General features: G+C 59.9%; 52 protein-coding genes and 5 pseudogenes (1 of these 57 cut by a window edge). 32 read left to right on the top strand and 25 right to left on the bottom strand.

All coding sequences use genetic code 11. From position 1 onward, the window contains the following. The first annotated feature begins 145 nt into the window (after positions 1-145). The 4 genes from J4E08_RS19985 (at position 146) to J4E08_RS19970 (ending at position 8,744) form a co-directional block, all read left to right on the top strand. Positions 146-4,216: a hypothetical protein gene (locus J4E08_RS19985; RefSeq protein ID WP_349539981.1), complete on the top strand. Its 4,071-nt coding sequence runs from the start codon at positions 146-148 to the stop codon at positions 4,214-4,216. 83 nt (positions 4,217-4,299) lie between these two features. After that, complete coding sequence (locus tag J4E08_RS19980; protein ID WP_349539980.1) at positions 4,300-4,827, top strand: toxin-activating lysine-acyltransferase; 528 nt, start codon at positions 4,300-4,302, stop codon at positions 4,825-4,827. A 34-nt stretch (positions 4,828-4,861) separates the two neighbouring features. Further along, positions 4,862-7,015, top strand: a complete 2,154-nt coding sequence (locus tag J4E08_RS19975) for a peptidase domain-containing ABC transporter (RefSeq protein WP_349539979.1) — start codon at positions 4,862-4,864, stop codon at positions 7,013-7,015. A 25-nt stretch (positions 7,016-7,040) separates the two neighbouring features. Continuing rightward, on the top strand, positions 7,041-8,744 hold the full coding sequence (locus J4E08_RS19970; protein ID WP_349539978.1) for an HlyD family type I secretion periplasmic adaptor subunit: 1,704 nt from the start codon (positions 7,041-7,043) through the stop codon (positions 8,742-8,744). Between the two features lie 105 nt (positions 8,745-8,849). Here J4E08_RS19970 and J4E08_RS19965 read toward each other — a convergent pair. From J4E08_RS19965 to J4E08_RS19935, 7 genes and pseudogenes are all read right to left on the bottom strand, one after another. Next, positions 8,850-9,146: pseudogene (locus J4E08_RS19965) on the bottom strand (transposase); the annotation flags it as partial. 38 nt (positions 9,147-9,184) lie between these two features. Then, a protein-coding gene (locus tag J4E08_RS19960) for an IS3 family transposase (RefSeq protein WP_349539977.1) occupies positions 9,185-10,311 on the bottom strand; the annotation gives its coding sequence in 2 pieces (ribosomal slippage) (positions 9,185-10,047 and positions 10,047-10,311; 1,128 coding nt in all). An 82-nt stretch (positions 10,312-10,393) separates the two neighbouring features. Then, a pseudogene (locus J4E08_RS19955) lies at positions 10,394-10,657 on the bottom strand (IS110 family transposase); the annotation flags it as partial. A gap of 561 nt (positions 10,658-11,218) precedes the next feature. Beyond that, positions 11,219-11,602, bottom strand: coding sequence for a RidA family protein (locus J4E08_RS19950; RefSeq protein ID WP_349539976.1), 384 nt, complete (start codon positions 11,600-11,602; stop codon positions 11,219-11,221). Between the two features lie 370 nt (positions 11,603-11,972). Next, the gene (locus tag J4E08_RS19945) at positions 11,973-12,524 is read right to left on the bottom strand and encodes a sugar O-acetyltransferase (protein WP_349539975.1); all 552 of its coding nucleotides are present in this window, start codon (positions 12,522-12,524) and stop codon (positions 11,973-11,975) included. A 45-nt stretch (positions 12,525-12,569) separates the two neighbouring features. Continuing rightward, positions 12,570-13,052, bottom strand: coding sequence for an ASCH domain-containing protein (locus J4E08_RS19940; RefSeq protein WP_349539974.1), 483 nt, complete (start codon positions 13,050-13,052; stop codon positions 12,570-12,572). Between the two features lie 18 nt (positions 13,053-13,070). After that, positions 13,071-13,466 (bottom strand): hypothetical protein, encoded by a 396-nt coding sequence (locus tag J4E08_RS19935; protein WP_349539973.1) that lies wholly within the window; start codon positions 13,464-13,466, stop codon positions 13,071-13,073. Between the two features lie 281 nt (positions 13,467-13,747). On the opposite strand from J4E08_RS19935, the gene J4E08_RS19930 reads away from it, so the two are divergent. Then, positions 13,748-14,164 carry a prephenate dehydrogenase/arogenate dehydrogenase family protein gene (locus J4E08_RS19930; RefSeq protein WP_349539971.1) on the top strand — a complete coding sequence of 139 codons (417 nt, stop codon included), beginning with the start codon at positions 13,748-13,750 and terminating at the stop codon, positions 14,162-14,164. Then, complete coding sequence (locus J4E08_RS19925; protein WP_349539970.1) at positions 14,154-14,381, top strand: hypothetical protein; 228 nt, start codon at positions 14,154-14,156, stop codon at positions 14,379-14,381. The genes J4E08_RS19930 and J4E08_RS19925 overlap by 11 nt, the downstream gene beginning before the upstream one ends. A 119-nt stretch (positions 14,382-14,500) precedes the next feature. Here J4E08_RS19925 and J4E08_RS19920 read toward each other — a convergent pair whose 3' ends face one another. The 3 genes and pseudogenes from J4E08_RS19920 to J4E08_RS19910 all read right to left on the bottom strand — a co-directional run. Continuing rightward, the gene (locus J4E08_RS19920) at positions 14,501-15,196 is read right to left on the bottom strand and encodes a hypothetical protein (protein ID WP_349539969.1); all 696 of its coding nucleotides are present in this window, start codon (positions 15,194-15,196) and stop codon (positions 14,501-14,503) included. Between the two features lie 110 nt (positions 15,197-15,306). Beyond that, positions 15,307-15,939: pseudogene (locus J4E08_RS19915) on the bottom strand (IS30 family transposase); the annotation flags it as partial. After that, a pseudogene (locus J4E08_RS19910) lies at positions 15,940-16,311 on the bottom strand (integrase core domain-containing protein); the annotation flags it as partial. A gap of 126 nt (positions 16,312-16,437) precedes the next feature. On the opposite strand from J4E08_RS19910, the gene J4E08_RS19905 reads away from it, so the two are divergent. Next, entirely contained in the window at positions 16,438-17,694 is a 1,257-nt protein-coding gene (locus tag J4E08_RS19905; RefSeq protein WP_349539968.1) for an IS110 family RNA-guided transposase, read from the top strand. Positions 17,695-17,928: 234 nt separating this feature from the next. Here the strand turns inward: J4E08_RS19905 and J4E08_RS19900 are convergent. From J4E08_RS19900 to J4E08_RS19890, 3 genes and pseudogenes are all read right to left on the bottom strand, one after another. Continuing rightward, a pseudogene (locus tag J4E08_RS19900) lies at positions 17,929-18,102 on the bottom strand (IS481 family transposase); the annotation flags it as partial. A gap of 27 nt (positions 18,103-18,129) precedes the next feature. Beyond that, positions 18,130-19,155 carry an IS30 family transposase gene (locus J4E08_RS19895; protein WP_349539967.1) on the bottom strand — a complete coding sequence of 342 codons (1,026 nt, stop codon included), beginning with the start codon at positions 19,153-19,155 and terminating at the stop codon, positions 18,130-18,132. Between the two features lie 382 nt (positions 19,156-19,537). Continuing rightward, positions 19,538-20,395 carry a LysR family transcriptional regulator gene (locus tag J4E08_RS19890; protein WP_349539966.1) on the bottom strand — a complete coding sequence of 286 codons (858 nt, stop codon included), beginning with the start codon at positions 20,393-20,395 and terminating at the stop codon, positions 19,538-19,540. A gap of 99 nt (positions 20,396-20,494) precedes the next feature. On the opposite strand from J4E08_RS19890, the gene J4E08_RS19885 reads away from it, so the two are divergent. The 7 genes from J4E08_RS19885 to J4E08_RS19855 all read left to right on the top strand — a co-directional run bounded on the left by J4E08_RS19885 (position 20,495) and on the right by J4E08_RS19855 (position 25,703). Beyond that, on the top strand, positions 20,495-21,370 hold the full coding sequence (locus J4E08_RS19885; RefSeq protein WP_349539965.1) for an amino acid ABC transporter substrate-binding protein: 876 nt from the start codon (positions 20,495-20,497) through the stop codon (positions 21,368-21,370). 39 nt (positions 21,371-21,409) lie between these two features. Continuing rightward, positions 21,410-22,126, top strand: coding sequence for an amino acid ABC transporter permease (locus J4E08_RS19880; RefSeq protein WP_349539964.1), 717 nt, complete (start codon positions 21,410-21,412; stop codon positions 22,124-22,126). Between the two features lie 3 nt (positions 22,127-22,129). Next, positions 22,130-22,786 carry an amino acid ABC transporter permease gene (locus J4E08_RS19875; RefSeq protein WP_349539963.1) on the top strand — a complete coding sequence of 219 codons (657 nt, stop codon included), beginning with the start codon at positions 22,130-22,132 and terminating at the stop codon, positions 22,784-22,786. Between the two features lie 45 nt (positions 22,787-22,831). Further along, on the top strand, positions 22,832-23,560 hold the full coding sequence (locus tag J4E08_RS19870; RefSeq protein WP_349539962.1) for an amino acid ABC transporter ATP-binding protein: 729 nt from the start codon (positions 22,832-22,834) through the stop codon (positions 23,558-23,560). A gap of 104 nt (positions 23,561-23,664) precedes the next feature. Beyond that, entirely contained in the window at positions 23,665-24,732 is a 1,068-nt protein-coding gene (locus J4E08_RS19865) for a hypothetical protein (RefSeq protein WP_349539961.1), read from the top strand. A gap of 7 nt (positions 24,733-24,739) precedes the next feature. After that, positions 24,740-25,216 (top strand): GNAT family N-acetyltransferase, encoded by a 477-nt coding sequence (locus tag J4E08_RS19860; RefSeq protein WP_349539960.1) that lies wholly within the window; start codon positions 24,740-24,742, stop codon positions 25,214-25,216. Then, entirely contained in the window at positions 25,209-25,703 is a 495-nt protein-coding gene (locus tag J4E08_RS19855) for a RidA family protein (protein WP_349539959.1), read from the top strand. Before J4E08_RS19860 ends, J4E08_RS19855 begins: the two co-directional genes overlap by 8 nt. 183 nt (positions 25,704-25,886) lie before the next feature. On the opposite strand, the gene J4E08_RS19850 is transcribed toward J4E08_RS19855, so the two are convergent. From J4E08_RS19850 to J4E08_RS19825, 7 genes are all read right to left on the bottom strand, one after another. Continuing rightward, positions 25,887-25,988: a hypothetical protein gene (locus J4E08_RS19850; RefSeq protein WP_502949303.1), complete on the bottom strand. Its 102-nt coding sequence runs from the start codon at positions 25,986-25,988 to the stop codon at positions 25,887-25,889. A gap of 127 nt (positions 25,989-26,115) precedes the next feature. Beyond that, the gene (locus J4E08_RS19845; protein WP_349539958.1) at positions 26,116-26,739 is read right to left on the bottom strand and encodes a cysteine hydrolase family protein; all 624 of its coding nucleotides are present in this window, start codon (positions 26,737-26,739) and stop codon (positions 26,116-26,118) included. Between the two features lie 611 nt (positions 26,740-27,350). Beyond that, a complete protein-coding gene (locus tag J4E08_RS19840) occupies positions 27,351-27,848 on the bottom strand; it encodes a GNAT family N-acetyltransferase (protein ID WP_349539957.1) in 498 nt (165 codons plus the stop codon). Further along, positions 27,848-28,291 carry an SRPBCC family protein gene (locus J4E08_RS24610; RefSeq protein ID WP_502949302.1) on the bottom strand — a complete coding sequence of 148 codons (444 nt, stop codon included), beginning with the start codon at positions 28,289-28,291 and terminating at the stop codon, positions 27,848-27,850. The genes J4E08_RS19840 and J4E08_RS24610 overlap by 1 nt, the downstream gene beginning before the upstream one ends. A gap of 169 nt (positions 28,292-28,460) precedes the next feature. After that, positions 28,461-29,060 (bottom strand): GNAT family N-acetyltransferase, encoded by a 600-nt coding sequence (locus tag J4E08_RS19835; protein WP_349539956.1) that lies wholly within the window; start codon positions 29,058-29,060, stop codon positions 28,461-28,463. Positions 29,061-29,114: 54 nt separating this feature from the next. Further along, the gene (locus tag J4E08_RS19830) at positions 29,115-29,948 is read right to left on the bottom strand and encodes a PhzF family phenazine biosynthesis protein (protein WP_349539955.1); all 834 of its coding nucleotides are present in this window, start codon (positions 29,946-29,948) and stop codon (positions 29,115-29,117) included. Between the two features lie 511 nt (positions 29,949-30,459). Next, the gene (locus J4E08_RS19825) at positions 30,460-31,413 is read right to left on the bottom strand and encodes a homocysteine S-methyltransferase family protein (RefSeq protein ID WP_349539954.1); all 954 of its coding nucleotides are present in this window, start codon (positions 31,411-31,413) and stop codon (positions 30,460-30,462) included. A 333-nt stretch (positions 31,414-31,746) separates the two neighbouring features. Here J4E08_RS19825 and J4E08_RS19820 point away from each other — a divergent pair, with 333 nt between their 5' ends. The 3 genes from J4E08_RS19820 to J4E08_RS19810 are packed head-to-tail and all read left to right on the top strand — an operon-like array spanning position 31,747 to position 36,429. After that, positions 31,747-35,355: an ATP-binding protein gene (locus J4E08_RS19820; protein ID WP_349539953.1), complete on the top strand. Its 3,609-nt coding sequence runs from the start codon at positions 31,747-31,749 to the stop codon at positions 35,353-35,355. Then, the gene (locus tag J4E08_RS19815) at positions 35,352-35,993 is read left to right on the top strand and encodes a VOC family protein (RefSeq protein ID WP_349539952.1); all 642 of its coding nucleotides are present in this window, start codon (positions 35,352-35,354) and stop codon (positions 35,991-35,993) included. The genes J4E08_RS19820 and J4E08_RS19815 overlap by 4 nt, the downstream gene beginning before the upstream one ends. A 13-nt stretch (positions 35,994-36,006) precedes the next feature. Then, positions 36,007-36,429: an alpha/beta fold hydrolase gene (locus J4E08_RS19810; RefSeq protein ID WP_349539951.1), complete on the top strand. Its 423-nt coding sequence runs from the start codon at positions 36,007-36,009 to the stop codon at positions 36,427-36,429. 184 nt (positions 36,430-36,613) lie between these two features. Here the strand turns inward: J4E08_RS19810 and tnpC are convergent, their stop codons facing one another. The 5 genes from tnpC to J4E08_RS19785 form a co-directional block, all read right to left on the bottom strand. Then, the gene (gene tnpC / locus J4E08_RS19805; RefSeq protein WP_349539950.1) at positions 36,614-38,236 is read right to left on the bottom strand and encodes an IS66 family transposase; all 1,623 of its coding nucleotides are present in this window, start codon (positions 38,234-38,236) and stop codon (positions 36,614-36,616) included. A gap of 59 nt (positions 38,237-38,295) precedes the next feature. Continuing rightward, a complete protein-coding gene (gene tnpB / locus J4E08_RS19800) occupies positions 38,296-38,646 on the bottom strand; it encodes an IS66 family insertion sequence element accessory protein TnpB (protein ID WP_349539949.1) in 351 nt (116 codons plus the stop codon). Beyond that, positions 38,643-39,038 carry an IS66-like element accessory protein TnpA gene (gene tnpA, locus J4E08_RS19795; RefSeq protein ID WP_349539948.1) on the bottom strand — a complete coding sequence of 132 codons (396 nt, stop codon included), beginning with the start codon at positions 39,036-39,038 and terminating at the stop codon, positions 38,643-38,645. The genes tnpB and tnpA overlap by 4 nt, the downstream gene beginning before the upstream one ends. 33 nt (positions 39,039-39,071) lie before the next feature. Then, a complete protein-coding gene (locus tag J4E08_RS19790; protein WP_349539947.1) occupies positions 39,072-39,200 on the bottom strand; it encodes a hypothetical protein in 129 nt (42 codons plus the stop codon). A 598-nt stretch (positions 39,201-39,798) separates the two neighbouring features. Further along, positions 39,799-40,050 carry a hypothetical protein gene (locus tag J4E08_RS19785; RefSeq protein WP_349539946.1) on the bottom strand — a complete coding sequence of 84 codons (252 nt, stop codon included), beginning with the start codon at positions 40,048-40,050 and terminating at the stop codon, positions 39,799-39,801. A 210-nt stretch (positions 40,051-40,260) separates the two neighbouring features. Here J4E08_RS19785 and J4E08_RS19780 point away from each other — a divergent pair, with 210 nt between their 5' ends. From J4E08_RS19780 to J4E08_RS19710, 15 genes are all read left to right on the top strand, one after another. Then, positions 40,261-40,629 (top strand): hypothetical protein, encoded by a 369-nt coding sequence (locus tag J4E08_RS19780; RefSeq protein ID WP_008327368.1) that lies wholly within the window; start codon positions 40,261-40,263, stop codon positions 40,627-40,629. A gap of 43 nt (positions 40,630-40,672) precedes the next feature. Then, positions 40,673-41,287, top strand: a complete 615-nt coding sequence (locus J4E08_RS19775) for a lytic transglycosylase domain-containing protein (RefSeq protein WP_349539945.1) — start codon at positions 40,673-40,675, stop codon at positions 41,285-41,287. A 107-nt stretch (positions 41,288-41,394) separates the two neighbouring features. Then, on the top strand, positions 41,395-41,679 hold the full coding sequence (locus J4E08_RS19770) for a TrbC/VirB2 family protein (protein ID WP_037931816.1): 285 nt from the start codon (positions 41,395-41,397) through the stop codon (positions 41,677-41,679). Beyond that, positions 41,672-41,950: a VirB3 family type IV secretion system protein gene (locus J4E08_RS19765; RefSeq protein ID WP_009808059.1), complete on the top strand. Its 279-nt coding sequence runs from the start codon at positions 41,672-41,674 to the stop codon at positions 41,948-41,950. Before J4E08_RS19770 ends, J4E08_RS19765 begins: the two co-directional genes overlap by 8 nt. Then, positions 41,940-44,315, top strand: coding sequence for a VirB4 family type IV secretion/conjugal transfer ATPase (locus tag J4E08_RS19760; protein WP_349539944.1), 2,376 nt, complete (start codon positions 41,940-41,942; stop codon positions 44,313-44,315). The genes J4E08_RS19765 and J4E08_RS19760 overlap by 11 nt, the downstream gene beginning before the upstream one ends. Next, positions 44,312-44,479, top strand: a complete 168-nt coding sequence (locus tag J4E08_RS19755; protein WP_349539943.1) for a hypothetical protein — start codon at positions 44,312-44,314, stop codon at positions 44,477-44,479. Before J4E08_RS19760 ends, J4E08_RS19755 begins: the two co-directional genes overlap by 4 nt. A gap of 55 nt (positions 44,480-44,534) precedes the next feature. Then, complete coding sequence (locus J4E08_RS19750) at positions 44,535-45,623, top strand: lytic transglycosylase domain-containing protein (RefSeq protein ID WP_349539983.1); 1,089 nt, start codon at positions 44,535-44,537, stop codon at positions 45,621-45,623. Continuing rightward, positions 45,623-46,432 carry a type IV secretion system protein gene (locus J4E08_RS19745; protein WP_349539942.1) on the top strand — a complete coding sequence of 270 codons (810 nt, stop codon included), beginning with the start codon at positions 45,623-45,625 and terminating at the stop codon, positions 46,430-46,432. Before J4E08_RS19750 ends, J4E08_RS19745 begins: the two co-directional genes overlap by 1 nt. A 16-nt stretch (positions 46,433-46,448) precedes the next feature. Further along, positions 46,449-47,102: a VirB8 family type IV secretion system protein gene (locus J4E08_RS19740; RefSeq protein WP_349539941.1), complete on the top strand. Its 654-nt coding sequence runs from the start codon at positions 46,449-46,451 to the stop codon at positions 47,100-47,102. A gap of 104 nt (positions 47,103-47,206) precedes the next feature. Beyond that, positions 47,207-47,902, top strand: coding sequence for a TrbG/VirB9 family P-type conjugative transfer protein (locus J4E08_RS19735; RefSeq protein ID WP_379652506.1), 696 nt, complete (start codon positions 47,207-47,209; stop codon positions 47,900-47,902). Further along, positions 47,899-49,278, top strand: a complete 1,380-nt coding sequence (locus tag J4E08_RS19730) for a TraB/TrbI/VirB10 family type IV secretion system protein (RefSeq protein ID WP_349539940.1) — start codon at positions 47,899-47,901, stop codon at positions 49,276-49,278. The genes J4E08_RS19735 and J4E08_RS19730 overlap by 4 nt, the downstream gene beginning before the upstream one ends. A gap of 4 nt (positions 49,279-49,282) precedes the next feature. Then, a complete protein-coding gene (locus tag J4E08_RS19725; RefSeq protein WP_349539939.1) occupies positions 49,283-50,269 on the top strand; it encodes an ATPase, T2SS/T4P/T4SS family in 987 nt (328 codons plus the stop codon). Further along, positions 50,266-50,454, top strand: coding sequence for a hypothetical protein (locus J4E08_RS19720; RefSeq protein WP_349539938.1), 189 nt, complete (start codon positions 50,266-50,268; stop codon positions 50,452-50,454). The genes J4E08_RS19725 and J4E08_RS19720 overlap by 4 nt, the downstream gene beginning before the upstream one ends. A 407-nt stretch (positions 50,455-50,861) precedes the next feature. Continuing rightward, positions 50,862-51,941: a TrbL/VirB6 family protein gene (locus J4E08_RS19715; RefSeq protein ID WP_349539937.1), complete on the top strand. Its 1,080-nt coding sequence runs from the start codon at positions 50,862-50,864 to the stop codon at positions 51,939-51,941. A 187-nt stretch (positions 51,942-52,128) separates the two neighbouring features. Continuing rightward, on the top strand, positions 52,129-52,296 hold the 5' end (the start) of the coding sequence (locus tag J4E08_RS19710) for a DEAD/DEAH box helicase (protein WP_349539936.1). The gene runs 1,485 nt beyond the window's last position; the window shows 168 of its 1,653 coding nt (coding positions 1-168); the start codon lies at positions 52,129-52,131; its stop codon lies off the right edge, out of view.

Here is a 52,296-nt window from a genome sequence, read left to right as displayed (position 1 = left end):
CGAAGCGGCGGCACTGCTCGAGCAACTCATGGCAGAGGTCAAAACGGACAGCCCGTTGACGCAAGAAGGTGCTGGCCTTCTCTTTGGTGTCGGCGATTGGGAAGGTGCCAACGAATACGTCGCGGACCTCGAACAAGCCCTGCAAATGGACGAAATGATCGTCGTTTCCGGGGAATTGCTGATCGTGGAGGGACTGGGCGACATGTTCTCCATCGGTGAGGAAAACGCCGCTGCGATTGCCGAAGGCGATCACGAGAACATCCGCTTCGTCTCCTACCGCAATGCAGCGGGCGAAAAGGTCTACCTGATCAACCGCAGCTATTTCGACGCCGGGGACATTCAGCTTGCGTACAATGAAAGCTACGACAAGCAGGCGTTCCTGTCGGATATGAAGGCGCTTTTCGGCAACAAGATCGACCTTGATGCGATCGCTGCGCGGACTTCCCTACCCGACATGGACTTGCATAAAGCCATTTCGGGCCGTGGCCCCGATGGCGTGATGATCGTCGCATCGTCGACTGCGGCGGCCCTGGACGCGTCCGACATTCTGACAACGTTCAGCGTGGGCGGCATCGCCTATGCCGTTGTTGACAGCGTGGCGGCTGCACTCAACCAGGCGGTGTCGAACGCGGCGCTGGATCAGCAAGCGGTAAACGACCTTCTCAAGGATCTGAACCTGCCGAACGCGCTGAATGACCGGATACTCGTCGCAGAGGAAAAGGCGACCGTTACCGGAGCCCAGGATCTTGCCGATTTCTACAAATCGCTGTTGGAAATTGATCTGGCGTACAATGCGCAAGTCTACAATCTGGGGATCTTCAACAAGCGCGTTTCGGTCGGCGGTTTCTTTGTGAACTCCCGAGAAAACGAAATTCCTGCGGACCTGTTCGGCAATGAGGCAGTCAGCCTTAATGATGTCTTAAATGAACCATCGAAACTTCGCAATGGCGACGGTGAAATCTACAAGTTCTTCTTTGGTTCTGGTGGCCCACTCGAGCTCACAGGACAGGAATTTGCGACAGGACAATTCGATTCTCCTTTCCTGTCAGATTCCGACAGTTTCGGAGCCTCACTCTACGATAAGCTCCATCAAGAGGACTATCTGTCAGCCAAGCTGATCGAGGTTCAGATCAAGGATCTTCACGCGGCCGACTATCTGTCGGACAAGGAGATGTATACGCTCTTCGCGCGACTTGCGCTGAAGCAATCCGCGCTGGCGCAGGATGTGATCCAGGCTGTGGACCAGAACGCGGCGGGTATCGCGCTGGTCGATTACGAGACCTTCTCATCGCTGGGCCTGGCAGACCGGGAGGCTCTTGGCCTGATCGGGGTCGTCCAGGACGGCGATGGTGAGCCGGTGTTCGCCTATCACGGATCGACCCTGCTGGCCGAAGGCGCATTCGATGTTCTGGCCAACCTGATGGATGCCGATGTCACGAAGTCCATCTTCGCCCATCTCGCCGATACCTATCTCAAGAACCAGGTCTCCGATGCGGTCATCCAGGATGTGACATCGCCGGCATTGGGTCAGGCCGTCGCCTTCTACGAAGTGCTGGGAACAATCCTGAACGGTGATCTTGACGGTCAGTCGATCATTGCGCTCAACGCGGATGAGACGGGGTTGGTGGCAGACAAGGTGCTGATCGGTACTGGAGCCTATGGAGCGCATTTCTATGCTGTGGATGCGGATAATCCCGATCTGGCCAACCTGGGGGACGCCGGCCCTGACCTGGGGGCCATGTTGGGCGACCTTCATGATTTCGGCCTCCTGTCGCTACAGCAGATCCACCTGATCGGTGCCCGCTTTGCGTCGGCGCAGAACCCGTTCCTCGACGATCTGGAAGCTCTGATCGCATCTGCGCCTGATAACGGGGTTGTGCTGCTCAATGGTCTGAGCAGCGACGTACCCGACGCCGAACATCTCGGCGTGATCCGTGACGGTGAAACGATCTATCACGTTGTCCGGAGGAGCTATGTCGATGGTGACTGGGCCGGCAACGGATACCGGATGGTCGCGCACGATCAGGCATTGCAACTACTTGAGGCGGCGGGCGTGGCAGTCGCGGAGAACGCGGTGCTCGATCCCTCTACGGATCTGATGTCGCTCCTGCGTGACATGGCGAGCCTTGAAGACAGGCACGCCTTCGAGCACGATTTCGCCCCCTTCCTGGTGTTCCGGGCCGACGCCATCCCCGACCTCGGCCCGGTTGCGGCAGACTGGAAGTTTGTCGAGATCGAGCTGGACGGCATTACATGGGCCGTCGCGCAGCCCACGGCGACCGTCCTCGATATGTCCGACTACGAAGGTCTTGCCGGGATGATCGGAAATACCGCCCGACCCTCGATGCAGGAGCTGCGCGCGATGTTCGCTGCGGTGATACCCGGGGATGTGGACCTCAACCTGTTGCTGTCGCAAACATGGCACGACAACGGGCTCCATGACTTTGTCGCGACCGCGGCCGACGCGGCCGCGGCCGGGCAGCCGCTGCTGGCGGTGGACCTGGTGCGCCTGCTGAGCACGCCGTTCGGCGATAGCGCAGAGCTCGTTGACAGCCTGTTGCGGGCCGGTGGCGAGGATTGGTCCCATGGCTTTGCCGGGCACGGTCTCGCGCTCGTCGATGCGTCGGACTTCCGCGCGGTCATCGAGCAACTCAACGCGATACTGGCGCCTGCAAACCGGATTGACCTGCACGACGTACTGGCAAGACCCGACGGCGCTGTCGGTGGTGGTGGTGTCTCGCTGGACGCTCTGTTGCCTCACGACCTCAAGGCCTTGGTCCCGGGCTTCCAGCACGGCGACCTGCTGGACCAGCTGGAAGGCGTGTCAGGCAAATTTGTCGGCATCACGGAAAGCGACCTGTTCGTCCCGTTACAGAACCTGGTGGCGTCCGGCATGTTTCTGGGCAGCTACATGGACGCCCAGGGCCGCGAAGTCCTCATCATCCGGAACGAGGCCGTACGGCGGGGCATGACTTTTGCCCCCGAGACATGGAGCACGGCCGGTGGCCAGTCCTTCCTGCAAGACCTTGCGTTCGCGGGGCTTCCCACCGACGCCCTCGGGGAGGCTTCCGAGCATCTCGATCACGCCGGGGATGTCTTTGAAGGCAATGGCGAGCGGGTTCAGGAATTCCTGTCCGATATTCATGCCTCGGCGTTCAACGGTCCGGTGGCGCTGATCGACAAGTTCATCATCGACTCGGTGTTCGGCGGTCTGTCGGGAGTTCCGCACGGTCTGTTGGCCAGCAACCGGACACTGGTGGATCCCGAGGACAGCGCGAGGGTTTATGTCGGCGTGAATAGCGACGTCGCGGCGGAACTCGGTATGCTCGGCTTTGTCGCGACACAAGCGGTTGTCGATGAGATATTCGCAGATCACGGCCTCGTCCGTCCACCTTTCCTTGCATATGCAGCGGCGTTCGGTCTGTCCGATCTGGTAGACACACTGGTCTCCGAAACGATCGGCAACGGGCCTGTCGCGGTTTTCGATCCTTCAGCCATCGACGCCGGGCAAATCACCTTCGACGGATCGACGATTACAGAGATCGGCACCTCCGGGCTTATGACCAAGGTGGTCGCGCCCGGCAGTATCGACCAACAGTATCTGGCCGCGCCCCAGGCGATCATTCAGGCACTTCTCGCGACGGGGTCGCCCGATCTGACAGCTATGCAGGATTTCGCATTCCTGCTGGACGACGCGCAGAATTACATGCTGAACGCCGGGCCGGAGTTTGCTCTGGCGTGGGCACAGCATACCGATCAGGAAGTCTACTTCGTGGAGGGAATGATCGACACGTTCGACCCCGACCTACCGGAAACTACGGCTTCGGGTGTACTTGGCTATGTTCTGGGCGACGATGGCGAACCCGTGGCGACCATCGTGCTGCCGGACATCTTCGCCAATGGCTGGCACCCCGAGCAGGGCTACAGCCGCGTGATCGACAGAGCGGAACTGGAGGCGAGCTATCAATTGCCGCCCGCCCTGCTTGATCTGATCAGCACAGAGCATGACGACATCATTCCCGACAGCGACTTTGGTGCGCTCAGCTTCAGCAGTCTGTCGATGGAAGTGGACGAGGCCGGGGCGCTGCTGGACCGCGAAGTGTCTCGGACCATGGATGCCGAAGCCGAAAGCGCTTCGGCGAGGGACGATGTCTACGATCTTTCCAGAATGTTGGACGGCGTGCCCCAAGATGAACCGGAATCGATAGGCGCCTGATACCGTGCCAGCCGGGCACTCGTCCCCCCCCGCCAAGTCCGGCGGGGGAGAGACCCATAAAACTTGCTGCAAGGAATAGGATGATGAACAAACTTATCGCGCCCACCAATGACGAGGCAGTCGAGCTGAAAACGCCGGAATCCGGCAATCTCAACACGGGAGATGCGGCACCACAACCACAGTCTCAGAGCATCAACCCGGCCTTCATAACCCTGCTGGGCGAGATCACGTTTCTTGCGCTTCAATCGCCTCTTCACCGGCGCTATGCCCTGCGATCTCTGGATGCACGTTTCGTCGTGCCGGTGCGGCTCGACCAGTACCGGATGTATCGCGTGAAGGCCGGTCCACTTGCCGTTGCGACCTGGGCTTACGTGTCGGACGAAATGGACGCGCGCTTGCGCGAAGGCGATCATGCCCTCTCTCCCGATGACTGGCAGTCCGGTGACAACCTCTGGATCATGGAATTGATCATCCCCTTCGGCAGGACCGATGAGGTGATCGAGGATCTGCGGCGCACCGTGCTGAAGGGGCGGGATGCGACGTACCGCGCTTATGCCGCGACGACCGGCGAGTCCGAAATCAAGGTCCTGAAGGCCGAAGCCGACGACTAGGCGATCATCCCGGTTTACGACGAAGGAGCATGACATGACGCAACACACGGGCATTCGGTGCCTCTGTCTCGCCGGTCGGGAGCACGGAGTAGACCTGGGCCCGGAGCGACTGGTCCATGATCACGCGTTGGGAAAAGATGAACCTGCGCCCCGATTTCTGGCACGCATCGGTCGGGAGAACGGGCTGAAGGTTCGTCCCGCCCGGACGACTTTTGATCGGCTCTTTCGGCTCAAACCCGTATGGCCGCTGATCGGGGTATTGTCCGACGGTCGCTATGTGCTCTTCATCGGCGCCGATCCGGAAAAGCGCGGTCTTCGTGTTCTCGACCCGGCAAGACGCCGCGCCGAAATTGAGACCTGGACCGTCGAACGCGCAGCGGACGTCTGGGACGGCCAGGTGCTGTTCGTCAAGGCGGCCGATCCCGGCGCGCAGGCGGAATCAAACCGGTTCGGACTGGGATATTTTCTGTCCGAAATGGGCCGTTCACGAGGCGTCTTCGCCACCGTGGCCCTGATCGCAATGGTGATGCACGGGCTGAACCTGGCGGTACCGATCTTTTTTCAGATTGTCATGGACAAGGTTCTGCAGAACGGCGCCCTGCCCACGCTCTACATTCTGACCTGGGGCATGGTCCTGCTTCTGATCCTGACAGCGGCGCTGGGATATTTCCGGGCACGATTGCTGCTGCTTGCGACAAACCGCATCGACATACGGGTATCCACGCGCATTTTTGCCAAACTGGTATCGCTACCCCTCGACTACTTCGAGACCCGTTCCGCCGGCGTGACGGCAAAGCATGCCAGCCAGCATACGGCGATCCGCAATTTTCTGACAGGCAGGCTGTTCGGGACATTGATGGACCTTTCAGCCCTGATTGTTTTCATTCCGGTACTGGCCGCCTATTCCGGCAAGATGACCCTGATCGTGCTGGGTTATGCGGTGCTGATCTCGCTCGTCATGCTGGCAGTATTGCGCCCCTACCACTCCCGGTTGCAGGAACTCTACACCACGGAAGGCGAGCGGCAATCTCTGTTGATCGAAACGCTGAACGGGATCGAAACCACAAAGGCGCTGGCCCTGGAGCCACCGCGCAGACGCCGGTGGGACGCGATCGCTGCGCGTGTAGTCAACCGCGGGCTGGAAGTGGGGCGCATCGGCGCGATTTCGGGCGAAGCGACCCGCCTGCTGGAAAAGCTGATGACGGTGACACTGGTGTTCGTCGGCATCCAGTTAGTGCTGAAGGGGGAGCTCACGGTTGGGGCGCTGATCGCCTTCAACATGCTTTCGCAACGGGTTAGCGGCCCCCTGGTACAGGCGGTATCCCTGATCCAGGACTATCAGGAGGTTCGCATATCGGTGAAGATGCTGGGCCAGATCATGGACCGGCCTTCCGAACAGCGGCGCGCGCGCGGATTGACGCCACCGATCCGTGGTGCGGTCATGGCGGATGACCTTTCCTTTTCGTATCCCAACGGCGTCAAGGCATTGTCCGGGATCGACTTCTCGATCCGGGCCGGGGAATTCATCGGCATCGTGGGCCGCAGCGGGTCTGGCAAATCGACTCTGACGCGGTTGCTCCAGGGGTTCTATCTACCCGAAAGCGGATCGCTACGTTTCGACAATGTCGATATGCGTCAGATCGAGTTGCCACACCTGCGCACGGCCATGAGTGTGGTGCCGCAGGCAAGCTTTCTTTATCGAGGAACCATCGCGGAGAACATTCGCATAACCCGTCCTGATGCGACTCTTGAAGAGGTCATAGAGGCGGCGAGGCAGGCAGGTGCGGCAGAGTTCGTTGATGCGCTGCCCGAAGGCTACGACACGGTTATCGAAGAAAATGGCAGCAATCTTTCGGGGGGTCAGCGGCAGCGCGTGTCCATCGCGCGTGCGTTGCTGCGGGAGCCGCGCATCGTCATCATGGACGAAGCCACCAGCGCGCTGGACCCCGAAAGCGAGGCGGTGGTGATGGAAAACCTTCCCGCAATGCGCAGGGGCCGCACGATCCTGATGGTCACGCACAGGCTTGGACAGTTGGTCGATGCCGATCGCATCATGGTGATGGACGGCGGACAGATCGTCGATTTCGCCGATCACAAGACCCTTCTGGAGGGCTGCGAACTCTACCGGTCTCTCTGGAACCGTCAATATGGACGTATCAGCGGCGAGGTTCGCTATGGCTGTAATTGAGCGCATACATTCCCGCCGACGTGCAATGCGCGCAGATCACGACCCTGAGGTATTGGCCCCTGGTGCCATCCTGTTCAGTCAGGGGGAGGCCGTTTGCGGTGCTTATCGGGTCATTGAGGGCAAAGTGAACCTGACCCGCTCTTCAGGCTTGAGGAAACTGCACATTGCGGAACGTTTGCCCGGTGATATCGTGGGAGAGGAGGTCTTGGTCGGTGCCCGCACCCGCTTCGCCACAGCGCGGAGCGTGGGTCGCTCGGTCGTCGAGCCGATGACCGTCAAGGCCCTTGAAGATGCCGTTGCGACAGATTCCGACATGCGCGCGATGATCTTCGAAAGCCTGGGCTGTCAAACCGAAACACTTGCCGATGAATCCCGGGCCCGTCCTCGGCTTCGACGGGACAAATCCGACGATGGGCAGGATTTTCTCCCTGACGCGTTCGAAATCGAAACACGCCGTACCCCGCGTTGGATGGTGACGATGCCGCTCGTCATTGTTCTGATGCTGGCTGCGCTGGTCTATTGGGCATGCGTTGGAAACATCGACGTGGCGGTCTCCGCACAGGGGAAGATTGAACCCGCGGCCGATACGATCGTGATCCGCGCCGGCGAGACTGCGGTGTTGGAAAGCTTGCCTGTTCGACCCGGGCAGAAGATCAAAAAGGGGGATGTCGTTGCTATCCTCGACCGGACCGCGGCCGAGGCAGAACTCAATACCTCCCTCTTGCGCCGCGACGTCCTGTCGACGAGGCGCGACCGCTTGCAACTGGAGTTGAGTGCGATGGCAGAAGGGGCAAAAGGTCGGATTTCTGAAGCAAATGAACTTCCCGATGAGCAGCAGGCGTTGTTGAAGGACAAGCTTGAGCACTTCCACTCGCGGGTCCGCTCTGCCAATGAGCAACGAGATCGTCTTGAGGCCGAAAGGGAGGGCTTGGAGCTTGACCTTGAGCTTGCACGGGAGCAGCTGTCCATCTTACGCGAGCTAGAAGCCGGCCGCCAAAAACTGAACGCGAACGGCTTTTCCGCAAAGACCGAACTGCTCAACACGCGCAATCAAGTGCTGTCTCTTGAACGACAGGTCCTTCAAGCCAAGCGCCGAATTGAGACAATTGGGCCCCAACAAAGAGAACTCACGGCCAATCTTACTGCCTTTGTGGCTGAAGCGCGGGCGGACGTGGCGGAGGAACTCGCGAAAGTATCCGGCGAACTTGACGAACTGGACGAGCTTGTCGCTGTTCAACGCGAAAGGGCACAGCGCGTGGAATTACGCGCGATTGCAGATGCGATCGTGTTGGAAGTGGATCAGGGCCGCTCCGAGGGCGGCATGGTTCAACAAGGTGAGCCAATCTTGTCACTTGTTCCGACAGGGGTACCCATGCGTGCTGTTGCCGACATTGCGTCGCGCAACATCTCACAGGTGGCTATCGGCGATCCAGTCAAATTGCGGCTTGAGGCTTTGCCGTTCGTCACGCATGGCGAACTGACAGGGAAGATAACAGGAATCAGCGAAGACGTCATCGAACCGGACACACCTGGCAGACAACGACAGGAGCCTGTATATCAGGCTTTCATCAAACTGGATCCCGTCCAACTCAAAGAAGTACCTCCGGATTTCCGGCTTGTCCCGGGAATGCGTCTAACTGCCAATGTCCTCGTGGGAGAGCGGACCGTAATAAGCTACTTTCTCGAACCCATTCTTCGTTGGCTGGGCAGCGCGATGCGGGAAGCGTAGCCAAAAGTTCACTATAAATATATTGTCTGACGTGAGGGCCCTTGAGAGGCGGCGCGGTTCCTTTGAACAGTTTCGAGCCCTTTCGTAAGTGGATTTCCCGCTCGACTATGCCGCGACCGGGATTGGTCTCGACGTGTTGAGATATGCCTGATCGGGGGTCTGCCCGTCCAGCGATGAATGCGGACTCCTTGTGTTGTAGAAGGTCAGATACCGACCAAGGCCTTTGCGGGTGTCCGAGACGCTGGCATAGGCGTGCAGGTAGACCTCTTCATATTTGATCGGCCGCCACAGCCGCTCGACGAAGAGGTTGTCGCGCCAGGCGCCCTTGCCATCCATACTGATCTGGATCCCGGCGTCCTTCAGCGCCTTGATGAAGTCGATTAACGTGAACTGCGTTCCTTGGACGTGGTCTGCCCCCATCGAGTGGTCCAGTTTGATTGTTAGTGCATGGTCGGTCTTTGGTCTATCGGAACGATGCTCTTGGGCGCCGGCGGCCGGTATCCCAAAGCGCTGTGTGGCCTGACCGTGTTGTAGTGACGACGCCAGCGTTCGATCAGGATCTGGGCCTCGCGCAACGTGGTGAAGACCTCGCCGTTGAGCAGCTCATCCCGGAAGCGGGCGTTAAAGCTTTCGCAGTAGCCGTTCTCCCACGGTGAGCCGGGGGTGATGAATGCGGTTTTTGCGCCCACGGCACCGATCCAGGCGCGCACCTTCTTGGCGATAAATTCCGCGCCATTGTCCGACCTTATGTATTCCGGCGGGCCGCGCAGGATGAGCAGATCCGTCAATGCGTCGACCACATCCGTTGAATTGAGCCTGCGTTTGACCCGGATCACCAGCGCCTCCTTCGTGAACTCATCGATGATATTCAGCGTGCGGAAGATCCGCCCGTCGTGGGTTCGGTCCTGGACAAAGTCATAGGACCAGACATGGTTCGGGCGCTCCGGCCGCAGCCGGACGCAGGAGCCATCATTCAGCCAAAGTCGGCCTTTCTTGGGATGCTTTTGCGGGACTTTAAGCCCTTCCTGCCGCCAGATCCGTTCAACGCGCTTGTGATTTACATGCCAGCCGCTGTTGTTCAGCAGCCCAGTGATCATGCGATATCCATAGCGGCCGAACTCTTCGGCCAACGCGGTGATGTCCTCGGTCAGCCGGGCTTCGTCCGGTAGACCACAGGGCACCTTGCGCTGCGTAGAGCGATGCTGACCCAATGTGCGGCAAACCCGGCGCTCCGATACGCTGAGGGTTTGCTGCACATGGTCGATGCACTGCCTGCGGCGGGAAGGGCTTAGAAGTTTCCCCTTGCGGCCTCGGCCAGGATCATCTTGTCCAGCGTCAGATCCGACACGGCTCGTCTCAGCCGGGTATTCTCTGTCTCCAGCTCCTTCAGCCGTTTGAGCTGATCACGGCTCATGCCACCATATTCTTTGCGCCATCGATAATAGGTCTGCTGCGTCACGCCAATCTGGCGAACCGCATCAGCGATCGAACTGCCTTGCCCTTGCAACACTTCAACCTGCCGAAGCTTCAGCACGATCTCTTCGGGTTTGTCTCTCTTTCCAGCCATCTCTGGTCCTCCTGAAATGGGATAATACTATCCCAGTTGGTGGACCACTTCAGTGGGGGCACTCCAGACGCCCTTCTAAGAGTCAAGCGGCGATTTGGGACTGATTGATCTGCTTCTGGCGGCGCATGATGATGCCGAAGACTTCACGCGCGATGTAGCGTTTCAGGTTGCGAATGGCTTCGAGTTTTGAGTTTCCGGCAGCGATGCGCTTGGCAACATAAGCCTAGGTGCGTGAGTCTAGTCGCAACCGACCAATTGCGATGATGTGGATGGCGCTATTGGCCGCGCGACCACCTCCCCTGTTCAACCGGTGCCGGACTGTCTTCCTGGATGACGCTGCAAAGGGCGGCAAAGCTCGCCTGTCAACGCCGTCTTAATTTTCCCTAAAAGCGCTGAAATAAAATTCCCCACTACGGCGGTCGCGGCGATCAGTCGGCTTCAGTGATCGGCGCCTCCGTTGTGATGCTTTGGAGGACGCCCGCGACGCTTTGGGGGTGGTGGCGGAGCGATGGGGCTGTTTGCCAGCCACGCTGTTCTTCCTCGTCATCGTTGGCGGCAAGCCTAGCAGGGTGTCCAGTCTTCGGGGGCCACCTCAGTATTGGCTATGAAGGAAGCCTCGATCATCGGCGTTGACCTAGCGAAGCATATCTTGCAACTGCACGGAGCAACAGGGTAAGATGAAGTCGTGTTTCGCAAGAAACTGTCGCGCAAGCAGTTTCTTGCGTTCATGCAGCGACATCCCGGATGCCCTTTGCCATATAAGCCTGCGCGATAGCCCATTACTGGGCGCGGACGTCATCGGACATGACCGCTCTCTCCTTCTGAGATGTCTTCATCAAACATCACTTTGGCACATTGCGATGCCGCACCCATGCCATCAACAGAGCCCCTTGAAAAATAGAACGGTTTAACCCGCTGCGATTACGTCGATTTCAATCTTGAATCGCGGGCTACCCAAACGCTGAACAACAATCAACGTCCAAGGCGGCATATAATCGCCGACGATGTCTCTGTGCGCCTGAACGTATTCAGAGATATTTTCATTTCCTACAATATAGCTGGTGACCTTAACTACATTCTGAATACCGAACTTCTTTTCTCCGAGGATCGTTAATACGTTCGACCACGCAATTCTTGCCTGTTCACCCGCACTTTTGGGGCAGAAGCCATCGGCCTGTTCTCCCAATTGACCAGACAGCATCATCAGAGCCGATCCAGGTGCAACATAGAAACCGTGATTATAGTGGCTGGCGGGTGGCGCGATTCCGTCAGGGTTGATTGGTGAATGCATCGTGCAAGTCCTTCCACTTACTTCTGAAAAACAAATATCGTACAGATCAGTTTGCGCGTGCTAAAAGGTTCCAGCGGTCCTAACTACAGCAGACAGAGGCGCTGAATTACAGGGAAACGTCGCGTTTCGAGTTCCCGTCGGAAATGATGACAGCGGCCTTGCCGTATGTCGTTTTGCCGAGCTTGTGCAATACTTGACTCTATCTTCACAACGCTTCTCGGGCCCGAAAAATGGGCCATCTTTAGCTGTGCGAAGCCTTGAAGAAAGGCTGGATGGGCCGATTCGAGAACATCTTTAGTGCCGTATCCAACCCCTCCGCAATCGTGGCCGGGAACGGCGACTTTATCCTTTTCGTAGTGGTGCAACACATTCACCGTAGTGGTCGGGCTGGATTACCAGCAAACACGGCATCCGGAGGCACGTCACGCGTCACCACGCTGCCGGCCCCGATCGTGGCCCTATCCCCGATTGTAAGGCCTGGAAGAATAACAGCCGCACCGCCGATCCAGACATCGGACCCGATGCTAACAGGGCGTGCGACTTCTTGGCCAGACGCGCGTCGGCTTGCTTCTGGGTGATGCTCCGCGCAATAGATCTGCACGTTCGGACCGAGGAGCGTGCGTGCTCCGATCTTGACGGGACCGCTGTCGAGGATCGTACAGGCGGCGTTGAGATAAACACCATCGCCCAGTGTGATGTTAAACCCGTAGGCACAGTGAAACGTGGCTTCGATGTAAACGTTTTTACCCACGCTGCCGAACAGCGCGGCGAGACGTGGTGCAATGGGGCCGCGAATGTCGGGATCGAGAGTGCAATGCTCATGCACCGCCAACCGCGCGACCATGCGGAGCGCCTCGAGTTCAGAATCCAGGCAGGAATACCACTCTCCGGCTTTCATCCTCTCCAATTCGGTCATGGGCATTGCAGCACCTCCTCAATGGGCGACCCAAGCACGTGCCCGCCTAGTTTAATGATCAGACAATACCTCGGGCCAAACGACCTTGAAACGCTCAAAAATCACAACAAACGAGTCGTCTATTTTCGGGTCCTGAGATCCATGCTCACGCCGATAGTAGGCGATATGACCGTCAAGCCAGTCATCGCGTAGGCGGGTGCCTTCTCCTTCGTCCCATGCAAATACGTCGTCGACAGACGAGAGCGGCCCCTCCCGCAAATCGGTCGTCTGCCAGATGCAGCGTGGCGATCCTTTGCCATCGACAAGGACCACGTATCCTCCGAGGGTCGGCGGGATGGGCGATGTCTCGGCTTCATGCCTCGAGCATGTCGTCGCGCGCTTGATGCCAGAGGAGACCAAGTCGGCAAGCTCGGTGGCCATCCCCGGAGAGTCGCCGAAAGCCACGACGGCATATTCCGAATTCACCCCCCGAGGCCGGCTGAATTCCAGCCACATGGCCTCAGTGGCCTCGGTTTTCTTGAAGAGATCGTCCACAATCAATTTCTTCCCAATTCATCCAGCTTGGTAGCTCGCTTCGTGCCGCGCGAGTGCCCACCCCCATAAGCCACAGGCCAGAATACCCGCATTGCCTGCCAGATCGAGCAGCATCCAGGCATTGAGTACCGGCTCGACCAACCAGAACCAGATATTGAACGCAAAAAACGGAACTGAGCCAACGAGGCCGAAGACGAGGAAGGTCGTAGGCGTGAATCGGGCGGTCAGGAGGATGGTTCCATTGAGCACGGCCTGAGCCCCGAAGCAGCCCATCAGGAAGCGCGCCTGTCGGGTCGCCTCGTTGAACTCAGGCTGGAAGGTGAAGCGGACCACCATAGCCGGTGCGATCAGGCACCAGGCGCCGAGGATCAGGAAGATCAGAGCAAGGCCTGTCTGTAGTTTTCGTGCGGTCATCTTGGTTGCCCCGTTTTCTGGTATACGACACTAACATTCCGCTATCCGGGAAGGTTATCAACTAACCATTAAGGAACTTCGTTACCGCAGTCACCCTCGGCGCGTTACTCCTGCGTTAAATTAGATATTCATGTAAAATGAGGGATATACAGGCTCGGTTTGCTGGCGATAGTAGGTCCTGTGGGCCAATAAGTGCGCGCACCGGTTCTCCCCCATGTGAGCCCGCATTGATATTCGAAGCAAGGTCTCAGTCCATGCGAAACACTTCTCGGAAATCCTCCGTGTTTGTGGGTATCATCGGCATGGGAGCGTTCGGCGAATTGATCGCAAGGCATATCGTCGGCGATATCACGGTCTGGGTATATGACCCGAAGCTAATGATCGGGATGGAGCGACGAGGCGTCCTGTCGACCACTCTCGAACGGGTTGCAGGTTGTGTCGTTGTGGTCATCACAACGCCCGTCTCGAGCTTCGAAGCAGTCCTCCGTGACATAGGCAATGTCTGCAAACCTGGCGCGCTCATCGTGGATGTCGGATCCGGCAAGACTATTCCCGCACGGCTGATGCCAAAGAATGTTCGCATCATCGCAACCCATCCGCTCTTTGGGCCGCAAAGTGCGCTTGGGGGTCTTTTTTGGATGCCGATTGACGCAGATTCAGCGCCAGAGTGCAGGAAGTCAGTAAACAGTGAACGATGATAAAGGTGAGGGCGTCGCGATCGCCAATCTGATCGGGACCGATGGGTGCAGCATTGTTGGTTGGGTGTATCGTTGGAGTAAAGGCGCGCATGCGGTGATGTGGGGCGTCCGTGGGCCCAAGCCGGTATCCGAAATCCGGCCGGATATAAGTGACGAACAGAAGCAGGAAATCGACTTCGACGCGCTCACGAGGATCGGAAGAAGCGACGGCGGGTGAAGAGAGCGAACCCGCAGTGTTTGCCAAACGCCAATTAGCCTGTGGACCCCGATGCGTGCGCGGTGCCGCCGTACAATTCAAACGAGCTGGGTTCAGAGGCAAACCTACACGGCGGTTAGTCAGTAGTTTACCTGCTCAAACCCGTAGTTTCCCTCAAAGTCACGCCAATCGACGAAGACAGATCGGTGATAGATACCCGGGCAGTGCTGGCCCCAGCGTTCAAGTCCTACATGAGCCTCGGGCAGGGCAGTTATGGAAGATCTATGCCATGAGAAATCGCCTTGGGTCCTATAGGTGCCGAGGACCACGGTGGCGCGACGATTGCAGTCGCCGTCACGTCCGGATTCATGCTGCTGCGCATAGCGAACATCAAAGACGCGGATGGACCGCACGAAGTTGAATTCAGGTCCGCTGATATCGATGTCCGCGCGATCTTGAACGAGCTGGAGGGTCCAGTCGGCTGGAACGAGATCGTAGACTGGCAAGGATTGGAGCGGTCGACGGCTGTCGGACCGGTGCAAGGCTTCAAAGATACGGCTAGCGTTTTCTGATGGCCGATCGCCCTCATAGGAGGCGCCCATGGGACAGCGCCAGATTTGCAGCGGCGGTTCCACCGGCCAAGGCGTTATCCGCCTGATGAATTCGGCGCGAGCCCGGGCGCACGGGACGGAAGCAGGCCAGCCGCCAGACAGACACAGGAGGATCGCGCAATCGATCGGGTATGTCTGCGCGCGGGCGGGTACCGGCAGCGAAAAACCTGTCACGGTCAAAGCGACAGCGACCGAGGGGAGGAGCTTCTTGAGTAAATGGCGCATGCTGAAGAGCCTTCGTGACAGGAGGCCAGCATACATACGATAATATAGTATCGCAACACTAAGAATTGTTGCCAATGTTGGAGTCTCAAGACACGTTGCGACGCGCTCCTCTATCTCATTTTCATCAGTTCTTCTCTGAAGGCTTCCGTTGGCGTGCGCCAGCCCAGGCACTTTCTTGGCGTGCCGTTCAAGCGGTCGCAAATCGATTTCATGTCTCGATTTGAGAGCGCGGCCACGGGTGCATCGCGTGGTAGATACCGCCGTGCGCGCTTATTCAGATTCTCGACTGCACCCTTTTGCCACGGAGCCTGCGGATCGCAGAACCACGCCTCGGTTCCGATACCGGCCTTCAGCTTGCGCCAATCGCGGAATTCGATCCCTCGATCAAAGGTGATCGATTTTCGCGCCGGCTGGGGCAGGGGTTCCATCACACCCATCAGCTTGTTCATCAGGTGCGTCGTACTGCGGTCGTTGTTACGGAACAGAACGGCAAAGCGCGTTTTGCGTTCCACCAGAGAAGCAACATCGGTTTTACCCTGCGCTCTCTCAAAAATCATGAGGTCGCCTTCCCATTCACCAAATGTTTCGCGGGTTTTAACATAGTCAGGCCGCTGGTGAATCGACCGATCTAGTGGAAAAGCAAGGCCTCGAGGTGTTCGCCTGCGTCTTGGTTGCCGCTTCTTACGGCGATGCGGTAGATACCGCGCCAATTCTTCGGACTGGCCATCGGGTCCGTAAATGTAGGTGTCACATCCCGCGTGATTATGCGGTCGCTTCTTGAAGAGTTCTGGTTTCTGGCGATGCCAGTCCTTGAGCGCGTCGATGGGCGTTCGGCCCTTGAGCACGGATTGCGGGAGCTGGCCATTATAGAGCCGGACATAGCGCAGGATGGTTTGCTCGAGGTCTTCTCCGCTATGGAACCGGTGGCTCTGCAGGACGTCCTCGATCCGGCCGTTGAAGCGCTCGACCATGCCATTGGTCTGGGGGCGCATGGGCGGGGCAAGGCGGTGCTCGATGTCGAGATCGGCGCAGAGCCGGTCGAACTCGTGGTTGCCGGTGGCGGCACGCTTGCGCAGGCCGAACAGTCGATCTGTGAACTCCTTACCGTAGCACGTCGGGAAGAAGCGCTGCCGAGAGGTTATGGCCACGCGCGCAGCCCTCAAATAGCGCAGCGTGTGGCCATAACCGGTCTCAGGTCTCAACAGTGGTTTTGCAGAACCACACCGCTGAGGAGACTGGCTATGACCGCCACCGATACTAACGCTTCGACCTTGCTGGTCGCCATCGACATTTCCAAGCATCGCCATGAGGTGCTGATCGGTGTCCCTGGCAAGAAGCGCCGTCGCCGAATGACGATCCTGAACACGCTTGATGACTTTCAGCGTCTCTCCGCAACCCTTGCCAGTTATGACCTGCCAGTACGGATCGGGTTCGAAGCGACCGGCAACTATCACCGAACGTTGGCGCATCATCTCGGCCGGGCCGGGTTCGAGCTAAAGTTGGTCTCCTCGGTCGGCCTGGCCCGCACGCGGGAGGCCCTGCACAACAGTTGGGACAAGAATGACCCGAAAGACGCCCAGGTCATCCTGCACATGCTCGAGATCGGCGCCGTGCAATTCTTTAATGATCCAATGGTGGTTGGGACCGCCGATATCCAGGAGCTGTCAAAGACGCACGAGATCGTCTCTCGGTCCAAGACTGAGCTGTGGCACCGCATTCTCACCCACTATTTACCGCTGTATTTTCCCGAGGCCGAGCGGTTTCACCGAAGCTCGAGGACGGATTGGTTCTTGGCATTCCTTGAGAAGTATCCATCGCCACACATGATCTCGGCCATGAGCCGCGAGTCCTTCGTCGCCGATGCTTGGGATGTAGTTGGCCGGAAGGTTTCCAAAGAACAATTGCTTTCAGATGTTTACGCCACTGCCGTCGACTCTATCGGATTGCCTGTTCATGCGGATTCTGACGCGGTGCGCATGTTCCGCCTCGTTCTCGCAGAGGGCCGTAGCCTGATCCGGCAGCGTGGTGTGATTGAGGCGCGGGCCGTCGAGTTGTTGTCGGACCTGCCTGATTATCAGTTGCTGATCACCATTCCCGGGATCGGTCCGATCAACGCCATGACCATCCTGGCCGAGGCAGGTGATCTGCGCCGGTTTCGACATCATCGGCAGTTTCTGAAGTTCTGCGGCATGGATCTTGCCACCGTTCAATCCGGCATGTTCCGCGGTCAAAGCCGGATCTCAAAGTATGGCAATGCCCGGCTGCGTCGGACGCTCTGGATGGCTGGGCAGACCGCTGTTCTGAAGCGGACCAACAGCTTCCGCGACAAGTTCGAGCGATACATCTCGAAGGATCGACACAATGCCCATCTGCGCCGCAAGGCTTACACCGCGATCGCGGCCAAGATGGCGCGCACCGTACACGCCGTGGTCAAACACGGCGAACCCTATCGCCCCTTCTTTGAGGGGGTGAGCCCAGGCGGAAGGACTTCTCTCTGATGAGCCGTGGAGGCAGTTAGCTGACCTCGTAGATAATGTTCGAGCCTTCTGCTTGGGATTTGGGATCTCGTATTGAGGACGGTGAGGGCCGCCGCCGCGCGTACCCTGTGTTTGCTATGGAAGAGATCATTTCTTGACGGCAGAGCCCGTCTGGGCAACCTTAACAGGGCATCCGGAGCGCCAGATGCCCCATGACCTGCTGACCTAAGCGGCCAGATTTTCTCGACATAGGACGTTGTCCGTGAGAACCCGGGTGATCCGCATCGGCGCGGCACGCTCCAAGTCGCGTAGAAAGCGGCGTGCGTTGGCGGCCGTCTTCGCCGGGTAGATGCGCACGAAGACCCAGCGGGTGGCTCGGTCGATTGCGACGAACAGATACCGGCGGCGGACCTCATCTGCCATCTGCGGCTGTGAGCGATACTTGAACCGCGACTCCTATTGCCTTTGAGAGTAGGGGGATCGCCCCAGTTCCGCCATCATCTTTTCACGGAACACTTCGGCTGGCGTCTTCCACCCGAGGCATTTGCGGGGTGTGTTGTTGAGGCGGTCACAGATCATTTTCAATTCATGATCTGAGACCGTCGTGATGTCCCGCTTTCTCGGCAGCCACCTGCGGACCCGCCGATTGGTATTTTCGACCGTGCCTTTCTGCCACGGCGAGGAGGGATCACAAAACCAGGTCTGCGTTCCGATCTCGGCTTGAAGGTGCGGCCAGCTGACAAACTCCGTGCCCCGGTCGAATGTGATGGATTTCCGGGCCAGGTGGGGCAGGTCGCGCACCGCTTTCATGATCTTGCCCATGACGGGTTTCGTGCGCTTGTTCGGGTTCTTCAGCAGCACCGTGAACCGGCTGACACGCTCGACCAGGGAGGTCACGTTCGACTGCCCAAGGCTCTGTTTGAACAGCATCAAATCTCCCTCCCAGTGACCGAACTGGCGGCGATGCGCCACGTCATCGGGGCGGAACAGTATGCTGACATCGCGGTCGAACTTGGGGGCCTGACGCTTCCTGGCCCGGCGAGGGCGGCGATATTTGCGATGGTTCGGCAGATACCACCACAGCTCCTGCGCCATGCCTTCCTTGGAGTAGATGTAGCGGTAGATCGTTTCCTGGCAGACTCTGAGCTTGGCGCCTTCAAAGATCATCCGGTTGCCGATCTGTTCAGGCGTCCAGCCATGCTTGAGCTGTTCGACAACTTTTCTGAGCAACTTCGGATAGCGGATCAGCTTGCGTTGCCGGGCTCGTCGATCGGCCGCCATCAGATGGGCGGCGGCACCATAGTAGCCGTCACATTTGGGCATGCACTCATCGCTGAAATAGTTCCGTTTGATCTCGCGGTGGATGGTGGCTTTCGAGCGCTTCAGCACACGCGCCATCTCGCGAACAGGAACCTTTGCATGTCGCCAGCGTTCGATTCTGCGGCGTTCCTCAATGCTCAGTTGCGTGTAAACAGCTCCCATGGCACAATCTCCTCATTAGATAACTCTTTGTTTTCTAATAGGAGTCGCGCTTGAAGGTAGCGCACACCGTGAGCGATACTTGAAACGTATAATCTTGATTATGTTAATATTGATATGTGCTCGAACTTGCATTGACCATAGACCCCATGATCGCGATGTCCGACCGTCCGCAGATGGCGAAACTTGCCGCCGGGTTCTCCCTGGTCAACCGCGATTGAGATCGTCGCCTTTCGGACATCCAATCCAATGAATGTGCTATCTTGCATGTGGCCTCTCCCCCATTCTTGAGGCTCGGCGCCCGCTAACAGGGCGCGACCCTCGAACGGAGAATGCCGCGGGAGAGGCCGCCAGCCCAGTCAGGCTCACACCGCGATCATGGGGTCTAAGAGAACTGGGCATCTTCGCCAGCGAGCGCAGATAACGTATCCCAAGCGCTGTCCATGGTGTTGTCGACATGACGGATACAGCTGATCGATTGAGAAAGCTGATCGCTGGGGACCGGAGAGATCGACAGCTCATCCTGATTGATCGATTTTAGGAATGACGCAGGCAGCACCGCGCAGGCCAGACCGCTGCGCACCATATTGACAATAGCATCGAGCGACCCCAGTTCGTTGACGGTGGGAATGCGACCCGTCTGTCGCGCAACGATCTCGATGATCTGCGACCGGAGCAGCGGGTCGATCCCGCGCAGCGCCGCGACCCTAGCCACCGGCGTTTTGGGGGTTTCCCGGGCCTCGGCGATCATGAATTCTTGGTTCAACACCGTTGCCACTTGCAGCTCGCTGGTGGGCACTACATGGGCCACGACGCCGAAATCAAGCTGGTTGCGGCGGATGCGGCTGGCGATCTCGACGCTCGGCCCGGTAAAGGGCAGAACCTCGATCCCCGGAAACCCCTTCATGATCCGCGCCAGATGAGTCGCGGCGAAACTTTCCATCACGCCCAGCCGGATGATCGTGCTGCCCATGCTCCGGTGGCGGGCTTCGATCAGGGCGTCTTGTATGGTTGTTTCGATAACCGATCCGGCCTTTGCAATTGGCTCGGCCGCGGGCGACGCCACCATGCGACCACCTTCTCGGGTGAAGAGGACAAACCCAAGATCGCGCTCAAGCCGTTTAATGCGGTTTGACACGTTGGACTGAACACAGCCAAGCTTGTCAGCCGCGATCGTCACGCTTTGTACTTCGGCCAATATCGAGACAAACCTGATGTCCTTGAGATCGATCTTGATGCTCATTCCATATTCACTTTTGGTGTATTTCTATACACGGCAAATCATTTGACATGTAAGTTCCGGTTCGTCAAGTTTTAACAAACTTTGACATAGGGGGTACTGATGAAGTTCTGGAAAGAAGCAATTATTGCATGTTCACTGGTCGGCGCCACGTCCGCCATCGCGCAATCGGACAGTCCGACATTCAACCGGATCAAGGAACGCGGTTATATTTCAATCGGGCATCGCGACGCGTCGGTGCCGTTTTCCTACCTTGATGGAGCGGGCGAGCCAGTTGGATATGCGGTCGATATTTGCCTGGCCATCGTGGACGATCTCAAGGCAACGCTGGAAGCGCCCGACCTCGACGTCCGGTTCGTTCCAGTCACGTCGCAGACACGAATTCCGCTTATCGCCAATGGCACCATCGAAATGGAATGCGGATCAACGACCAACAATCTCCGTCGGCAGGCTCAAGTCGACTACCTTTCGACGACGTTTATCACCGGCGCGAAAATCGCGACGAAAACCGGGTCCGGCATCGGATCAATTGCGGATCTCGACGGTAAGATCATCGGGCTGTCGCAGGGGACATCCAGTGCGAAGAACATTCAGGCTGCCCTGGACAAGCTGGGCGTCAGCTATGATGTGGAATTCGTGAAGGATCACCCGCGAGGTTGGCTCAGTCTGTCGAACGGTCGGGTCGACGCGTACGGGACCGACGAGGTTATCCTGTTCGGCTTGATCAGCAAGGATCAGGATCCTGATGGTTTCGCGGTCGTCGGCGATTTCATCAGCTACGATCCATACGCGATCATGGTGGGGCAAAATGACTCCCAGTTTCGCAACGCGGCAAATGCCGCCCTTGTTAGGCTGATGCGCTCTGGTGAAATTCACGAACTCTACGCCAAGTGGTTTGAACCCGGGCCAACCAGCATAAACATCCCGATGAGCCCGCAGCTCAAGGCGGCGTTCGAGCTTCAGGCACTTCCCGATTGATCCATCCTTTCCTCCCACAATATCGATTGGTTTTTTGAAATGAACTATAATTGGGACTGGGGTGTTCTGCTGGAAGCTCCCTATTGGCAAATGCTCCAGTCCGGCGCGCTCTGGTCATTCGCGACCGCCGGGCCGGCTTGGCTTCTTGCCTATACGCTTGGGATCACCGTCGCGGTTCTGCGCACAATGGAAGTGCCGGCGGCACGTGTCATCGGAATCGCCTATGTCGAGATCTTCCGCAACATCCCGCTGCTGGTGCAAGTATTCCTTTGGTATTTTGTCCTACCTGAGTTGATGCCGGAACAGATCGGCCATTTCCTGAAGCGGGAGTTCCCAGCCTTCCTAACGGCCGCTATTGCAATTGCTTGCTATCACGGCGCACGCATCGGCGAAGTCGTGCGCGGGGGAATCGAGGGACTTGGGACGGGTCAGCGTCAAGCCGCGCGTGCGCTGGGTCTAGGCGAGTTGCGGATCTATTACGAAGTCATCCTTCCTCTGGCGCTGCGGAACACAATTCCGCCGCTTACCAGCGAATGCCTTGCGATCTTCAAGCATACCTCGTTGGCTCTGACGATCGGGGTGCTTGAGATCACGGCCCGCGCGCGTGAAATTGAGGAATTCACCTTTCAGGGCTTTGAGGCCTTCGCGGCCGCCAGCTTGTTCTATCTGGTCGTGACAGTCGCGATAATGATTGCATCACTAGCAATTGAAGGGCGCACCCGCGTTCATGGCCTCCTATCGGCACGGGGACGTTGAGAAATGTACCACAACCTTCAGTTCGACGCAATCACCGACAATCTCGGGTTTTTGTTGCAAGGTTTCGGCATGAGCTTAGTCCTCATGGCTGCTGGCCTGATCGGAGGCTTCTTGGCGGGATGTCTCGTTGCCGCTGTCCGGCATTTCCGGGTGCCGGTGATCAGCCAAATCGCGGTTGTCTATGTCTCGTTCTTTCGTTCGATGCCGTTCATCCTGATCCTGTTCTGGATCTATTTCACACTTCCGCTAATAACCGGCCGCCAGATCGGCGCGTTTGAATCTGCGATCATTGCCTTCATCATCTTTGAAACGGCCTATTTCAGCGAAATCATCAGAGCCGGGATCGGCGCTATACCGCAGGGACAGCTGAGTGCGGCGAGCGCGCTTGGCATGACGACTTGGCAGGCGCAGCGCTATGTCATTCTTCCGCAGGCGGTGCAGAAGATGCTGCCGGCGCTCGTAACGCAATCGGTGATCCTGCTTCAGGACACATCGCTGGTCTACGTCGTCGGCCTGCGAGATTTCCTCGTCAACGCCGACATCGTCGCCAGTCGCGAAAACGCGATCGTAGAGGTCTATCTCTTCGTCGCGCTGGTTTATTTGGTGGTTTGCTTCGCGGGTTCGATGTTTGCAAGCCGCCTGAAGCGGCGAATGGCGTGAGTTTTTTACAGAATTGAATAACACGGCGGATACAGGAACAATCGGATGATCGACATAGAAAAAATTTCCAAGACCTATGGCACGCAGACGGTGCTGAACGAGTGCACCGCTCGAATTGGCACCGGAGAAGTGGTCGTTATCTGCGGCCCTTCGGGCTCAGGCAAGAGCACCCTGATCAAGTGTATCAACGGGCTGGTGCCCATCGATTCCGGCGAAATCCGCTTTCGCGATGCAACGGTGAAAGCGCGATCATCGGCGATCACCGGCATCCGGTCGCGCATTGGTATGGTGTTCCAGCATTTCGAGCTATTCCCCCATCTTACGATCCTGGAAAACCTGACGCTTGCCCCGGTTAAGGTGCTGCGCGAGACGCGGGACAATGCGAAACGAGATGCCATGGCCCTGCTGGAACGTATGGGCATCGCGCAACATGCGCAGAAGTATCCCACGCAGCTTTCGGGCGGGCAGCAACAGCGCGCCGCAATCGCCCGCGGGCTGGTAATGAAACCCGAAGTGATGCTGTTCGACGAGCCGACTTCGGCGCTCGATCCCGAGATGATCGGGGAAGTGCTGGATGTCATGGTTGGGCTCGCAGGCGAAGGGATGACCATGGTCGTCGTCACGCACGAGATGGGCTTTGCCCGCAAGGTCGCCGACCGGATTCTCTTTATGGACGAGGGTCGCATCGAAGAGGACACCACCGTCGAGCACTTCTTCGGCAATAAGGTTGGGGACCGCGCTCAGCACTTCCTGTCGCGGATATTGTCCCATTGAGCCCCTCCGATCCGCCAGACGCAGACGTCCTGCTGGGGCTTGGTAAGGTTATCAACGCGCGGGGGCCTTTCACTCCGTTGGGCGTTTCTCGCACGGAGCCCGCAGTGGCCGCGGTCGTTGCGACGACACTGCAATCATTTGTCGATCTTGATCAACTTCTGTCATCATTTTCGGACACGGTCGCATCGAAGTTCTCGGTCGAGGCGGCGACGGTGACGCACTGCACAGCCGCCTCCATCACCCTCGCGGTAGCCGCGGCGATCTGCGCCCGGTCTCCGGACATGGTTGCGCGCCTGCCTGTTGAAGCCGAACGCAATGTCGTTCTGATCCAGCGCCCGCATGTCGTGAACTACGGACAGTCGATCCTGCAGGCGATCCGCCTGTCGGGCGCCCTGCCCCGCGTGATCGGCGATGCGAACGGCTGCACCGAGGGGGAACTCGCGCAGGCTCTGGGCCAAGACGACCTTTGCTGTCTGTTGCTGGTGGAGTCGCGCCTCTGCGGTCCCGGCGCGGTCGCAACCGACCGTGCTGTGGTGCTGGCAGAACAGCTTGGCGTGCCGAGTGTACTTGACGCGGCGGCGCAGGATCTGCGGTTGAGGGACGTTCTTCAGAACCACGCGTCGCTTACCCTGATCAGCCCGCAAAAATACCTCGCCGGGCCGACCGCCGGCCTCGTTCTTGGCCGGAAGGTGCTCGTGGACGCATTGAACGGACAGTTCAAGGGGATCGGCCGAGGGATGAAGCCCAGCAAGGAGGCGGTGCTGGGGACCTATGCTGCCCTGCGTGCGCGTGAAAAGCAGCCCGCCACCTGGCATCTTGCACAACAGGCTAAGATGATGGCCGCTCTGGTACAGCTTGGCGAGGTGCGTGGCCTCGCGTGCAAAGAAATCCCAGATCCCTGCGGTGGCCCTGTCAGCCGCCTGGCTATCCGGGTCGAGGAGACTATTGTGGGGCTCAGCGCGAAAACACTTGCGGCGCGGCTGCGCGCGGGCGACCCACCGATCCATCTGGACGACACCCGCGCCGGCGATGGTATTCTTGCGCTGGAACTGATCCTGCTTTCACCATCGGAGGTTCGCTTGGTCTGCGACCGGATCTCTGAAGCCATGACACGCGACAGCTGCCTGACGCGCGTCTCGCCTTTTGCGGAGGAATTGCCCAATGATGACTGACCTTTCCATGCGCCGCGCCGGGATGCGGGATCTCGATCCGATTGTTCTGCTTTTATCGGATGATGTCCTGGGATCCGGCCGCGAGGATGCCAGACTGCCCGCAAATGCGGCCTACCGCGCGGCGTTCGAGGCGATCGACAGCGATACTAATCAGTTGCTGGCCGTGGCCGAGATCGGGGCCGAGATCGTCGGCTGCCTGCAACTCACCTTTGTTCCCGGTCTTTCGCGGCAGGGCATGTGGCGCGGCCAGATCGAAAGCGTGCGCATATCCAGCAAGGTCCGGGGTCAAGGCATCGGGCAAAGGATGTTTGAATGGGCGATCAAGGCATGCCGCACGCGCGGTTGCGGGCTAGTCCAGCTTACAACAGACAAGACCAGACCCGATGCCAGGCGGTTCTACGAAACGCTGGGGTTCGTCGCCAGCCACGAAGGAATGAAGCTCTCGCTTCCCATGCCCGACGAAAGCCCAACCTCAGATGGGTAAGACCGAGGCGGCGCTAGCAGCACTGGGGATGGAACTGCCTGCCGCCAAGGCGCGGGGTCAATACGCAGCGGCGATCTTGGACGGATCGCGGCTGTACGTGTCAGGGGCAATTTCCGTTCGCCCGGACGGCAGCGTGATCGCCGGCCGACTTCCAGACGAGGTCTCCGTGGATGAGGCGTTCGAAGCCGCGCGCCAGTGCGCTGTCACCGTGCTGGCTCGCGCTAAGTCAATTATTGGTGAACTTGACCGGATCGAACGGCTGCTTCAGCTGCGAGGGTTCGTCTTTTCCGGCCCCGATTTCGACGATCATCCTCGGGTTCTTGACGGCGCCTCAACACTTTTTGCCGAGGTATTGGGCACCGAACGATCCGAGCATGTAAGGTTCGCCGTCGGATGCTCAAGCCTGCCGCTGCGCGCAAGCGTGGAAATCGACGCAGTTTTTCGCCTTCGGGCCGACCCTCTGGAAGACCCGAAGCTGACTTCTTAAAGCGTCCTCTATTTCTCCAGGTTGCGATGTTACACAGATCATTTATGTAAGAATGACTATGCGAACTTTACCAGCGATTTGTAATTCAACAAAAACTTGCACTCGCCCCCCCTGCGAGCGCGCAAACTGGCGGCGCTGGACTGGCCTGCGCCGCCCCTTTTCTGTAAGCGCTTCGCCGACGCCCTATGCGGTGATGCTTGACGCGGTCCGGAAGTTCCAGGGCATGAGTTCGTCGATGCGGCTCTTGGGGTGTCCGTCGAGCAAGGCCCGCAGGGTCTGGGCCAGATACTGACCGGATCAATGTCGCTCATCTTGCAGTTGGCGATGAGGCTGGCGAGCGTGGCCCAGTGCTATCGATACAACGGGACCAAGACAAATTGCCGGATGCCTCTCTAGTTTACAGAAATCCAGTCTACCGCAGTGTAACTTGCTTATTTTGCAGCATTTCGAGGGTTTGCTCGGCCTTGTTTTGATCGGCGGTCAGTACGGCCTGACTAACGATCTCAACCTCATAACCCCGCTGCCGTGCAGCCAGTGCTGTCTTGGCCACGCAGTAATTGGTGTCGAGCCCAACAATTCGAAGCTTTCCAACATCAAGTTGCTTAAGGAACTTATCGAGTTCTTTGGTCTCAAATGCGTCCTGAACACGTTTTACCATCGTGTGATCCGCAAGGGTATCCAGCGGTGAGATCAACTCTGTCCCTGGTGTACCCTCCACGGCTAATCCTTTGCCCAAGAGCTTTGCTATCGCTTTGGTTGAAGGAATAGACCATTCGTGGCGCACACCGATGACGGGTATCCCATCTGCTTTCGCGGCCTCCACCTCAGCTAATATTTGCTCTTTGGCCTTCTCTTTTGCTTTTTCTGTGAAAGTGCCCGCATTCCAGAAGGCTGTTTGAAGATCAATCAACAGCAACGCTGTCTTAGGTTGGTTACCAATGGGTTCTCCAATGCTGACGGTTCCCATCTGTCTAATTCCATTTGCAAGCCAAATGATTACGCCAACGACGGCGAGGCCTAGTATTGTCCAACTCATGGCAAACTCCTTCTTTCAAGTTGCACTTCTCAATCGGGTCTGATCCGAACTCTTTTCATCTCATTCTAAGAGATTGCCAACTCTTGGATGTCCTGCGGCTGTGACGTCTACCTCGATCTTGTAGTCAGATGGCGGTCGAGCGCGACGGCGGCTTCGCTTAACTCGTTTGCGAGGAGGAGGTCCAACGCCGCGATGTTGCTTTGCTCTAGCTCGGTCACGGTCAGTCCCGCCGAAGCCCAGACAACCGCCTGGACTTCGCGGGGGGCTTCTGGCTCTGGCGAGAGGGCGAGGAGCCACGCCGTCAACAGCCGCGCCATGACAAAGTCCGGCGCCTTTTCCGAGATCGCGTCGAGCAGCGCGACGAGGTCGCCGCGATAGAGGTTGAACGCTCTGACAGCCGCGTCGAAACGGGTGGCGAGGGATGTATCGGCTACGCTGAGCGGACTGCCCTGCGCGTCGGTTGTCAGGTGAAGTTGGGTTGTGATCTCATTTCTCTTTCCTAGACGTTCTGAGTGGCTGTAGGTACAGCATTGGGAAGTGGCGCGTTGGCGACCGGGCTCGAACGTCGAGCTGGTGGCGGCGGCAATCGGTGTTCCCGGTGCTCTCCGACGTCATGATCCAGATCCCCTCGGGACGGCGAAACACATGTGATAGTTGTGAATCCGCGTTCGACTGATGGCGTGTTCTTGCCGCGCGATGCATTTGAAGCCAGCCCGAAGGAAAACGGGGCGGGCCAGTTCGCTGGCATCGGAAAACACCGTTTCGAGCGACTGGCAGCGCGCGTCGCGCAGGAATTCCGCAACCAGCGCGCGACCGATGCCCTGACCCGCGAAGTCAGGGTCGACATAAAGAAAATGGATGTGTCCAGTTTTGGCGAGATCGCCAAAGCCGATCGGCGCACCGTTCTGGTCCAATGCCACGCGAGTGAAACGACCATCGCAATAAATTCGATCCAGATCTCGCGCGGAAGGCGCGATGGAGAGCCACGCCGCGACTTGCTCTGGGCGATAGGCGCGAGGCCCGAGACGTTCGACGCCCTTGCGATAGATGTCCGCAAGTGCGCCTGCATCTCCCTTCTTGTAGGATCGTATTGAAATTGGCGGGTTCATCAGGAGCATCCGGAGAGACTGACTTTGCCACCTAACGCGCTTTCGCATCGCATCTTGAGAGCGGCGTTTTCCTTTTGTAGCGCGAGTGACAGTAAGGGTTGGGCAAGCCGTCCGAGAAGACCGGATATCTGGAGAGACAGCCTGTTGCATGTTTTATCTTCCATCTCAGTTATCTCGTGCACCGCGGTCATGTCGCCCTCGAATGTGCGCAATCTCAGCACATGCGGCTCCAAGCATTGCAATACGACCCACGACCTTCTTCGTTGAAAGGGTTGTTTGAGATCGAAGCGCGCACCTTGGAACAATGCACCGCCTCGCCAGCAGGATACAGTAGTCATCGTCGGCGACCAATCCGGCCAAAGGGCGACATCCGCTGTCACACGCCAGACAAGAGCAGTGGGGGCGGAGATGAGCGTTGAATGAGATATCTGAAGTGTTGTCATGGTTTCTTTAAGGGCGCGCGATGGCACTCAAGTGGAAATCGTGGATGTGATGAGAGCGAAAGCGTGCCCCTGCTAACCGACGCGAGAAGGGACCGCACGAAGTTGTACGGGACACGGCAATTCGATTGCGTCGGAATATGAGCCTGAGGCCGCAGGGCGACCGTCACACTCATCTCGGCTGCCTCACCATCGGATAGATTGGCGGGCAATCCGCGGCGCGGATCGTTCCCGTCTGCTCGAAGCCAAGCCGTGCGTAGAGAGCGCGGCTGCGCTCTGTCGTGGCCTCGAGATAGGCGATAGAGCCCGTCGTATCGCAACGCTCGAGAACGGGACGCATCAGCGCGGTGCCGAGGCCCCGGCCTTGGCGCTCCGGCGCTACGCCCATTACCGGAAGATACCAGTGCGGTTCTTTCGGGTGGGTGTGTCCCATGGCCTCGAAGACGGCGAAGACGTCTTCATGCCGGCTTGCCGGTACGCTCGCCTCGACGACAGCCATGATGGCTTCGTCATCGGGCGCCGATCCAGGCGCGATCCAGAGAGCGGCCCCGCCTTCCACGAACTCGCTTGTTTCATCGCGGATCGCGACGCCGCCGAAGGCACGCAGAAACGTCGGGAAATGACGCAGATACTCGGTCTGTTCGGGGTACATCCACCGAACCGGTGGATCGGTCTCGAACGCAGCAGTGAGGACCTTGTCCACCTGATCCTCGCTCATGTCGAAAGTCGGGTTCAATAAGGGATACGATCTGGTTTTCAGTGCCTGGCTCATAGGAGATTCCCTTTCTGCTTGTTTGATGCCCTGGAAAGAAGGCAGTTAATTCTCTCACAGAACGCGCACCGTTCCGGAGATCCTGATCGAGCTTTGCGGTTCGGACGAAAATTCGGCCCTGATGCGAGAAGCGCTCCCCATATCGTCGCCTTGGGATATCTCGATCCGATTGCCATGGGGCCATCCCAGATCGCGCAAATAGCCGGCAAAGGCGGCCGCAGCTGCGCCCGTCGCCGGGTCCTCGAGCACCCCGCCCGCGGCGAAAGCATTGCGAACCGCGAAGGCCTGTTCTGCGGTGGCGGTGACGAGGCAGATCGTGCCGAGCCCCCACTCCTCCATCAGGGCGCGCCCACGCTCGAGATCGTACGGAATGGCGCGCGAAAGTGCGCTCCTGGACGCGAGGCCAAGGATGAGATGTGTGGCGCCGGCATAAGCGATCGACGGCGGAATTCGGGCGTCCAAGTCGTTCGCAACTAGGGAAAAGAGCTTACATACGGCCCGCACGCAGCTTTCATCGGCCGTTCGACTTTCCGTTTCGGGGGATTGCAACGCCGCACGAACGAGCCCGTTGGCATGGCGGGCTTCTACGGTGATCTCATCTTGGTTCAGACGAAGCGCGTAACTTCCCGGCGCAACGTGTTCCGCCAATGCGGCACCGAGCGCGAGAGTGGCGTGCCCGCAGAATGGAACCTCGGTGTCCGGAGCGAAGTAGCGCGTGCGCCAATGGCCGTCCGCCTCGCGTGCAGCGAATACTGTTTCGGAGTAGCCAACTTCGGCGGCGATGCCTTGCATTTCCTCTGGCGACGGCAGGGCATCGGCAAGCAGAACCCCGGCCGGATTACCGCCAGATGGCCCGTCGGTGAAGGCTGCGTATCTCAGTATGTTCATTCTTAACTCTTTGTTATGATGTCCGGTGTGGTCTGGGCGCCGGATGACGGCCCCCGCGATCTTCAGAGCCTATCGAGAGACGGCTCGCCTTCGCCCAGCCAGGCTCGTTCGAACGCGCGCCGCGTGGCGATGCGGCGATGACGTTCCGTGCGTCGCCCTGATCGACGGCTAGCGCCTCTTCCGCCCGCCAGATGCCCCAGAGCCCCCTAGCGGGGTTTCGACCGCGCCAGGTTCGTCGCTCGCCTGCAGGCGAACGGCCCCGAGCGTCTGATGCACCGGGTAGGACCAATAGAGCGGCTCCATGTAGCCGATCGTTGCCTCGAGCTGGGTTGCCTCCTCGAGATGGCGCTCAGCGGCGTGCAAATTGCCCTGGGCCTGGGGTGAGCATGGTGGACGCGATGAGGGCCGCGGCAATAGTTTGGAAGTTCATGGATGTGTCTCCGCATGAATCAGTTGGGTGAAGCGGGCCGCCCTGCGCGGCCCGCCGTGATCTTGTCGGGAACCGCGGCGGTCAGGCCGCGTGGATCTGACAGCAGCAATCCGCCATCGCCTCGATGTGGCGGTGGTCGGTGCCGCAGCAGCCGCCGTAGACGCGCAGGTTAGGCAGCATCCGCTTGAGCTGGGCGTAGTCGCGGCCGAGCTCGGCCGGGTTGCCCGCGTCGAGCTCTTCGGCCTCGTCGAGTTCCGCATGGCTCAGGCGCGAGGCATTCGCCCGCACGCCCCATATGCGACGCAGCCAGGCGGCGTCGGACTCGAGCGCAGACCGGAAATGGTCGGGATGCGCGCAATTGACCATGAAGTAGGCCGCGGCCCCGCCGGTCAGCATGTCCGTCTGTTGGAAAGCCTCGCCGAGCGGGGTTCCGTCCGGCAGGCGGCCATCCGTCTCTGTCGTGTAGGATAGAACGACCGGCATCCCCGCTTCGCTCGCGGCGCGAACGATGCCTACGCCCTCGTGCACGGTCGAGATCGTGAAGGCGCTGACCAAGTCGGCCTCCGTGTCCACAAACCAGCCGATCTGCTCGGCATGGAAGGCCTGCGCCTCGTCGGCGCTCATCGCCGTGTCGGGCCGGTAGCCATCGCCACGCGGGCCGATATTGCCCGAGATCACGATGGGCGACACGCTTGACGCCTCGCGCCGAACCTCGGCGAGCAGGTCGATCGCGCGCTTGTTGAACCGCGCGAGATCGTACGGTGAATGGCCAAGCTGCGCTCCCCAGTCCCGGCTAGCGCGCCAGGTCGGTGCCTCGAGCAGGAAGCCTGTGCCGTGATCAGCCGCGATGGCGAGATGCCGCTCGAAGTAGCTCTTGAGCGTTTGCCGCCCTTCGGTACTTCCCAGAAGCGGGTAGGACGCGAAGCACGGCAGATCGAGCCCTTCGAGGAAGATGAGCGTGGTCTCCAGGCCTGCGTCGGTCAGGAGTTGCGTGCCGTCGACCTGCGGCAGCCGGTTCCGATGAAGCGCGCGCATCACACCCACCCTCCAAGGTTGGGAATATGCCTGGCTAGAAACGTATCGCGGCAGTCGACTTGCTCGATGCCAAGATCACAGCACAGGTGCGCGCAGCCTGGTAGGTCGACAATCAGCTTGCGGCGAAATAGTTCGAAAATTCCTTTGAACATGATGGTGCCTTTCGTTTTGACACCCTCTTCCTGCATTGCCGCCATTTCGCCTGACGAAAGCCAGCCGTTACAATCTCGTGAAAAGGGCAAGGCCCGCCACCAAAGCCGTTTACCCACAGGCTATTCAAGGCTCAAATGAGTCATGCTATTAGAATCGCTGCATATGTCTTTATCTGGAGCCATGGAACACCGGGTCGCGATCAATCTGTTCGGACAATTCGAAGCGCGTCTCGACGGCGTTCCCGTCCGAATGCCGACGCGTAAGGTCGAACTGATCCTTGCGCTTCTCGCGATCGAGCCAGACGTCGCGCTCAGCCGGTCCACGCTTGCGGGGATGCTCTGGCCGGGGCAGCCCGATGCACAGGCGCGGGCGTCGCTAAGACAGGCGATCTTCCGCCTTAAGACTGCCCTTGATTCTTCGGATACCCTGGAAGTGACCTCCGGCTGGATCAAGCTTCGGAGCGAACACATCGAGCGGGACATAGATGCGCTCGGGCGCGGCGCGGAGGCCTCGGCACTTCCGATCGGAACGCCACTTGAAGGCATGAGTGGATTCGAGCCCGAGGTCGAAGACCGGCTTGAGGCAGCGCGCGCAGAGCTACGCGCGAGTCTGATGAACTGGCTGGAAGAAGCAGAGGCCAAGGCACTTGGCAAACGGCGTTTCGCCGATCTTGAAACCCTCGCGCGGCGGCATCTTGTGCTCGACGGCTACGACGAGAATGCGCTTCGGATGCTGATGACGGCCCTCTGGCGGCAGGGCCGACGGAATGCGGCACTGGATGTCTTTCGCGAGACGAGCCAGCGCATCCGTGCCGATTTGTCGGTGTCTGTGGATCCTTCCACGATCGCGCTCTACCGGGAAATCAAAGCACAGCCCGCTGCCCCTAAGGACCAGAAGCGAACGGCCGTCACCGCCGAGCAGGTCGAGCCCGCTACTTCACCGGCGAGACCGCCAGCGGAGGCGACCCTTCCCCACCTTCGGCATGTTGCGGTCATGCATGTTGTCTCGGGCCGCCTACTGGCCGCCCTTCGCAACCGCGATCCCGAGGATGCGGAGGCGGCCAGCCGCGCGGCCTCCGATGCCATTGAGCGCATCGTGCGTCGTGAGGGTGGTTTGATCTTAGGCCGGGCCGGACACCGGCTGTCATGTGCCTTCGGCGTGGAGCGGCCGGACGAAAGCCCGGCGCTCTCGGCGGCACTTGCCGCTTTCGAGGTCGCGCGCCTCGACTGCACCGTGGGCATCGACGCTGCGCGCGCCCTAATCGGCGGCGAGAGCGACAACTTTCCCGCCGCCCACCTCGCACAGGTTCTTGCGGAGGCAGGTTCACCTGGCGAGGTTCGCATTACTGATGCGGTGGCGGATGCCTGCCGGGGGGCTTTCGTTCTTAAGAGGATAGATTCAGAGCGGGCTGAAGACGAGCATCCGGCCGCTTGGTTTCTCAACGGAGAAGTCTTGTCGCGGGGCGGGTTCGATATTCGAAGGGCACGCGGGCTGACCCCTTTCGTCGGACGTGCGGCCGAAGTCGAAACGATCGTTGCCGTGAACGCCTCGAACGGTCCGCGTTCCGTCGTGATCACTGGCGATGCCGGCATTGGTAAGTCGCGTCTCGTGCACGAGTGTCTTGGGCGATTGAGACCTCGGCACCTTCTTCGCGTGCAATTCCTCCCGAACGAGACTGGTGGGAGCCTCACACGTTTTTCGCCAGTGTTGACGTCGCTCCTGCCGACGGGGACAGCAGACGTCCCGATGCACTTGCTGGATTCCGCGATACAGGAAGGACCCCTTCGCCGCCGGATTGCGCCCGTCGAGGCTCTGTTCGCCGCGCGCAGCGCAACTCCAGAAAACGTGGAAATGCCTAGAGGCGTGCGCCTGCAGGCGATTGCCGACGCGCTTCTTCTCGCGATTCAGTTGCTGGCGGGTCGCGACTCGATACTGCTGGTCGAGGACGCGCATTGGTCTGACGACGACAGCGCGATGCTACTTGAACGAATCCTGCGCTCGCTCGACCGCGATGGCCCTCTGGTGATCGTGACGCTCCGACCAGGCCACGGCTTGCATCTGTCAGAAATCGCCGGTCTGCACTCGATGGCGCTCGCACCATTGTCGGAAACCGACTCCCTCCGCCTCCTGACGCTTCTTGGTCGTGAAGATTCCGGCGGCATCGCAGGCAGATCAGGAGGGGTGCCACTGTTCCTCGAGGAAATTGCTAGGACCAGCACAACGCCAGGTGACGAATTGCAATCCATCCCCGAATCCCTCGCGAGCCTTCTGACCCGCCGCATTAACGCACTGCCGCCACATCTACGCCAGACAATTGAGGCTGCTGCAGTTTTGGGTGCGGAGCCGGCGGACGACCTGCTGCAGCCCTTATCCGGGCTGCGCTCCGATGCCTACGAGGCTGCCATTGCCGAGCTCGCGGATGGCGACCTACTGTTCCGCATCCGGTCGGTGCCACAGCGGGTCTACGGCTTCAAGCACGCGCTCGTTCAGGACGCCGTCTATAACGGTATACCGGCAAGCAGGCGCGTGGCGCTTCACAGGATCATCGTTCAGCATCATGACAACGGTGCAGTCGCACTCGATGCTCAAGATCTCGCGCGCCATGCGGAAGAAGGTCGTCTTCGCGAAAGGGCAATTGAGGTCTCGATGCGGGCTGCCCGGGCGGCTGTCGACCGTTCTTCCTACGCGTTAGCGAACCGGATGACCGAGCTTGCGCTTCGCGCCATTCGGGCATCCCCATCAAGTGATGACCTATTGCGGCTCGAGGCCGACATCCTCACTTGGCGCAGAGCATTGCTATGGCCATTGGCGCAGAGAAAACAGATGCTGGAAGGCCTCGATCGCGCCGAGGTGATCGCAAGGATGCTGGGAGACGACCAGCGACTTGCCGAGGTCTCGATCCACCGGGCCTATATGCACTCCGACGACGGCCGCCCGCAGGACGGCTTGAAGTTCTTCGAGCAGGCTGAGGCTGCGGCTGAACGCGCGGGGAATCCGAGACTTTCAGCAGAAAGCGCGCTTGCACGGTGTCAGATCCTGTCGCTGCAGGGAAAAATGAAGGCCGCGCGTGCCGCCATTGCCGAACATATCGGTGCGTGGGACGAGCGCCGTCATGCGCTCGATGGGCTTATCGTAACCCGCTACGTCATGCTCCAATTCCATCTGGCCAGAATCAACGGGGCACTCGGCGACGGACAGAAGGCCTGGTCTCATATAGAGTCTGGCGTCGCCACCGCTCTCGAAACGAAGCGCCCCGTCGACCGCTACATCGCCTGCCGCGCCATAGCTGAGGTCAGCTCGATGACCGGCAACTCGGACCAGGCAATTCGGGCTTTCAAAATGACGCGCGAGATCGCTGCAAAGGCTGAATTGCCCGCCTATGTGGCATGGTCTGAAGCTGAACTCGCTGAACTGGCGCTTGCCACCTGTGGCTCCGAAGAGGGAACCGCTAAGCTGCGAAGCCTCCTCGACGAGGGCGATAAAGGTCTGCTCAAGATCGCCCAGATCAAGGCGCAGACTGCCCTCGCCTGCGCTGAGGACGACATGGAGACAGCGCTGACAGAAATGCGCAACGTTTTGAAGGAGGCTGAGGCCGTTGATATGCCCTTGATCCGCATCAAGCTCATGAGAGAGATCGCGTCACGGCTGAAAGACCTGGATCCGACACAGGCGACCGCCCTCAATGCTGCCGCCGATCGTATCGTCACGGAAGAAGCCTATCGGCCTGCGCGCCTACCAAAGCAGAGCGTCGGGACCGAATTGATCGACGCTTTCCGGTTGAACAGATGACTCATATCGACCACATTTTCATCTTTCCGCGCAACCTTGGCGAACTGCAACGACGATTGCAAAACGCCGGGCTCGAGCCATCTTTCCAGAGGGAGCATCCGGGACAGGGCACGGCCAACGTCTGCTATTGCTTCGACAATCTGTATCTCGAACTTCTATGGGTAACAGATGCTGCCGCACGGCTGAATCCTCAGGTGGCCCGCACGGCGCTCATCGAGCGTGGCACAGGGACGACGTCAGCCTGCCCTGTCGGCATCGCATGGCGCGACGGACCGGGCAGACCTCTCGAGTTGGAGACCTGGAATTATACTGCACCCTTCCTCCCCGCCGGGTTCTCCATTGCCGTTGCATTCGAAAGCACGGATCCGCAGGCGCCGTTTATTTTTCGCTCGCCCGGAACATCCCCGCCGACGGACTGGAGGGACGGCCGACAGGGCAATATGCAACGCGCAGCCGGGATCACGACCGTCGAAGAGGTCGTGCTCGAATACCCGGTGGACCGTCGACCGGGATCGGCGCTCACGGAAATGACCAAGCATACCATACTGACCCTCGAGCCGGGACGACGGTGGTCATTCTCGCTTTGGCTAGAGAGGCGCGATCATGCAGGTCCATTGCTCTTGGACGATATTTGCTGAAAGGAAACCTGCCATGGAGTGGGACTTGGAGGTACGGGACCCTACCCGAGCCACATACGGGGTCATTCCTATCTACGGCACAAATTTGAAGTGGCGCGCCGTCGGCGACGGGCAGCCTCTGGTGCTCCTTCACGGTGTGCCCGGCGACTGTGAAACTCTTGCGCCGGTCGCAGACCTGCTGGCGGAAACGGCCCGCGCCACGACCCTTTCGATGCGCTACAGCGGGCACGGGCCGTACGGTGCGCGGCCATTTGGAACACAGCAGCAATACCAGGATCTCATCGAGATCGCCGAGACGATCGGGGGTCCAATCGACATAGCGGCATGGTCCTACTCGGCGCACGCGTCGCGGCTGCCTGGCAATCACCTGCTTCCAGAAACGGTCCCCAAAACGCTCTCCACGGATATCAGAGCCCATCTGGCTCGAGTATCCTAAGAGGCGCCGCGATCATTTCATCGGGTTCGGCCCTTGATCCCGTCCAGTTTCAGGCGTCAGTCGACGACTGGACCGTTGCGACGGGTTCTGTAGCTTTTGATTTGCGTACCGAACCGCATCGAGGAAGGACTGACGGACGCTTACTGCATAGGGGTTAGCCGTAAGCATCCGGCGTAGGCCGTGGTCATGCGGCGAGTTGGCGCTCCGATGCGTGCCAATTCCACGGCAGAAGGTCTGGCACCCGTGATGCCGTTGTGTTGGGGAGCTTGGCGAGGACATCGGCGAGCCAAGCCTGTGGGTCTATGTCATTCATCTTTGCCGAGACGATCAGGGAATACATGAAGGCAGCACGTTCGCCTCCACGCTCGGAGCCGACGAATAGCCAGGATTTCCGTCCCAAGGCGATACCGCGCAGTGCGCGCTCGGCCGCGTTGTTTGTCAGGCAGATGCGCCCATCCTCGAGGAAGAGCGTGAAGGCTTCCCACCGGTCCTTCTTGAACATGTAGCTGATCGCCTTCGCGACGGGGTTGTGCTTCGACATGGTTCCCTGCTCGGCCCGCATCCAGTCGTGCAGATCCTCGACCAGGGGACGGACCAGCCAGCGCCGGGCGTCGAGCCGGCTGGCGATGTCCAACCCGTTGATCTGGCGCTCGATGTCGAAGATGGCGTCGATCTTCTTCACGGCTTCCAGTGCGACAGGCGATATGTCGTGCGCCGGCTTCTTCCGGCGGGCATTCTCCTTGATGTCCGCGAGCTCGAAGAACTTCCGTCGAGCATGGCTCCAGCACAGGGCGCTCAGCACGGGACCGGGATCACGATTACCGCGATAGAGGTCGTTGTAGCCGCCATAGGCGTCAGCTTGGAGAACGCCCTGCCACCCTGCGAGATGCCGGTTCGGATTGGCCATTTCCCTGTCGCGCGAGAAGTGGAACAGCGCGGCTGGGGACGCCCCGCCACCAAAGGGCCGGTCATCTCTGACATAGGTCCAGAGCCGAGCAGTCTGCGTCCCTCCCTTTGCCAGCAGCGGCACCGTGGTGTCGTCGCCGTGGAGGCGCTCGGCAGCCAGAACATGGGACCGGATAAGGGCGTGTATCGGTGACAGAGCTGCCGCGCAGGCCCCGACCTGGTCGGCCAGCGTCGAGAGGCTGAGATCGACGCCTTCCTTTGCATAGCGCTCGGCCTGACGGTTCAGGGGCTGGTGCTGCCCGAACTTCTCGAACAGGATCATCGCCAGAAGGTTCGGCCCCGCCCAGCCTCGGGGCGTGGGATGGAAGGGCGCGGGCGGCTGGCTGATCTTCTCGCAGGCCCGGCAGGTGAACTTCTCACGCACCGTCTGGATCACTTTCCATTGCCGGGGGATGACCTCGAGCGTCTCGGTGACGTCCTCGCCCATCTTTACGATGCGATCTGAGCCACAGCAGGAGCACGCCGTCGGTGCCTCGATCACCACCCGCTCGCGTGGCAGGTGATCCGGGAACGGCTTGCGCGCCGGACGGCGGCGTTCGAACCCGGCGACCGCCGTGGTCTTCGCCTTCCCGGCGGCGATCTCGTCTTCGGTGGCCGCGGCTTCGAGTTCCTCGAGCTGCATCTCCATCTGGTCGATCAGGCGGGCGCTGCGTTCGGAGCTGTGGCCGTAATGATCGCGGCGGAGCTTGGCGATCTCCAGTTTGAGGTGTTTGATCATCGCCTCCGAAGTGGAGACCACCGCCCGGGCCTGCGCGAGCTCACTCTCCGCGACTTCGGCACGGGCCTCCGAGGCCGCAAGGGCAGCGCGCAGTCGAGCATTCTCGGAAGCGGTATCGGACATGCCTGAAGCATACCCTGAACAGATAGAAAGCCCAACAAAATATGGACTTTCGCGGGCCTTTATCCCGCCTTCGTCGGACGCTGCGTCCAGCGCGGATTGCGCCAGTCTATCCCCTCGAGGAGATACCCAAGTTGGGCTGCCGAGATCTGCACAGCCTCGCCGCTGCCGCTGGTCGGCCAGATGAACTTTCCAGCCTCGAGGCGCTTCGTGTAGAGCGACATGCCGACGCCATCGTGCCAGAGCAACTTGACCAGATCGCCCTTGCGGCCGCGAAAGCAGAAGATCTCTCCGGCATGCGGATCGCGCCCGAGCCCCTGCTGGACGGTCAGCGCCAGCGTGTTCATCCCGCGCCGCATGTCGGTCACCCCGCCTGCGATCCACACGCGCACCCCCGCCGGGAAGGCGATCATTTGCCCTCCAGGATCGGCAGCAGCTTGGCCAATGCGTCCGGGTCCACCGACGCGGGCACGAGCAGGCGCCGTCCGTTCCGCAGGAGGATCTCGAGCTGGACATCGGGGGTCGGCCGCTGCGGCGACTGGGCATCAATGTCCGGCGCCATCTTCACCGGCACGAAAGCAGGAGCGCTTGCGTTCGCGAGCTCACCGTCCCGATACTGTCGCCGCCAGACGGTCAGTAGCGAACGGCAAATGCCATGCCGCCGCGCTGTCGCCGAGACCTGCCGGTGTCCCCGATGGCTTTCCTCGACCACCTTTATCTTGTCCGCATCGCTCCAGTGCCGACGCCGCGGCCCATCCTCGGCAGACAGGATCTCGATCTGGGGTATGAACTTAAAGTCGACCATAACGTCGGACTTATCATCGCCTCCAGCGCCCCGTCAGACGGCCCCCGCCGAAGGGATGCGGTTAGCCGCCTCGATCGCCTCGAAAACCTCCGGCGCATCGTCCTTCACCATCGAGATCGCCTCCACCAGAAGATCGAAGCTCCCCGATAATCTCGGGGGCATCATCCACAATAGTGCAAGGGGGTCATTTTGGGACGCCGATTACCCCTCTACGGGGTCAAAATTGCACGCCGGTTCACAGGATCTGCGGCATGGTGTCATAAGGCGCTCACTCGCGCCGTATGGCGCTCGTGTTGGATGTTGGCTAACTGCTATTTCTTGAGGTAGCTGTTCTTACGAGGGTGCATTCAAAGCGGTAGGCCCGTAAAATGCATTGTTCTCAAATCTTGCGGTTGGGCTCCGTGGCGGCTTCGACGATCGCCAGAACCTCCGATAGGTCGAAGCCAAGCGCCCGGGACAATACGATGAACTCGACAACGTCGATCCGTCGCTGGCCACTTTCAATGCGCGCTACGAGAGACTGAAGTCAGTCGAGCCTGTCGGCCAAGTCTTTCTGCCCAGACCCGCGTTTTTTCGGACCTCGACCAAAGATCCACAAAGGGCCAGATGCCCGGTACTCCAAATAGTTTTTGCCACGCGTCTCATACCTTTTGTGACGTCGCTAGCGGATGAAATCCGTTATCTAAAAAGTAGATATTTGAGGGTGTTATCGGCGTCTGGTTTTCACGGGCTGCTAGTCTGATGCTCCCGAGGCTGCCCATCAATCTCCTACCAATTGCAGAAATCGGCCGTAGTCCTCACTGACTTCGCGCGCTTCTTCGAAAGCGCGGGCGCGTTCGCTGTCGAGGCAACGGAAGTAGCTCTGGATATCCTGAATGTAATCTTCGAAGTCGCCACGGATGATATCCGCATAGTCCCGCGCGGCCTGCGAATCGCTTGGCAGGAAAGGACGGGCCGGGGCGAAGCAGGATTCCGCCAAAACCGGCCCGGGAACGCAGATCAGAAGGGCCACAGCTTGCAATGGGAGCAGGCATGTCAACCTTGGGTTTCTCAAACCTGTTATCTCCTTGATCGCGGACACTGGCCGTGACTAGTGTTTGCGTAACCAAACTACAGCTAAAGCACGATATTACATCTTGCGGTTGATAATATACTATCGTAACTCTGGGCTTCAAGTAGGAATGCCTGGGGTCGCGCCATTGGAGAAAGCGTGAGCCGGGCCATGAACTGGGACATCGAAGCACCAAATGTGGTTACGGAAGCCAGGTTCCGCGAGCTCGTGGAAAGCGGCTACAGCGCAGAAATCCTGTGCCAGGAGTCGGCACATAAGAAAGGCCCCAGCTATTACGGGGTCTGGATCATGCGTGTTGTCTCTGATGACGGGGTCGAAAAGCTCCTCGTCACCGCCCGCACGCGGACGACCTACAACGATATCAAGATCCGCGAGTTCAAGACGATCTCTGGCGTGGTGTCTTTCTTCATTGGCCTTGGTTTTGCGCATGTCGACCTGCCGCTTGAGGCGGGGACAAGCCGGACCCACAAATTCGCCCCGCCAGACAAAGCCCCATCAGACAAGGGCGCTGGCAGCTAACCTCGTCTGTCTCTGGCTGGTCGCAGCACCTGCCTCAGCGCAAATGGTCCTGGTCATGGAGAGCGACGGCTCCCTGACCCCGTCCCGCTCTCAGAGCAGCTTTGCTCGAAACTACAATGAAGGGATTGGTCAGAGTTCGGCCTCCGATGGGATCGCGATCTTCGGCGAGGTAGAGGCCGAGCAAGAGGGCGTCCAAGTCGCGGCCCTTGCCCGCCCGACTCCCCTGCCCCGCGCCGATGTCCTCTCCGGGATTCAGACCACGGCCTTGCGCTATGCCGGCCATCCCGGCCTGCGTCGCGCGGGGCTTTCCGTGACGGATTGGCTGGTCCTCTACCGCGCCAATATCGAGGTTGAGAGCGCCTACCGGCAGGATGCGATTTCAAGTGCAGGTGCCATTGGCCTTGGCCAGTTGATGCCCGCCACTGCCCGTGATCTCGGCGTTGACCCACGCGACCCGCTGCAGAACCTCGACGGCTCCGCCCGCTACCTCGCGATGATGCTGGAGACGTTCGGCGATCCGCATCTGGCGCTGGCGGCCTACAACGCCGGGCCGGACGCCGTGCGCCAACACGGTGGCATTCCCCCTTACCGAGAAACCCAGAACCACGTGGCCCGCGTCATGGCCGTCGTGGCCCGATTGGAAGGATCAAATTCATGATGTCCCAACCTTTTTGGAAATCATTCCTCAAAACACTTGTCGGCAATGTCACGAGAGCGCGCAGCGCGGCAGTGCATTGGCGATACCGCTTTTTCCAAACAAGTTGGATTTCAAACCTCTTTGTCGCCTCGCTGGCGCTATTCCTGTTCATTGCCGAGCCCGCCCTTGCACAGAGCATCGATCTCTCCCCGATCCAGAGCTTGTTGCAGGGCATTGTCGATGCGCTGACCGGCCCTCTTGGTGTGGTTATCGCTACACTCGCGGTCCTCGGCGTTTTCCTTAGCTGGTTCTTCAATATCATCGATCTGCGCCAGGCGCTTTGGGTGCTTGTCGGGATCGCCGGTGTTGCCGCTGCCCCCACCATTGTTGCCGCGGTCTTTGCCGGTGGCTGAGCGCTCGCCTCTCTTTCTCGGCCTCGTGCGCCCGCCAAAGCTTCTGGGCCTGCCCATCATGTACGCGATGGTCTGGCTCTTTGGTTCGGTGCTCTTGTTCGTCTGGGTCCAGCACATCGCGGTGCTGGCTGTCGCGGCCCTGCTCTACCCGGTGCTTTGGAAGGCCGCAGATTGGGACCCGCGCTTCATAGATGTGATGATGACGGCCCTGCAGGAGACACCGCCGACGCGCAACAGGTCCATCCATGGCGGGGACAGCTATGCCCCGTGATGAAGCCCCTGATGCTGCGCTCGATCCCCGCACATTGACGCCAGAGTGGTATGCGCGCGAGACCCGCCTCGCGCATATGCTGCCCTATGTGAGCCTCGTCGACGACCAGACGGTGCGCACCCGGGTCAACGAGCTCTTCCGCTGCATTCGGCTCGAGGGGATCAACAGCTACACGACGGACGATGCCTATCTCGACAAGGTGACGTCACTTTTTGCCCGCATCGTCGCGCAACTCGGGCCGGAATTCAGCTATTACGTCCACAAGGTCTCCAAGGCCATCAAACCGGATCTCGACCCGATCCGTGAGGACAGCTTCGCGGACGAGGTTGACCGGCGCTGGCGCGCCAAGCTCGCAACCAGCGGGCTCCGCGACAAAACACTGACGCTCACCGTCATTCACCGCCCACCCCCCAAAAGCCTCCTGCCGTTCCTCAGCCGCCCCGCGCCGGACCGACTGAAGGAGGAGACCCGCAAACGCCTGCAGCGCCTCGGTGAGGCCGTGAACGTCTTCCTTTCGGGCCTCACCGAGCTCAAACCGCGCCTGCTATCGGCTGCATCGGGGGAATTGGTGGGGTTTCTGGGCGCGCTGAACACGGGCACCGAGCTGCCGCTCTACCCGGCAAACACCTACGGCTTTTTGTCCGTCAACGTCGCCAATACCCGCGTTACGTTCCACGGCGATCATTTCGAGCTTTCCGAAGGCGTCGTGGGCCATCGCTACGGCAAGAGTTTCACCATCGGGGAATATGCCGAGGCCACCTCCTGCACCATGTTCGACATGTTGAACCTGCCGGTCGACATGATCGTCACCCACTCCTTCACACCGATTAATTCGAACCTCATGGCGGGCCGCATCAAGCGACAAAAGCGGCAGATGCAGGCGAGCCAGGACGCAGCCCTCTCGCTCATGGAAGCCCTCGATATCGCCGCCGACGATCTCGAGGCCAAGCGCCAGAGCTTCGGCGAACACCATATGGTCGTGACGCTCTTCTGCGACACGCTCGAAGAACTGCAAACCCTCAGCGCCGAAATCGTGAACGCCGCCGCGACCGAAGGCGTGAAGATGATCGGCGAGCGGGTCGCGGCCAAGGCGCATTACCTCAGCCAGCACCCCGGCAACCAGCCCAAGCGCGTCCGCGCCAGCGCCGTCACCAATCGCAACTTCGCGGATTTCGCGGCCTTCCACAGAACGCAGCTTGGCAAACCCGCAGCACTTACCCCCTGGGGCCGGGTCGTCACATATTTGCCCACGCCGGAGCAGAGCGCCTACCGGTTTTCCTATCACGAGCAGGGCAGCCCGGACAAAGAACCGACAAGCGGCCATACCCTGATCATGGGGCGGCCCGGGTCGGGCAAATCGGTGCTGTCGGCCTTCCTGATGACCCAGGCCCGTCGCGCAGGCGCACGGATCTTCGTCTTTGATTACCGTCTTGGTATGGAGATGGCGGTCCGAGCCAATGGCGGGCGCTACGCCTCCCTGAACGCCGGCCAGCCCACGGGCCTCAATCCACTTTGGACGGAGACCGACAACCGCGGCACGGCCTGGCTATCGGATTGGCTCGCCACCCTGCTCCACCGCGCCGACAAGCCCCTGACGCCCGCGCAGACCAACCGCATCCAGGAAGTCGTGCGCCAGAACGCGCAGGCCTCCAATCCGGCCCTGCGGAACTGGCGGGATTTCGCATCGCTTTTTGTGTCCACCGATGATGGCGGCGATCTGCACCAGCGCCTGCTCGAGTGGACCGAAGACGGCCGCTATGGCTGGATCTTCGGGCAGAGCCTTGAGGACACTTTTTCACTCAAAGGCGATCTCGTGGGCTTCGATCTGACCGGCATTCTCGACAGCGAGGCCGACAAGGAACGGATGGCGGTTCTCTCCTATCTTTTCCGCCGGGTCGAACGCGAGATCGAGGACCGCCGTCCCACCATCATCGTGATCGACGAGGCCTGGAAGGCGCTCGACAACGCATATTTCGCCGAACGGTTGTCGAACTGGCTGGTGACCGCGCGCAAGCAGAACACCGTCGCGGTGATGATGACGCAATATGCCAGCCAGCTTGAGCGCACCCGGACCGGCAAGACCATCATCGAGGCGGTGCCGACGCAGATCCTGCTGCCCAATATCCGCGCGCAGCCAGCGGACTACGCCATGCTGAACCTCACGGAGAAGGAGCTCGATGTCCTTCTCAACACGGGCAGCAACAGCCGCTTGGCGCTGATCCGCGACGATCAGGGCTCGATCGTCGTCGATGCCGATCTCAGTGCTCTCGGGCCCAATCTCACCATCCTTGGCGGCATGGACAAAGGCGAAGCGCTTGTCGGCGCCGATTACCGCGACCGCCCTGATTTCTGGAGGCTTTCATGACCCGTATTTTGATGTTCGTTGCCGCGCTCGGTGCGTTGGCCTCCTGTGCCCAGTACCAGGAACCGCAGGCCAATTGCTTCACCTTCCTGGCATCGACAGCCCCTGTCGCGCCTGATTGCACCTTCACGCCTCTAGATGCACCGGAGGGCGACATTGAAGTCTAGCCTGCCTCATATCCTGGCACTTTGCCTGCTGCCCGGTCTCGCCTTGTCTCAAGGCGTGCCGACCAATGACAGTGGGCTGACCGCGCGTGACATCGTCGAGACAGGCGATCGCGAGGCTGACTTGGCCGTTCAGGCGGACAAGCTTGCCGCGCGCGAACTCATCTCCGAGATCGAACGGGAGCAGCTGGAAACCCTGCAACGCATCCTCGATGCCCAGACCAGCTTCGCCGGTCAGGGCTTGCCGGCTATGGTCTCGGGGCTGGAAAGCGGCAGCGGCGATCCCGACCGCGCCGTGGAAGCCGTCTATGGCACGGGCGAGATCGACCCCAATCCCGGCGGTGCGCAGATGTTCGGGGATGCGGCAGAAAACATAGAGCAGCTCATCATCCGCGTGGCTCAGGAGACCAGCGGTTTTGCGGGTGTTGGCCGCGCAGGGCTCTCACCCGTCCAGTGGCGCGCGTTGCTGCAAGCGCTGATCTGGCAGGAAAGCCGGTTTACGATCGGGGCACGGTCTCCCGTCGGCGCCTATGGTCTCACCCAGATCATGCCCGGTACCGCCAGCGATCTGGGCATCAATCCGGAATACTATGACAGCCCTTACCTGCAGGTGCATGGCGGCGCGCGCTATCTCGCGACCCAGCTCAACACATTCGATGGCAATATCATCAATGCCCTCGCGGCCTATAACGCCGGACCCGGCCGGGTTTTCGAGTATGGCGGCGTCCCACCCTTCCGCGAGACCCAGCACTACGTCACAGTCATCCCGGAGCGCTACAATCTCTACCTGAGCCGTATCGGCGGGATCGACGCGCTTGGCACGATCGACCCCGCGCTTCTGGCCAATGCCAACCTCTCAATCACGGGTCATGGGGCGGCCTTCTATGGCAACAACTCGCCCGCCGCGATCAGGCAAGCCGCCCTGCGTATTGCGGATATCGTCGAGCGGATTTCCGAAACCGAGGACGTGCAGGAGAGCGTCGCGCTCAACACCTATGCCCGCGCCGAACTGGTGCGTCTCGTGGCCGCCCGCATCCGGCTTCAAGCGGCACGCACCCGCGTGCTCTCCGCCGAAGAGCTGGCCCAGGCCAGCGCCCGCATGGCCGAAGGCGCGTTCATGGATTTTACGATCAGGGAGATTGAATAATGAGACGGAAGTTTCTGAGAGCGGCCTTGGCCACAACGCTTGGGATTGGCCTGCATCTGGGCGCCCTCTCCCCTGCCGCAGCGCAAGGCGTGCCCGTCGTCGATACCCAGAACATCGCACAAAACATCCAGCAGCTCCGGCAGATGATCGAGGACGAGATTCTGCAAAACGAGCAGCTGACGCAGCTCCGCGAACAGCTTGCCACACTCACGGACCAACTCGCGGAGCTGCAAAGAACCTATGAAGCACTTACCCGCCTTGCCGAGCTTCCCGAGATTATCCGCACCGAGATGGAGGACGAGCTGAACGGCCTGCTCGATCAGGAATTCGGCGATATCCTCGCCACCATCGAGGCCATCAAGACGGGGGATTTCTCCGGTCTGTCCGGTTCCGATGCGGGCGAGATCGAAACCCAGATGGACCGGGTGCTGGCCGATCTCGGCTTTGACGAGGACACCCTCTCGGAAATGGCCACCAGCGGCAATCCGGGCGCGAACCGTGTAGCGACGCAGGCAACAACCGGCGCGCTCGTCTCGGCGGCGGCCCAGAACAGCTACGAGGACGCGGGCCAATCGCTCGAGCGGGTCGGCCGCCTCGTCGGGTTGATCGACGACATGGACGAGCTGAAGGAAAGCGTCGATCTCAACACGCGCGTCACGGCAGAACTCGCAATCGCGCTCGTCGCCATGTGGCAGCTCGAAGCCGTGCAGACCGTGGGCGATGGCACCGGCGGCGTCATCGATGCCGCCACCATCGCCGAGGAGCAGCGGTTTATGGACTTCACGCTGCCCGAGTTGCGGGCAGACTGATCAAGGGTTGTGACAGGTGGCGAGTGAACAGGAAATCATCGAAGAAGAGCTGGTCTATGGTGCGCTGCGCCGCGAACGGCTCTGGCAGCGCCTTGGCCTGATAGGCCTTGTCTTTGGCATCATCGGCTGCCTGAGCGCAGCGGCTATGGCGATCCTCGATGTCGATCCGCCGCCCGTGGTCGTGCCCTATGATCCCGCCACCGGCTTTGCGCTGCCCGAGGCCTCGGTGGGCGCGACGACTGTCACAGCCAACCAAGCGATCATCGAGGCGGAAGTCTTCCGCTATGTGACCGACCGCGAGGTCTATAACCAGCTCGACAATGATCTGCGCATCCGCAGCGTGTTGCGCCGCTCCGACGGGTCCGCCGAGAGCGGGCTGCGCCAGATCTGGAACAGCGCAAATGAGAACTACCCGCCGACGGTCTATGGCCCGAATGCTCGGCTGGATGTGGAAATCCTCAGCATCAACCGGATCGGCACAAACCGCGCCACGGTCCGCCTGCGCAAGCGCCTGACGTCCATCAATGGCGTCCAGACCGGGCTCTTCACCGCCACACTTCTCTTCGAGTTCCGCCCCGAGACCCGCCGCTCCATCGACGAGGTCTGGACCAATCCATTCGGCTTCACCGTGCTCGAGTATTCCATCCGCTCCGACAGATTGGAGAATTAATGCGCTTCTGGAATTCACTTCAAATTATCTTGTCGTCAATGTGCCGAGAACGCGCAGCGCGGCAGGGTATCGGTGACACTACTTATTCCGGAAACGCATGTTTGTTGCTCGTACGAACTGCAGTTGTTGTCCTTTTCGTTTTGCTGCCAGTCGTTGCCTTCGCCGAAGCCATCCCGCGTGGCGGGCCCAACGACAGCCGCGTGCGCTTGGCCACCTACCAGGAAGGCCAGGTCTATCGCCTCAACGTCTCGCTCACCCACGTGACCACCATCGAATTTGGCGAGGGCGAAAGCATCCGCTCGATCATCGCCGGCGACACGGAAGGCTTCGAGATCGACGGCGTTCCGGGCGGGCAGGCCTTCGCGATCAAGCCAGTCGCGCGCGGTGTCCATACCAATGTGACCGTCTATACCAACCGGCGCAGCTACTACTTCAACGTCCAGGAGACCCGCAGCCCGACCTTCTACGTGGTCCAGTTCCGCTACCCCGAAGACAATGCGCGGCCCACCCGTGCCATCGCGGCCCAGGCCCCGAACTATAATTACGGGGCCAGCGCGCGCACCGAATTCACCCCTTCCCGCGTCTGGGATGATGGGACCTTCACGTATTTTGAATTTGCGCGGAACGCGCCGGTGCCCGCGATCTTTCGTTACGCGAATGGCCGCGAGCGGACGGTCAACACGCAAGCAACCGAGGACGGCGTGATCCGGGTCTCCGGGGTGAACAGGCAATGGGCGCTGCGGATCGAAGACGAGGTGGTCTGTATCGAGGCCACACCGCCTGCGGGGGTGGGATCATGAGCGACACCGGAAACGCGGAACTCGAAAAGCGTCTTGCCGCCCTTGAGCAAGGCAAGGGCGCAGGTTCGCCCCCTGTCCCACGGCGCTCGCCGCTGCTCGCTTTGGTCGTCGTCCTCGTGATCGGCGCCGGTGGTGCCCTGCTTTATCTCCTCTCACAGCCCGACGAAGAGGAAGCCTTGCCGACGGCCACCCCGGACGTCTTCCAAAACGAGGGCGACGGCTTCGGCGCCATCGAAACCCTCCCCCCACCCGAACCCGAAGTCGTTCTGGTCGCACCAGACCCCGTGGAGCCCAATGCAGAACTTCTGGCCCAGCTCGCCGCCCTTCAAGCCCAGATCGAGGAATTGCGCAACGCGCCCGAACCGGTGGTCGAGGAAGATACCGCCGCCGCCGAAGCCATCGATGCGCTGACCGCGCAGATCGCGGCCCTGCAAGCCGCCTCGGAAACCGCGCAACAGCAGTTTCGCGATGAACTCACGGCACGCGATCGCGAGTTGGAGCAACTCCGCATGGACCTCGAACTTGCGCAACTCGAAGCCAATCGCCCTACCCCCGCGCCTTTAGGCCCATCTGAAGACGAGTTGCGGGCGCGGGAAGAAGAACGGCTGCGCCGCGAGGAAGAAGCACGACGGCTCGCGGAACTTGAACGCCGCGCTGCTGAGGAACGTGCGTTTCAGGAGCGCCGCATCACCTCGCCCACCATCGCTTTTGGTGGCACCTCTGGTGCGAACGAGACGGCGCTGACTGAGCGAACCTTCGGTGAGGTGACGGATTTCGTGCTGAACGGTGCGTTGCCCACGTCCGTGACGCAAGCGGAAGTCATCGCCAACCCGTCCAACACCATCATCCAGGGCACGATGATCCAGGCCGTCATGGAAACCGCCCTCGACAGCTCCCTGCCCGGGCAGACCCGCGCCGTTGTCTCCGAAGACGTGTTCAGTGTCGACGGTTCCCGTCTCCTGATCCCACGCGGCTCCCGCCTGATCGGGCGCTATCGCTCGGGCGTCGATATCGCGCAGCGCCGCGTCACCGTCGCCTGGGATCGGATTATCCTTCCTGACAATCAGACCGTCCAGATCAGTTCCTTCGGGGGAGACGAGCTGGGTCGCTCCGGCGTCACGGGCTTTGTCGATACCCGCTTCGATGAGCGTTTCGGCTCGGCGGCGCTGATTTCTCTGATCTCCGCCGCACCAAGCGCCGCCGCTGCAAATGTGCAGGATGAGACTGCCGCCGACGTTCTCGAAGACGTTGGCGATGATCTGGCAGATGCCACGGACAGCGTCATTGGCGATTACCTATCCATCGGACCCGTCATCTATGTCAACCAGGGCGCGCGCGTCACTGTCATGGTCGACCGCGATCTGGAGATATTCTGAGCCCATGTCGCTGAGCTATCTTGAAACCTCGCTCGACCGGATCGACGCCGCCGCCCGCGACGATGTCATCGAGATTTGCATCAATCCAGACGGGACCTGCTGGGGCGAATTCCAGGGCGATCACTTCATGCGCGCGCTGGACCAGAGGCTGACCGGTGTTCAGGTCAGGGACCTCGGCAACCAGATCGCCTCCTCGGCCAACACGACGATGAGCAAGGATCGCCCCATCGTCTCAGTCTCGATCACCTACAAGGGCCGCCCGATCCGGGCACAGGTCATCACCCCGCCCGCCGTGCTCTCGGCCATGTCGATTAGCTTGCGGTTCTTCTCGAGCCTGCCGCTTGAGGGCATCGCGCTCGATTTTCTCTACGGCAAGGAACGCAAGCTCGAAGACCTGCGCGTGGAAAAGAAGCGCGCCTTGCGCGCCGTGGTGGCCGCCGGATTGATCGATGATGCGCTTGCCTTCTGCGTCGAGAACAAACTCAACATGATCGTCTCGGGTGGCACCTCCACCGGCAAGACCGTCGCCGCGCGCAAAATCCTCTCGCACGTACCGTCCGAGGAACGCATCGTGACCATCGAGGAAGCCGCCGAGCTTCTGCCGACCCAGCCCAATGCCGTGACCCTCATCGCCAATCGCGACGCAGAATTCCAGACCGCCGATGTGCTGCTCACCGCAACGCTGCGCATGCGACCCGACCGGATCATCCTGGGCGAGGTGCGCGGCAAGGAGGCCATGACCTTTCTGGAAGCCATCAACACCGGCCATGGCGGCTCGATGACCACGCTGCATGCCGAAACCCCGCAATTGGCCGTGCAGCGCCTCGCGATCGCAGCACTCAAGACCGAGATCCCGATGACCTATGCCGACATGATCCAGTACATCGAGAATTCCATCGACGTGATCATCCAGGCCGGTCGGCATGACGGCAAACGCGGCATCATGGAATTCTACCTCCCCGGCGCAACCGAGATTGGAACTTCCCTATGAAAACGTTTGAATACGACATTCTGTTCTTTGAGGTGAAAAAACAAAAGGACTACGACGCGATGCGAAACGCCTTGAATGAGCGTGGCGCGGACGGGTGGGAAGTCATCACCGCCGAAGCGGGTGACTACGGCTACACCACGTTCTTGAAGCGTGAAACTGTTGCGACGAAGGCGGCTTCAGAATGATGCGGGTCGTTGCAACGGCAGGCCTGCTCGTCGCTCTCTGCCCAACCGCTGGCGTGGCCGAGCGGAACCTGGTCCCAACGCTCGACAATCAGCCGGATGTCTGCCCAGACCAGTCTCCCGAGCCACAGTGGATGCAAGACATCGATGTACGCGAGTCCCACAAACGGCTCCTGATCCAACAAATCTATCGGGCGCAGAGTATGCAACGCATCGTTGAAGCCCAAAGCTGTGAATGTCCCACGCGGTATCCATCTTGGGCAGCAGCCGAACGCGTATACGTTGAGCGTTTCGCCTCGTCCGAATACTGGGACATCGTGGAAGCGACGTCCCAATACCGGCGCCAAGCAAATGAGCTTCGACGCAAAGCCATGCCAATCTGCGAAGCCGCTGGAAACTGGTAGGGATCCATGAGTGTCGTCACCTACTTCGTGGAAACGGCCGAAGGCTATCTCAATACCGCTGCCGAGACGCAATTCGGCGCGGTCGCAGCAACGGTGGGCACGTTGCTGGTTCTGGGCACAACACTGGTTGTCATTCTGGTCTTCATCAACATGATCTACCAGTATCGCGCCATGGACGGCCGAACTGCCTTTTGGCTGGCCGTGAAGGTCGGGCTGATAGGAGTCTTCGCGGCCAATTGGGTCCAGTTCAATGCGCTTGCCTCAGCGATACTGAATGGGATCGACAGCATTGCCGGGGCCCTTGTGGCTTCTGTCGGCGGCGGATCACCAGGTCCGTCCGGTACCTTTGCGGAGGAATTCGACGAACTGATCGCAGCCCTCGGGGACTATCTGAACGCGGCGGGATCTGAGCTAAACTGGATGGCCGGTGCCTTGCTGGACACGCTCGGCGTCCTACTGCTCTCAATTTTGGGCGGGTTGGCAGCGTTCATTGTTGTGGCGTCACGGCTCATGATCGCTCTTCTAATCGGCATTGCGCCGGTCATGATCTTCCTGACCCTTTTCGAGGTGACCAAGGACTACTTCGCGCGCTGGCTTTCGGCACTCATATCCTTTGCGATGTATCCGATCGTCGTAGCTGGCGTGTTCGCGACGATCACGGGGGTTTCTCGGGCTCTTCTTGCCGAACTGGGCGACCCGGAGGGAGCCTCGAACATAGGGGCCCTTATCCCATTTTTCATGATGGTGCTGATGGCAAAAGGCTTCATCATTGCAACGCCCTTTTTGGTTCGGGCAATTTCCGGCAACATCATGATGCCGGCACTTTCGGCAGGGTTCGGGGGGAGCTATGCGTTCGCCAGAGGGCTGGCAGGTAGCCAACAGGTTTACAACCGTTACGCCATCGGGGGTGCAACCGGGGCTGAATACGCAGCCCTTCGAGCGCGACAATTCTTCGGTGTGCAAGCGTTGCCACGCCGGCCCAATACAGCGGGTGGGCCAACTGCATCTCCTGCCGGCGACGGGACCGGAACTGGCGCTCGGATGCTGGCACAGCTTTCTAGGTTGGGGAGATTAGGCAGACGGTAAGGATTATCTAGTCTACCGACTTGATTCACGCACCCAACCGTCTTGATCGAGAGCATGCTAATCCTTCGCAACAAGCGTTCTATGACGAAACGGAAGCAAATTCTGCTTTCAAGGTGGCGCGTTATTCAGAACCACCGTAACCTGCCAGCAATTGTTCCAGAACGATTGAGAGGGCAGCGAGCAGGCCATGTCATCCGATACAGACATTGATTTGGATTCGCCGGGCCTTGCATTTTCCAAACTTCTAATGCTGGCGAAGCCCGGGAGGGTAAAGGCGCTTCTTCCTGACGAAATGCTCGACATTCTAGATGGGTTAGAACCGGGTTTCAGCACTTCAAAGAAATTGACTGCGTTG

Origin of the sequence: Sagittula sp. NFXS13 (assembly GCF_040148795.1) — a bacterium.
In the GTDB taxonomy this organism is placed as follows: Bacteria; Pseudomonadota; Alphaproteobacteria; order Rhodobacterales; family Rhodobacteraceae; genus Sagittula; species Sagittula marina.
Note: the sequence above shows the minus strand (reverse complement) of the source record. Positions and strands in the feature narration are given on the sequence as shown.

What these genes read in the sequence shown, in the direction of transcription:
- J4E08_RS19985 (WP_349539981.1), top strand. Translation starts at nt 146, where the DNA reads ATGGACGAAATGATCGTCGTTTCCGGGGAATTGCTGATCGTGGAGGGA.
- J4E08_RS19980 (WP_349539980.1), top strand. Translation starts at nt 4,300, where the DNA reads ATGAACAAACTTATCGCGCCCACCAATGACGAGGCAGTCGAGCTGAAA.
- J4E08_RS19975 (WP_349539979.1), top strand. Translation starts at nt 4,862, where the DNA reads ATGACGCAACACACGGGCATTCGGTGCCTCTGTCTCGCCGGTCGGGAG.
- J4E08_RS19970 (WP_349539978.1), top strand. Translation starts at nt 7,041, where the DNA reads ATGCGCGCAGATCACGACCCTGAGGTATTGGCCCCTGGTGCCATCCTG.
- J4E08_RS19950 (WP_349539976.1), bottom strand. Translation starts at nt 11,602, where the DNA reads ATGCATTCACCAATCAACCCTGACGGAATCGCGCCACCCGCCAGCCAC.
- J4E08_RS19945 (WP_349539975.1), bottom strand. Translation starts at nt 12,524, where the DNA reads ATGCCCATGACCGAATTGGAGAGGATGAAAGCCGGAGAGTGGTATTCC.
- J4E08_RS19935 (WP_349539973.1), bottom strand. Translation starts at nt 13,466, where the DNA reads ATGACCGCACGAAAACTACAGACAGGCCTTGCTCTGATCTTCCTGATC.
- J4E08_RS19920 (WP_349539969.1), bottom strand. Translation starts at nt 15,196, where the DNA reads ATGCGCCATTTACTCAAGAAGCTCCTCCCCTCGGTCGCTGTCGCTTTG.
- J4E08_RS19905 (WP_349539968.1), top strand. Translation starts at nt 16,438, where the DNA reads ATGACCGCCACCGATACTAACGCTTCGACCTTGCTGGTCGCCATCGAC.
- J4E08_RS19895 (WP_349539967.1), bottom strand. Translation starts at nt 19,155, where the DNA reads ATGGGAGCTGTTTACACGCAACTGAGCATTGAGGAACGCCGCAGAATC.
- J4E08_RS19890 (WP_349539966.1), bottom strand. Translation starts at nt 20,395, where the DNA reads ATGAGCATCAAGATCGATCTCAAGGACATCAGGTTTGTCTCGATATTG.
- J4E08_RS19885 (WP_349539965.1), top strand. Translation starts at nt 20,495, where the DNA reads ATGAAGTTCTGGAAAGAAGCAATTATTGCATGTTCACTGGTCGGCGCC.
- J4E08_RS19880 (WP_349539964.1), top strand. Translation starts at nt 21,410, where the DNA reads ATGAACTATAATTGGGACTGGGGTGTTCTGCTGGAAGCTCCCTATTGG.
- J4E08_RS19875 (WP_349539963.1), top strand. Translation starts at nt 22,130, where the DNA reads ATGTACCACAACCTTCAGTTCGACGCAATCACCGACAATCTCGGGTTT.
- J4E08_RS19870 (WP_349539962.1), top strand. Translation starts at nt 22,832, where the DNA reads ATGATCGACATAGAAAAAATTTCCAAGACCTATGGCACGCAGACGGTG.
- J4E08_RS19860 (WP_349539960.1), top strand. Translation starts at nt 24,740, where the DNA reads ATGCGCCGCGCCGGGATGCGGGATCTCGATCCGATTGTTCTGCTTTTA.
- J4E08_RS19855 (WP_349539959.1), top strand. Translation starts at nt 25,209, where the DNA reads ATGGGTAAGACCGAGGCGGCGCTAGCAGCACTGGGGATGGAACTGCCT.
- J4E08_RS19845 (WP_349539958.1), bottom strand. Translation starts at nt 26,739, where the DNA reads ATGAGTTGGACAATACTAGGCCTCGCCGTCGTTGGCGTAATCATTTGG.
- J4E08_RS19840 (WP_349539957.1), bottom strand. Translation starts at nt 27,848, where the DNA reads ATGAACCCGCCAATTTCAATACGATCCTACAAGAAGGGAGATGCAGGC.
- J4E08_RS24610 (WP_502949302.1), bottom strand. Translation starts at nt 28,291, where the DNA reads ATGACAACACTTCAGATATCTCATTCAACGCTCATCTCCGCCCCCACT.
- J4E08_RS19835 (WP_349539956.1), bottom strand. Translation starts at nt 29,060, where the DNA reads ATGAGCCAGGCACTGAAAACCAGATCGTATCCCTTATTGAACCCGACT.
- J4E08_RS19830 (WP_349539955.1), bottom strand. Translation starts at nt 29,948, where the DNA reads ATGAACATACTGAGATACGCAGCCTTCACCGACGGGCCATCTGGCGGT.
- J4E08_RS19825 (WP_349539954.1), bottom strand. Translation starts at nt 31,413, where the DNA reads ATGCGCGCGCTTCATCGGAACCGGCTGCCGCAGGTCGACGGCACGCAA.
- J4E08_RS19820 (WP_349539953.1), top strand. Translation starts at nt 31,747, where the DNA reads ATGGAACACCGGGTCGCGATCAATCTGTTCGGACAATTCGAAGCGCGT.
- J4E08_RS19815 (WP_349539952.1), top strand. Translation starts at nt 35,352, where the DNA reads ATGACTCATATCGACCACATTTTCATCTTTCCGCGCAACCTTGGCGAA.
- J4E08_RS19810 (WP_349539951.1), top strand. Translation starts at nt 36,007, where the DNA reads ATGGAGTGGGACTTGGAGGTACGGGACCCTACCCGAGCCACATACGGG.
- tnpC (WP_349539950.1), bottom strand. Translation starts at nt 38,236, where the DNA reads ATGTCCGATACCGCTTCCGAGAATGCTCGACTGCGCGCTGCCCTTGCG.
- tnpB (WP_349539949.1), bottom strand. Translation starts at nt 38,646, where the DNA reads ATGATCGCCTTCCCGGCGGGGGTGCGCGTGTGGATCGCAGGCGGGGTG.
- tnpA (WP_349539948.1), bottom strand. Translation starts at nt 39,038, where the DNA reads ATGGTCGACTTTAAGTTCATACCCCAGATCGAGATCCTGTCTGCCGAG.
- J4E08_RS19790 (WP_349539947.1), bottom strand. Translation starts at nt 39,200, where the DNA reads ATGCCCCCGAGATTATCGGGGAGCTTCGATCTTCTGGTGGAGGCGATC.
- J4E08_RS19780 (WP_008327368.1), top strand. Translation starts at nt 40,261, where the DNA reads ATGAACTGGGACATCGAAGCACCAAATGTGGTTACGGAAGCCAGGTTC.
- J4E08_RS19775 (WP_349539945.1), top strand. Translation starts at nt 40,673, where the DNA reads ATGGTCCTGGTCATGGAGAGCGACGGCTCCCTGACCCCGTCCCGCTCT.
- J4E08_RS19760 (WP_349539944.1), top strand. Translation starts at nt 41,940, where the DNA reads ATGCCCCGTGATGAAGCCCCTGATGCTGCGCTCGATCCCCGCACATTG.
- J4E08_RS19755 (WP_349539943.1), top strand. Translation starts at nt 44,312, where the DNA reads ATGACCCGTATTTTGATGTTCGTTGCCGCGCTCGGTGCGTTGGCCTCC.
- J4E08_RS19745 (WP_349539942.1), top strand. Translation starts at nt 45,623, where the DNA reads ATGAGACGGAAGTTTCTGAGAGCGGCCTTGGCCACAACGCTTGGGATT.
- J4E08_RS19730 (WP_349539940.1), top strand. Translation starts at nt 47,899, where the DNA reads ATGAGCGACACCGGAAACGCGGAACTCGAAAAGCGTCTTGCCGCCCTT.
- J4E08_RS19725 (WP_349539939.1), top strand. Translation starts at nt 49,283, where the DNA reads ATGTCGCTGAGCTATCTTGAAACCTCGCTCGACCGGATCGACGCCGCC.
- J4E08_RS19720 (WP_349539938.1), top strand. Translation starts at nt 50,266, where the DNA reads ATGAAAACGTTTGAATACGACATTCTGTTCTTTGAGGTGAAAAAACAA.
- J4E08_RS19715 (WP_349539937.1), top strand. Translation starts at nt 50,862, where the DNA reads ATGAGTGTCGTCACCTACTTCGTGGAAACGGCCGAAGGCTATCTCAAT.